Origin of the sequence: Streptomyces sp. NPDC021749 (assembly GCF_040640655.1) — a bacterium.
Classification (GTDB): domain Bacteria; phylum Actinomycetota; class Actinomycetes; order Streptomycetales; family Streptomycetaceae; genus Streptomyces.
Map to the genome: position 1 here is coordinate 1 of NZ_JBFACE010000043.1, position 57,671 is coordinate 57,671.

Genomic DNA, 57,671 nt, shown 5'->3' on the forward strand with positions numbered 1-57,671 from the left:
GACCACGACTCGATCTGCTCAACCGTCAGCGACTTCTCACACAGTCACACCAACGAGCCCCACCCCACACAGTCACACCACATGCGGTTGCAGTACTAAGAGGGTTGGCCATGCGCTACGAACATGACGTCTGCTTCCACCGGTGTCCGATCGAAGGGCCAGGCGACACCATGACCACACGACAGGTACGCAAACGGTGTCAGGCCGCTCGTCAAGACGCTCGACCTGCCCCGGCCGTCCTGCGAGCTCGCACACGTCCCGCCGTCCGCTCTTTCGTCCACTCCCCCGCTGCACCCTCGCCCTCACCCGCTCCCGCCATGCCGGAGGGACGCGATCACCACACTCCGGCCAAAACCACCGCATAGGCGATATTCATGACACACCGCCCCGACACCCCAGCCCCCTACCGCACCGGCTTGCTGAGCAACCAGGCCCCCCACGAACGTGAACGCCTTCAGTCCATCCAGCACAGCGTCGATGCGTTCACCATCAAAGTCCTCCAGGAACTTCCCATCGAATCCTCCTTCACCTGCCTGGAACTGGGTGCGGGCGCCGGTTCCATCGCCTACTGGCTCGCCGCACGCTGTCCCCAGGGACGGGTGGTCGCCGTCGACATCGACACCCGACACCTCGACGCACACCACGCCACGAACCTGGAGATCCAGGAAGCCGACATCACCTCTGAGGACTACGCGCCCGGCAGCTTCGACCTCATCCACGCCCGCTACCTCTTGTGCCACCTCCCCCAGCGCGACGAGGTCATCGCGCGAGCCACCCGCTGGCTCGCCCCAGGCGGATGGCTCGTCGTCGAAGAGCCCTACCATCTGCCGGCCGATACCTCACCCTCTCCTCTCGTCCAGCGCATCCTGGCCGCCTATCAGCGCACGTACCGCGACAACGGCGCAGACATGACGTGGGCACGGAGCCTTCCCTCCCTGCTCGCCCGCAACGCTCTGAGCCAGGTGTCCTTCGCCGGAAACCTCGGCTGCATGGGCGGCGGGAGCACCAGGGACCGCTGGCTCCCCCTCATCACCCAGGCAGCCCCCGCCATGCTCGCCGACGGCCTCATCACCGAAACAGACCTGACGGAATTCACCACCCTCCTCACAGACCCGGCGTTCATCGACATCCCGCAAGTCACCATCGCGGCATGGGGCCGGCGCCCCGCAAAGGCCGCGAACACGTGACCGGGATGCTTTCCCGTTGGTCGCTGTCGCCGCCTGGGTGGTGACCATGCGCACCGCGCGCACCACATCAGGTCCGGGTGCGAGATGACCGCGCCGGGTTCGCTGCGTGGGACCAGGATTCGCTCGGGGGTACGCGCGGTCTATGCAGCCCTCGCCGAACACCGGAACGCCGGCGCATTCCGCGTCCTGCGTCCTGCGTCCTGCGCGAGCAGGGCCCCGGTATGGCAGAGCGCCAGCACCAGCCGGTACAGGGACAGCATGACCCCGATGATCGCCTCCGCGTGTTCCTCGTGAGGGGCGGCGGAGTGGCAGAGCGCGCGGTGCGGCTTGACGTACACCATCGGTGTTCCGGCGGCTGGTGAACGCCGGCAACGCGCCGATCTGTTAGCGTACGCCGTTCGCCAGGGTCGCCTCGGGACCGCAAGGTAACGCCGGCCGAATCCCCGCAACTCGTGGTGGCCGACATGCGCATCGACCGTCACCCGGTGGCGCGCGGCGAGGACGACATGCACCACATGGGAGTTGAGCTCCACGGTCAGTCGTTCCATGGTTGCAGACAGGGCGTCAGCGTGAGAAGCGGGCGCCGCGCTGGTCCTTCGTCGGCTGACAAAGGTGCTGGGGCCATTTGGACAACTGACGGTCCGTGGGGAAGCACCCGGTCTTCCTCGCCGCGAGCGGACCTGCACGGTCAGGATGCGGGCACGGAGTTCCCGTTGTCCGCAATGCCACGGGCTGCCGTGAAAACGACGAGGGTGTTGGCGGTGACGATCACTGCGATGGCCAGCCAGGAGACGGCGTCGAGGTGCTGGCCCAGAACGATGAGGCCGATCAGCGCGGCAAAGACGGGGTTGACGCTCATGAAGACGCCGAAGAAGTGCGGCGGCACCCGGCGCAGCGCCAGCAGGTCGGACACGAACGGTACGGCCGAGGAGAGGACTCCGGCTGCCAGCGCACAGACCAAGGCTTCCGGTGTCGGCGTGTGATGCCAGAGCACCCATGCGCCCACGGGCAGGTACAGGGCACCCGAGACGAGCGCTGCGGCGGCCGAGCCTTCCAGGCCGGGCAGTCGGGTGCCGACGGTGCGGTTGCACAGGATGTAGCAGCCCCAGCAGACCGCGGCCAACAAGGCGAGGCCGATGCCCAGGTAGTCGGTGGACGGTGTGGGGCGTGCGAGTACGGCCACCGCCCCCGCCGCGGCGAGCGCGGCGACGAGGTCGATGCGGCGTCGTGAGCCGGTGAGGACCACGGTCAGGGGGCCCAGGAACTCAAGCGTGACGGCAAGTCCGAGGCCGATCCGTTCCATGGCCGCGTACAGGGACAGGTTCATGCCTGCGAACACCAGCGCCAGGCCCAGTACCGGACGCCACTGCGCCGCGGTGAAGCTGCGGAGCCGCGGTCGGCCGGCCGCTCCCAGTACGGCAGCGGCCACCCACTGGCGCACGGCCACCACACCTGCCGGACCGATCACGGGGAAGGCGAGCGCGGCGAGAGCCGCTCCGGACTGGTTGGACAGTCCGCTGCCCAGCATCAGCGCGATTCCGCCCCATCTCTCCACGCGTCGGCCGGAACCACGCACGTCCGCGGAGCGCGAGGAGACGGCGGTGGTGTCGACGGAGACCGGGGAGGGCGCAGATTTCATGCCTCAACCATGAGCCCTCTGCCTGCATACATGAAGTGCAATCTTTGCGCTACCCATACGGTGAGCGTATGGGTGAGATCGAGGCCCTCACGTATCACCAGCAGGGCACCGGCAGGCTGGGGTCCCCGCTGGTTCCATGGCGGGGGCGCCGGGGCGCCCCCGATCTTCTGGGCACCCCTCGGCGCTGGAACAGCAGTGCCGGACGGCGCGTACGCGTGGTGCCCCCATGCCCTCGCCTCGTGCGCTTCAGGCGGTCGCGTAAAGGCGGGTCACGGCGTCGATCAGGTCGCCGAGCCCATGGGGGCGGTGGTCACGCCACCAGGCGAGCGCGACAGGAATGCGCGGACCGTCCTTGATGGGGCGATAGGTCACGCCAGGACGCGGGTGATGGTGGGCCGTGGCCTCGGCGGTGGTTCCCACTCCGCGTCCGGCGGCAATGATGTCGAGCCAGCCGTCGACATCGGTGGACCGGATGAACCGCGGCTGATGGTCGGTGCCTGTCCACAGCTCACCGCTGGTGGTTCCGACCCGGGGATCGATGACCACGGTGCGGTCCGCGATCTCGGCCATGCTCACCTGACGGCGGCGCGACCACTGCGGATCGTCCGAAGCGAAGGCGACCAGCCGGCGTTCCAGCCCGACCACGAGGGAGTCGAACCGCTTCTCGTCGACCGCGCGTCGCACGGTCGCCACATCGCACAGGCCCTCGGCCAGGCCCGCGGTCGGCGAGTTGTGCCGGACAAGCTCCAACGTCGTTTCGGCGTGACCCTGTGCCCATTCTCGTTGCAGGCGCATGGTGTGCTTCCCCAGAGCCGCCCACGCGTACCCCAGCCGAAGGACACCGTGGCGTGAGGCGAGGAATTCGGTGAACCTCGCGGCCTCGGCCAGCACCCGGCGGGCTTGTGGCAGCACCTGCTGTCCGGTACTGGTCAGCTCACATCCCCGCGGTAGGCGACGCAGCAGCCTCTCGCCAACGCTCTGCTCCAGGCCGGCGATGGTGCGCGAGACCGCCGCCTGTGAGACGAACAACTGCGCGGCGGCCTCGGTGAACGACCCTGCATCGGCGGCGGTGACGAAGAACCGCAGCTCTCGAAGCTCCCAATCCATAACCAAAACGTATAGCAGCGGTGAGACTCGCACTCACTTTGTGCAAGAGCGCGCCCAGATGAGGAGAGCTCGGCCAACGCGGCAACCAGGACTTGGGTTCGGCGCGCGACGAGGCGTCGTAACGGGGAAGTTCGCTCCGCGGCGCCCTGTGCATCGGCAGCCACCAGGAAACGCGCTTGAGGAAATCGCCGCCCCTGGCCGTGCTTCTCGACGTGCAGGTCGCCGCGGAAGGCAATCATCACGCCCTGCCGCGCGTAGGACTCGCCGTTTACCGCGTGCTGGATCGACTTCGCGTTCTGCTGCGTTCTGCTGCGTCAGGCCCGGCGCGGTGGCCGGCTGTGCCACGCCTGCCGGACCGCGCAACGGAGTTGCCCTGCCCGGATCACCGGTGGCCGGGGAGGACGAGGACCAGGCGCGGGCCGTCCCTTGTCAGGGGCTGCCGTGATCGCGGGCGTAGGCGGCCAGGACCTGCTGCCGCGGGCCCCCGGTGTGCAGGAAGCGCTGGTCGAGCACGGTGGCGAGGTCGTCGAGGGCGAGGGTCAGCACGGCCACGGCGCTCCGGACGCCCGGGTGCTCGGTTCGCAGCTCGGCAAGGTCGGCGGCGTAACCGAGGGTGAGTGCCAGCGAGATGTCGCCGGGCCCGTCGTGGAAGTAGTAGGACTCGGGGTATTGGAGGAAGTCCACGCAGGTGCGTGCGATGTCGGCAGCGAGTTGGCCGAGGACGGCCGCTCCCGCGTCAGCGGCCGGTTGGCCGGCCGCCAGATCGGCGCGGCTCAGCTGGGAGATGCGCAGTGCCAGCGCCCGTCGCCGGGCCAGGGCCGGGTAGATGCCAAGGATCCAGGAGACAGTGGCGGTCAACAGCGCGAAGCCGACCAGCGCCTCCAGCGGTGCCACGATGCGCAGCCAGTCGGCGGCGGGGGCGATGTCGCCAAGGCCGAGCGTGGCGACGGTCACCATGGAAAGGTACAGGGCGTCCACCGGCCCGGAGTGCTCGGACGGCTCCAGCGTGCCGGAGAAGGAGAACGCTTCCGGCATGTGCGGCCAGTACACCAGGGCCCAACCCACTGCCATGGCGCAGGCCCACGTAGCCACCACGGTCACCATGCCGACAGGCCCGGCCAGCCCAGCGGCCCTACTGCTCTTGCGCCCCCGGGTGGACAGTCGCCACAACAGCGACATGACGACCCTGCTCAGCCCCCCGTGGCGGGTGGGGTGCCACAGGGTGTGAAAGACGTCCCGCAGGATGATCAGCACCATCGCCGCACCGATCAGCGTGATCAGCCATTCCAATGAAACCTCCCGGCTCACCGCCTCACGTCCAGAATGGGGCAATCCCCCCACGAATACGTGCACGCGCCACGCCCGGTCCACCGTGCGCCAGCCGATCGGGCCGGGAGTCGGGTCATGGGCGCTGTCGGCCGGCGGACACAGTCGAAGGCTGCCGCGCCGGCTGCTGCAGCGATCGTCATCCGGCTCCGCGACCACCGTTCAAGAGCCGTCAGAAACGCCCCTGGCGGTCCGACTGCACATAGGCATCCCCGGCGCCGGCTCCACCCAGGTCGCGGACATCGCGCGCGCTGCGGCCGGGCCGGGGTGGCTGTACGGCGCCTTCCAGCTCGCCGGCCAGAAAGCTATGCCAAGCCCAGGAATTGGTCAAAGGTGCCGTTCCACAATTGCCACATCCCGAGCTCGTCCCGCTCGGGCAACGGCGCCCTGCGGCGCTGCTGCCGCACAAACCAGTCGTGGTCCTTGATCAGGCTTCCGAGTTTCGTCGAACCGCCTGGATATTCTTGAGGTCCCAGGATCTGGCCGACTTCGCCGAGACCGGCGGGAACGTATTTGAGCACCCATTCCTCAACATCACCTTTCGGCGCGTATCCAGCTGCGTACAATTTAGCGAACGCCGAAGTTGCAAGTTTCCGATAGCGAGGAAACGTTCGCTTGGCGACGTCGTTGATCATGTAGGCGTTGACGGTGTCGGCGAATCCGCTGAGCCTGGCCCTCCCGCCCTCGGCCTCGATGGCGCCGAGAACGCCGGTCCTGAAGATGCGTACCGCCCTTGACGGCGGAACCCCACCCATCGTCGACCTCTCGGCCAAAGCGAACGCGCCGACAAGGCTCACACCCGCAAGATCGAATATTCGCACATCGATGGACTCGGGACCAGAAGTCCATGTCTCGCCGGCCCAGTCGATCAACTTGTCCCTGGCGAGTTTGGTATGCACCCCGTGGATGAGCTCGGACACGAATTCTCCGAGCAGTCCGAAAATTGCTGTTCCTCCACCACTCGACTCACCGGACGAGGTCGATGAAATATCTTCCAGATGCCTCTGGAATACCTCGTACGGACCGCTTCGATCGGGAGACATGACCGGCCACCATGTGTCTGGTACGTTCGGGCGTCACCAAGAATCCTACTGCGGCTGCCCAAACGTCACAGCAAACACCGTTGCAGTACTAGGACCGCGTCGCCTTCTGGCACTCGTCCCCCAAGGGCTCACCCCGCCCGACCGGCGCGCTGCGGTCGTACGGGTCGATCTGCGTGCCGGCCTCGTCCGCCTGGCGATCCGTGCCGAAGGGAGGGGTGAAGTAGCCCGTCGGGGCGCCGCAGCCGCCGTTGGTCATGTCGTACTTGTACGAGACGATCGAGAACGTTCCCGGCTCGGTGATCACCTTGTCAGGGTCGTCCCAGCTCAGGACCAGCTCGCGCCGGACGATCGTGCGCACGATCTCGTCGTCGCCGCCCTCGTCCGCGCGGGTGACCGGGTAGACGAAGGTGACGTCGGCGGTCACCTGGAGCGCGCCGCGCTTGCCCTCCCGGTAGGTGAGCCGGCCCCGGGTCTTCACGACACCGCCGACCAGGTGGGTGCGGGAGGGCTGGAAGCGGCTGAAGAGGAGGAGGGGATCGTTTTTCTCGCTCGGCGTCCGGAAGGCGGTTTTCAGAAGCTCTTGGACGTCCCTTTGGTGCGGGTTGATCAGTGCGATCGCCTTCTCGGGACGCTCGCCCCGCAGCACTCCGCGGTCCAGGCCGGACGCGACGAGGAAGTCCCGGCTGCGGGCGAGGGCCCGCTCGACCTCGGCGGCGCTCATCCAGCCGACCGCCTGGGCCTTCGGCACGGTGATCCCGGCCGCTCCGCTTGCCCACCTCGCCGCCGGCGAGCCGCGGAACGGCTCGTCCATGGTGGGGTGTTGGGCCGCCTGGACCGGGGGTGCCTGGGTCGGGCGGGCGGTCTCGGCCGCCAGCGGTGCGGAGTCGGCGCCGGCGAACAGGTCCACTACCCGCCCCGGCGCGAGCGCCACCGCCAGCAGCGCCAGCGAGGCCAGCACCCCGGCCGCGTACCAGCCCGTGCGCCGCTTGGGCCGCGCGGGCGTGTAGCTGCGCCAGCCCTCCCGGCTACGGTCGGGCTCCGCGCGCAGCCGCTTGGCCACGTCGCGGGCCCGAGCCGACGGCTCCTTGGGCGCGTCGGCGGCACCGGCCACCGACTCGCGCAGAAACCGCTCCCACTCCTCGTCGGATCTGGACGAGCCGTCCGGTTCCGTACCCGCACCCATCCCAACCCCCTGGCAATCAGTAGACCGCGGCCCACTCCCCTGGGGCGCGTCCGCATGATGACACACAGCGAGAAGAGGGCAGGTCCGGGGCAGGCATCGGAGGTTGCAGCATCAGTGTCACCGGGAGAGTGAGGAAGGCAGGCATCTTCGCCGCCGTGGCGTAGCTGGCGGCTCGGCGACCGCGGCGTCCTTCGATGATGGGGTGATCCGGTCCAGTTCCAGCCCCACTTTGTGCGGGTGCACGCACGCCGGGGTGCTGTCGTCGAGGGTGTAGCGGTAGCCGTCGGCCGAGCCGAAGGGGCACTCTCAGGATGGCTGGTGGTGCACAACGAAGCCCTCGCGGGGCAGCCGCTTCGACGGGCCAATGCCGCAGGCCGGATGGTCCTCGCCCTGGGAGAAAGGCAAGGCATGTGCGGCTCCCCCGCCTGCCGTAACGGTGCTGCGCACCCGAGTCTGCGGCTAAAGGGTGTCGCAGAAGGTTGAGAGTGGGCGGCCAGGGTGGGGTGGCGCCTGGCCTTTTCATGTGGCGAGGGCAAGGTTGTGCATGTGGGCCACGGCCTGGACGCGTGGTGGAGGCCGTGGCCGCGCTGCCGGCAGTCGCGGAGGATCTTCCGTCCATTGGCGTCGAGTTGCGACGAGGTGGCCGCCCAGCGTGGTGACCGAACTTCGTACGGTGGTTCACGACGGCATCAGCGACGCGGAGTACGTGGCCGCGCTCAAGGTGCTGCGCAGGATGATCTCCGACGCCGGGTAGCGCCGGAAACCGGTTGGTCGTTGGAGGAAGATGCGCCCTGCGGGACATCTCCTCCAACGAGTAGGAGGGGAGGGCGTCCACGCCGCTGCCCAGACGCGGCCGGGGTCGCCGCGGAGTGGCTTCACGGCCCGGGCCGGGGGTGCGGGGGTGAGAGCCCTCACCGCGGACCGCAGACTCTTCTCGGCTCCGATTCCGGCAGCGCCGTTGAGGTCAGACGATGCGTCCTGTCACGTAGGCGTCCGTCGCGCCGCCCTGCGACCAGTGGAAGTCCTTGTGATGGCCCTCGCCGCACACCTTCATGTACCGGTAGCCGCCATGGTTGAAGTTCACCTCGACCATGGCGCAGTGGCCGTCCGCGTCGTCGTCCCAGATGGTGCCGGAGACCTGGACTCCCGAGGAGAGGTGGCACTCGCTGTAAATGATGTGCCCGCGGCCGGCCAGGTCGATGCGGTGGAAGGGACAGCTCGCATGGCGCGCCGACGGGGTCCCGGTCGGCGCCCCGGCAGCGGCGACTGCGGGCATGGCCAGGCCGAGTCCGGTAGCGGCAACCAGGGTGGCGACGGCACGCTTGACTAAGCAGTTCATGAGGAGTCCTCTCGATGGGGGGCGGCTGCCGTGAGCTGCCTACGGGCGCTGTGTTGCGCCTCGTTGTTCTCCTTCATCCTGATGTGGACCGGAATACCATGGGCAGGGCGCATCCGGGGCATACGGATCATCTGAGGCGCACGTCCTTCTGCCCGTACGCAACGTAGCTGACCCTCGAAGTCGGGACAGGTGCCCGTCTCACCTGCCGCCACCCACTCGGGGCAGCCTGACGACATCACCCGACGAAGGCGGACTTCGGGGAAGCGCCCTGCTCGTCGGCGGAGGGCTGACCGACCGGCGGATCACGCGCCAACCCAGCATCTCCGTGGGCGCCGTGGACGCACACCGTACGCACGGACGTGGCAAGCTCCACGTCCCGTCACGCGTTCAGAACGTCACATCGCTCGCCGGCCGCGCAGCCCCCTTCAGTTCCTGCCCTCCTCGATGGGGCGGAGCGCCGTACTGGAAGCGCTGATTTTCTTCACCATGGCGAGGAGGGACCGGCCGCCCACTTCCTCGCACTCCAGAGGGGATTCCCGGCCGAGTAGGTAGCGGATGCCGTCAGCCCACCGGACGGGCTGGACGAGCTGAGCACCGAGGGTCTGGACGAAGTCGCCCGGCACGTGCGGACGGCCGGTCACGTTGGCGATCACCGGCGTATGGGGTTCTTCGAAGGTGCATTTCTTGAGGTGTTTCTCGAATTCGATGCGTGCCGGATCCATGTACCGGGAATGGAACGGCCCGCCGACGCGCAGCGGGACGAAGCGCACACCCCGCCGCGTGAGCGCCTGGTGCGCGCCCCGGAGAGCGCCGTCCGGGCCCGCGATGACGGTCTGGGCGTCGGTGTTGAAGCCTGCCAGGTCGACGCCCTCGACCTCGTCCTGCCGGAAGATGTCGAGGAGTTGCTGGGCCGGCAGGTCCAGCACCGCCGTCATTCCTCCGCCGGAGGCCGCCGCCATGAGTTCACCGCGCTTCTTGACCAGCCGCAGCCCCGTCTCGAAGTCGAAGACCCCGGCAGCCAGCAAGGCGTTGTACTCGCCCAGACTGTGTCCGAGGTAGTAGTCGGCGCGGCGCCCTTCCCGGTGCTCCCGCTCGAACGTGTGCAGGGCATTGACGACGAAGAGTGCCGGCTGTGTGCACTCGGTTCGCGCCAGCACGTCATCCGGATTGTCCCGGCAGAGCGCGACGAGGTCGTACCCCAAGAGATCGCAGGCGAACTGCGTAAGTCCGGGGTAGCGGTCGAAAACATCCGCTCCCATACCCCGGAACTGTGCCCCTTGCCCGGGGAAGAGGACTGCAAACGGCATGGTGCCTCCCAGAACAGAACCGCCGGACCATCCCTCACGCCGTTCCGTGATCCGAAGCCCGAAGGGACTTGCGGGAGGGATGGTTGTTTCTCGTTGGTGGTGGTGACGAAGTGATGTCGGTGGGGCGTCCGGGCACGTCTCGCACGTTCGAGCTGCCGCTCACCCGCCGCAACAACGTGACGGAGGGCCCGGCGCCCATGGCTCGGTCGCGGGAGGGGGCGTTCTCCTCGCAACACCGAGCGGACCTTCCCCTTGCAGGCGCCGCCGTGCCGCGGCCTGGTCGGCCCCTCGGTGGACCTGTTCAGCGGCGGGTGCTGCTCTCGCGTGCCTGGTCGCGGGAAGGTCCGGTCTCCGGCCGCTCCCGGCTTTCCCCGGAACGGCCGAGGGCGGCACCGCCGAGTACGTCGAAGAGCAGCAGCGCGCTGTGCAGCCGCAGGCGGTCTTCCTGGACCGGGTGGCCCAGGAGGCGTTCGGCCTTCCTGATCCGGTAGGCGACGCTGCTTTTGGCGATGTGCAGCCGACTGGCGACGGCGGACATGCTGCGCTCCATGTCCAGGTAGCACTTGACGGTGGCCCTCAGTTCGGACATGTCGTCGGCGGCCATGGGGCCCAGTGCGCGGCGGACGAACTCGGCGCTGAGGTCGCGCCGGGAGCGGAGCAGAATGGCCAGCTCCAGTTCGGCGTAGTCGTACGGCGGAGTCCGGCTGCCGGCGTCGGGACCGGCCGCACGGATGATCTCGGTCGTCTCTCTGGCCTGCCAGTGGCTCGTCCGGAAACCCTCGATACCGTCACCCGGCAGGCCCCCCGCGATGTGCATCCCCGGCGTCAACGTCATCTGCTGGGCCGGTCCGGCGGCGCTGCGCAGCTCGCCCAGCGACAGGGGGCGTCCGCGGGCGCGCGAGCCCCACGCCCACAGGGTCGACAATCCGACGGGCACGGTCAGCAGCGAGGAGCACCCGGCGCTCCGCAGCAGCGCCGTCGCGGCGTCGGCCAGGTCTTCCGTGCCGCTGCCTCCCCAGTCGTCACGCCAGACGATGAGTGCGATATGGCTGCGGCTGATGTCGTATCCGAGCCGCAGGAACGCCCGCGGCGCGCTGATGTCTGCGCCGTCGAGGATGTCGAGGACCAGTTCCTGACGGAGCGCCGCGGCGCTTCCGAACCAGCCCCGCCGCTCGTTCTCGGCCCGCTCGGCCAGCGCCAGGAGGGTGTGCTGGACTCTGGACACCAGTGCCTCGGATAACGTGCGGGTGAGGGCCGCCGCTTCCGACGGGTCGAGCATCGCATGGCAGGCTCGGAACAACTCCCGTACCAGGCAGTCGAGATGGCCCTTGAGGGGGTGGAACGCCTCGTCGGCGGGGAGGTTCCGGCGGGTGAACTCGCGGACGGACAGGCCGACGATCTCCGGAATGTCATCAGCGGCAAAACCGGCCAGGGAGGTGAGGAAGTACAACGCCAGCGCTTCCGCACTACGCGCCGTCAGTTCGTCGGGAATTACGGACAGTACGGAGACGCCGGCTTGCACGGCGGGCTGCCGAAGTGATGACGGGCCCGCGTAGGACGAGGCGGGGGCGGGGTACGGCCCGGCCGACCGCGCCGGGGACGTCGTGGCCATCAGGCGGGCCACTTCCACCGCCCAGCCCACCGCACCGTCGCCGATGAGCAGCCGAGCCTCACGGAGCGCGGCCTCGTCGCTCACCGCTTTCCGGAGCGCGGAGGCGTCCCGGGGCCGCAGCCGCCGGACCCACAGGTGGTCTGTCATGGGTTCTCCGGTCCGTCAGCCGAGGTGCGTGGCGGCCCGGGTGCTCCGTCGGGCGGACCGGGCGCATGCGCCGGGTCCCTCGGCACCGGATTCGCGGAGCGGTAGCCCGGGCGCCTGGCCCTGGCTGCCGTGGCAAGTGACCGCGATCTTGCGATTCTGGCTGGTGGACAGGTCACCGTCGTCGTAGAGCGCCACGTAACTTCTCCTTTGCTCCGGGCTGCTCAAGTTACCGACCGAACCGTCCAACCCTCCTTGCCCGCCCCCAGCCATGCCGCTTCGTGCCTGGAAGTCTTCCGGAATCTCCCTGGATCATCCCGGTGCCCCTCGACCGACCGGGACCGGCTATGTGGAACATCGCAGCTTTCCGGACATTTCCAGGTCGGCATCCAGAAAGTTGCACCGCAATGCTGCGGCGTACCGGTACGGACGCCGGTGCCGCTCCCCCTGAAAATGTCCCTGCAAGGCCAGCCGCTACGAGTACCGCAGTCCCCCACCACCGCACAGAACTCCTCCACCCCGAACGTGAGCAAGACATGTCCCCACGCCGCACCTTGAAGCCGACGCCCTACGACCGGCAGCCGTCATTCACCTCCTCAAGAACCGAAGAGGCAGGTCAGAAATCGCCACGTCGGCAACGGGACGGCGGTCAGCACGTCCACGCCCCGGCTGACAATGAACTGCAGGTCTCCGTTGAGAACGAAGGGCACAGGAGAAAGTGAGCTTGAGCGCGCTCAGCGTGGCGGTGCATGCGGGCGATCAGATCACCAGACTCGCCCTGGTCAGTTACATACAGCAAAGACCCTACATGGTGCTGAGCCCCACCGGCACCGCCTGCACAGCGGATGTAGTGGTGGCGGCCGTGGGCCACGCGGACGATTCCACCATGGACTTGTTACGCCGGCTGTCGCCCTCACCCGGTTCCCGGTTTCTCGTCATCGTCGACGGCAAGTGGTACACCGACCTGCACAATGCTCTTGACCTGGGCGTACGAGCCGTCCTCTTCCGCTCGGACTTCACCTGGACGAAGTTCAGCGAAGCGGTCCGGGCGGTCGGTGACGGCCAGGGTGATCTGCCGGCCGCGCTGCAGGGCAGGCTGATGGACCAGGTCCGGCACACCCATCGCGAAGTCCTGGCTCCGCGCGGATTGACCGCCTCGGGGCTGACCTCCCGTGAGATCGACGTACTGCGGCTCGTGGCGGAAGGGTACGACCTCCACTTCATAGCGGAGAAACTCCGCTATTCCGAGCGCACCGTCAGGAACGTGCTCTACGGGCTGATGAAGCGGCTCAACCTGCGAAACCGCACACACGCGGTTTCCTACGCCATACGGTCGGGGCTGATATGAGAGCAGGGGCCTGACGGGGCACCCTCGACGCAGCTCGTTGCCGCATGCCGTAGGGGCGATCGCACCTCTCGATCGCCCCTCCGGCATGACGTGGCGGGAGCGCAGACCCTGCCCCTCGTCTCAGCCGAACCGCTGGGTCAGCCACCGGTGGACGGCGAGCGCGGTGGGCTCGGCGTGCTCCTCCAACATGGTGAAGTGGTTTCCGGGTACCTCCAGCCTGGTGTGCTCCAGCCGCCATTCGGGTCGCCACAGCGGCCGGGCGCCGTCGCCGATCACCTCGGAGAGACGTTCGGCCGAGGCCGCGCCCACGAACAGGGTGGGGGTGGCCACCGGCAGAGGCTCCCAGCCGTCGAACAGCTCCGCGTACCGGGCCATCGCGGTGAGCTGTTCGTCTTCGAGGGGCAGCTGCGGGAACCGTGCGGTCAGCCAGCGGGTGATCGTGGTCATGTCGTCGGCCATGTCCGCCCTGGCCTGCGCGGGTGAGTCGAGCAGCACCAGCGCGGCCGGCGGGGCACCGTCGGCTTCCAGCCGCCGTACGATCTCGTGCGCCGGCCAGCCGCCCGACGAGTACCCCACCAACGCGAACCGCTTGCCGGCAAAGCGTCGTCGCAGAGCGTCGGCCTGGATGTCCGCCGCCGCCTGCAGGGTCTGCGGCAGCGGCTCGCCTGCCCCGTAGCCGGCCATACCGGTCACCCAGACGGAGCGCAGGCCACGCAGTGCGATGGCGAACCGGAGGTACTGGTGGACGCCGGTCGGGGCGATGAGGGACGGCAGGCAGACCAGCTCGATCTCGTGCGCGCCCTGGGCCAGTTGAAGGTTTTCCGGCTCGGTGGCGGCCGCCCCGGAAGGGAAGGCGGGCCGCAACCGGGCGGCGGCCGTCAGCAGTGCGGTGCCCTGGGCCGGGTTCCCCGACTGCGCGGCCGCGTTGAACAGTGAGCCGATGGACGCGGCCGGCGCCGGCGCACCGCTCATCGGCCTGCCTCCGGCGCCGCCGGCGGGCCTCTCGCCCGTCACGGGCTCCGGCCGCAGTGTCTCGACCAGTGCGGCCACCTCCGCGGAGCGGTTCGCCAGGAGGTGGGCGCCGAGTTTCTCGACCGAATCCTCCTCGAAGAGCAGGGTGGACGACAGCTCGCCCAGGTCCTGTCGGAGCGCGTTGGTGAACTGCAGGACGAGGATCGAGTCCATCCCGTAGGCGAGGAAGGATGTTCCGGGGTCGATCTTCTCCGCGGGAACCTTCAGCGTTTCCGCCGTCTTGTCCGTGAGATAGGCGGCCAGCACCACGGCCGGGGTCTCGGCCGGGGTCTTGGCCGGGGCCGGGGTCTCGGCCGGGGTCTTGGCCGGGGCCGGGGTCTCGGCCGGGGCCGGCGGCATGACGGGGGGAGCCGACGGCTTGGTCACCTCTGCGGGTCCCGCGGGAACACCCGCCGTCCGCTGCGGTGGTGCGGCAGCCGAGCGTGCAGGGGCGGTGACCCGCTGGCATGCGATGCCGTCGCCCTCAGCGGCGATGATCTGCTGGCCCAGGTCACGGGCGCGTGGCAGGAGGGAGACCACCGAGGGGAACCCTTCGCCTCGCAGTACCTCGCGCCAGGCATCCGGCGCCAGCGCGGGTGAGCCGGGGACGCGCAGTGACACGTCCTCGGAAAGCCACCAGCCGTCGAGCAGGCCGAACGTGAGGTGGCTGAACACGTCGAAGGCGGTCAACTCGTTCAGCAGCAGCCAGCCCTTGTCACGCATCGCGGACTTGGCGTTGCGCAGCGTGTTCCGCAGATCGCGGGTCGCGTGCAGGACGTTGGCGGCGATCACGAGGTGGTAGCTGCCCGCCTGGATGCCCTGTGGCGCGAGCGGCTGCTCGACGTCGAAACGCCGGCAGTCGAGATAGGGAGCGTCCGGTCCGAACCGGGCCTTGGCATGGTTCAGGAATGCCTTCGACAGATCGGTGTACGTGTACGTCTCGATGCTGTCCCGGTACGGACGCAGCGCGGCGAACATGCCGACGCTGGTGCCTCCGGTGCCGGCTCCGATCTCCAGGACCCGGATCCGGGTGCCCGGGTCCTGGCGCAGCAGCTCCGCGACGATGCCGGAGGCGGCGGCGGCCATGGTGCGGTTGAAGGTGTCGGCCACCCGGTTGTTGCGGTAGCAGCCCTCGACGAGTGCGACGGAGCCGCGCGGGAACATGACGTCCGTCGCCGGTGTGCGGCCGGTGAGGATGTCGGGCAGCGCCTTCAACGTGGCATCGACGAGGGCGAGTTCAGCCGCCTTGTCGGGGTCGGCGGACCACTGCGCACACTGCTCGGTCCATTTCCGTTCGAGGACGTCGAGGGGCGGCGCGTGGTCCGGCATGATCCGCAGGGCGTGTGCGAGCCACGCCGTGTACCGCTGGTCGATGCCGCCGCGGGCGCGCAGTACCGCCAGGTCGGTCGGGGCGGTCTCACCGGCCCGGACGACGCCGAGCGCCTCCAGATGGCTGCGGATCAGCTGGGCGAGCAGCGGATCGCGTTCGGTGCGGCGCCAGTCGGCCACGGTGCGCAGGAACCGGTCGTCTCCGTCGGACAGGTCTGCCGGGCGGATGACCGTCTCGGGCGCGATGCGCACGGCGGAACGCTCGTACACGGTCATCCGGAGCGTGGTGTCGATCGGTTCGATGGCTTCCGGGTCGGTCAGCTTGACGAAACTCACCTGCGGCTGCGGGCCTGCGAGCAGGTGGTCGAGCGCGGCCATGCCCTCCGGCGGCTCGATCGACAGCAGCCCCCACCGTGCCATGCTCTGCCGGTGGAAGGCGGAGGCGACGCTGCCGACCGAGCCCCACCAGCCCCAATTCATGACCTTCACGGGGCAGTTGAGGTAACCGGCCAGCAGGTGTGCGTAGGCGTCGGCGAAGGCGCAGCCGGCCGCGTAGTTGCTCTGCCCGGCCGCCGTGGTGAACGACTGGAGGGAGGAGAAGAAGAGGACGAAGTCGAGCTGTTCCTGGGCGAAGACCTGGGCCATGGCCACGCTGGTGTCGGCCTTCGCCGCCAGGCTGGCGCGGAAGTCGGCCTCCTCCATGCTGGCGAGGCCCCGGTCGCGCAGCACGAGCGCCGCGTGGATGACGCCGTGGATCCGCCCGTACCGGGCCTTGATCTCCTCGTAGGCCCTCCGCAGTGCCTCGGGGTCGGTGGCGTCGGCCGCGAGGTAGCGGACCTCCCCGCGCCCCCGTATGCCGTTCAGGCGCGCTTCGATGGCGGCGTCCTGCGGCCGGCGGCCGATCCACACCACACGGGCGCCGTAGGTCTCCACGACGTGCCGGGTCCATGCCTCGCCGAGGCCGCCCGCGCCGCCGATGACGACGTATACGCCGCTCTCCCGGTACGGGGCCGCCGCCGGGTGCCCGGTGGCGGTCGGTACGAGTTGCCGGCGCAGCCATTGGCCCGAGCGACGCGCCCAGGTGCCGCCGGGGGTGTGCGCCGGGATGTCGGCGAAGGCCGCCGGCCCTGCCGCGTTGTCGAAGTCGACGCGGCGGACCGTCCAATGGCCGTACTCACGCTCGATCGCCCCGAACAGGCCGTGCAGGCCCGCGTGGGCGGGCCGCGTCACCTCGCCGGGGTGGGTGGCGAGGGCGCCGCGGGTGACCAGCGTGAGGCCGAGGGACCGGGCGTCGTGACCGGTCAGCAACAGCGCCTTGACCAGGCGGAACGCCGCGATCACGCCCTGCTCCCGCGCGACGGCGAAGCCGTCGGTGTCGGTCGGGTGCGGTGCGGTGTCCGGGGCGATCCACAGCAGGTGGTCGAGCGGCCCGGCGGACCGCAGTGCGGTGGCGTTCTCCTCGACCGTGGCGGTCGGCGGCAGCCGCCAGGCCGACGCGTGGGCACAGTGCCGGGCGAGCTCGGCGAACTCCCCGTCGGACGCGCCGACCACGAGCACCCGGCCCTGGAGGGGTCCGGGAGCCGTTTCGGACGCCTCGGCCCGCGCCGGCTCCCACACCGGAGCGAACAGCGAGGGAGCAGCGGACTCGGGAACGGCACGCGAGGTGTAGCCGGTCATCCGGACCGTGACGCTTCCCGCCTCGTCGACGAGGTCGATGTCGAGCCGGCTGAGGGCGCCCGCCGGGTCCTGGCCGTCCGCGACCCGCACCACGGCCCACATCTGCGGCACGCACGGGCCGAAGACCTCCAGTCCCTCCAGCGCGAACGGCACCATGAGTGCGGGGGGCGACGCGTCGACGCCGTTGAGGTTCAGCGCGGTGGATGCCTGGATCGCCGAGTCCAGCAGGGCGGGCGACAGGAGGTACGGGCGCGGCTCGCCGGGCGGCGCGCAGAGGCGGGCGACGACCGTGCCGTCACCGACGAACGCCTCGTCGATCGCGCGGAGCGTCGGGCCGTGGGTGATGCCCCGCGCAACGAGCGTCTCGGCGATCCGGTCGCCCGTCACGCGGGTCGGGCAGGCGCCGCGCAGGGCAGCCAGGTCAGCGGGGGCCGGCCGAGGGGAGGTGGTCCGCAGGACGTGGCCCTCGCAGTAGGAACCCGCGTCGTCCGACGGGGACCCGATGGTGAAGGCGACGCCGTCCCCGGACGCGCGCACCACGACCTCCACGTCACGGGGCGCGCCGTCGACGACCAGGGGGCGTACCCAGGTGACGTTCCGCATCCGGAACGGGGCCGCGGGGTCCGCCCCGAGGGCCTGGACGGCGACCTCACGGGCGAGCTCCAGATGCATGACGCCGGGCAGGACGCGCCGCCCGCGCACCAGGTGGTCACGGAGGAAGCTCTCCTCGCCGGTCAGCTTCGCGGCGCCGCACAGGGCGCGGGGCTCACCGGGGAGCGGAGCCGTTTCGGTCAGGACGGGGTGGGCGGGGGTGACAGGGGCCGCCGCAGTGGACTCCGCCGGCGGGAGGGGCGGCGTCGGCGTCGCCCAGTGGCTTTCCCGGGCGAACGGGTAGGTGGGCAGGGGGACCCGCCGCCGGCCGTGGCTTTCCCTGGGGAAGAGCCGCGCGAAGTCGACCTCCGCGCCCCGCACGAACCGTTCGGCGAGGTCGGTGAGGTCCGTGCCGTCGACGACGGGCACCCCGGACGCCGTGGCCTCGCCCGTGTGGGCGCGCGGTCCGTCGAGGCCCTGCTCCAGGGCCTGGATCAGGTCGTCGAGGCCGTGCACGACGCAGGCGTAGCGGTGGGCGAGGTGCGCGCGGCCGACGGCGAGGGTCCAGGCGATGTCGCCGTGGTCGAGCGTGCTGTCCCGGCGGCAGTGCGCTGCCAGGCGGGACAGCTGCTGGGCGAGTTGGTCGCGCGAACGCGCCGACAGCACGACGAGGTGGGCCGGGAAGGGGGTACGCGTGGCGGTCACGGTCGGCGGCTCGTCGAGCACAAGGTGCGCGTTCGTCCCGCTCGCTCCGAAGGAGCTGACGACGCCGCGTCGCGGAGCGTCCGCGGGCGCCGGCCACGGGTGGGTGCGGGTGCTCAGGTAGAACGGGCTGCCGTCGAGCGGGACGGCTTCGTTGCGCTGCTCGAAGTGGAGCGAGGCGGGGATCTGCCGGTGCCGCATCCCGAGGAGGATCTTGAAGATGCCGGCGACGCCGGCCGCGTGCTGGGTGTGGCCGAGGTTCGTCTTGACCGAACCGAGGGCGCAGTAACCGGTTTTGTCGGTGCCCTTCCGGAAGGCGCGGGTCAGCGCCTGGAACTCGATGGGGTCGCCGAGCTTCGTGCCGGTGCCGTGCGCCTCGACGACCTGGATCGTCTCGACGTCGACGCCGAACCGGTCGTAGACCTCGCTCAGCAGCCGCTCCTGGGAGACCGAGCTGGGAGCGGTGAGGCCGTTGGTGGCGCCGTCGTGGTTGGTGCCGCACGCCCGGATCACGCCGTGGACGTGGTCGCCGTCCGCGAGCGCGTCCGCCAGCCGTTTCAGGACCAGCACGCCGACCCCCTCGCCCGGTACGAAGCCGTCGGCACGGTGGTCGAAGGCACGGCAACTCCCGGTCGGCGAGAGCATGTTGGCGCGGCCTGCGAGGTCGTACAGGCGCGGGGTGGTCTGGAGGTAGACGCCGCCGGCGAGTGCCATGTCCGTCTCGCCCGACCAGAGGTCTTTGCAGGCCAGGTCGAGGGCGACGAGGGAGCTGGAGCAGGAGGTGTCGATCGCGAGGGCCGGGCCGTTGAGGTTGAGGAAGTACGCGATCCGGCCGGGTGTGACGGACGCCAGGTTCCCCCAGAACGCCTGGGCCGGGGCGTCGTCGTCGATCAGGACCTGGTAGTCGCCGTCCCAGCATCCCACGTAGACCCCGCAGTCGCGCCCGTTCATCGCGCTCCCGGCGTAGCCGGCGTCTTCGAGGGCCTTCCACGACTCTTCGAGGAGCAGCCGCTGCTGGGGGTCCATGACGGCGGCCTCGACGCCGGAGATGTTGAAGAACAGCGGGTCGAACTCGTCGATGCGGTCCAGGAACCCGCCGCGCGTGCAGCGGGGGTTTCCGGCGGCGTCCACGGGCGGGACGGGCCAGCGGGTCGCCTCGCCGACCAGGTCATGGCCCGCCGCGAGGTGTTCCCACAGCTCGTCGAGCGAGTCGGACCCGGCGAACCGGCCACTCATCCCGACGACGGCGATCGGCTGCGGCCCGTTCGCCGCCGGGCGGGCCCCGGCAGCGGTGAGCGAGGGCGCGGCGGTCACGCTGACGGCCGCGGCGGAGACGGCGGGCGCCTCGACCGCCGCAGCCGCGACGGCGGGCACGTGATCGGCCGTGGGGACGAGCGCGGGGGGCGCGATGGCATCGCGGTGAGCGTCGAGCAGATGGGCGATGAGGCGATCGGCCGAGCTGTGGTCGTAGATGACGCTGGTCGTCAGGTCGAGGGAGAGCGTCGCGTTGAGTTCGTGCACGAAGCGGACGCCGAGGATGGAGTCGAGTCCGTACTCGGCGAAGGCCCGCGTGCCGTCGATCTCCGGTTCGTCCATGGCCAGCGCATCGGCCAGTTTCTCGTGTACGACACGGCGGACGTGTGCGTCGAGCGGAACCCGGGGCAGCACGGCCCTGGCCGCACCGGCCTCTGAACTCGCCTCACGTGGGGCGGACTCCGGGGTCACGGGCCGGGCCGTGTCCTCCGCGCCGCGAGCGCCAGGAGCACCGGGAGCGCCTGGGGCGCCGACGGCATCGAGATCGCCGATCCAGTACCGGTCGCGGGCGAACGGATAGGTGGGCAGCGGGATCCGGCGGCGGGCGGCAGAACCGTGCAGGGCGTACCAGTCCGGCGCCACGCCCTCGGTCCACAGGGCGGCGAGTTTCGCGAGCTTGCCCGCCTTGGCCCAGCGGGTCACCAGGAGCTCCCTCAGGTCCTCGTCCCCGGCCAGTTCGGCGACGGCGCCGCGGGTCGGTCCGACGGTGCCCCGGTGCACCCCGGGGGCACCGGGGCCCCGGTCCAGGTATGCACGCAGCACCTCGCGCAGTTCGGGCACCGAGCCCACGACCACGGCGAGGCGCTCCGCCATCGCCTCGCGCCCGACCTGGAGGGTGAACGCGAGGTCGGCGAGACCGACCCCCTCACCGGCACCGTCGAGGTGGTCCGCGAGGCGGGCGACGTGGTCCCGCAGCTGTTCCGGCGTCCGGGCGGACAGGACGACGAGGTGCTCGGCCGTGGGCCCGGCCGGCGCCGTTCCGGATGCGGGCTCGGGCACCCGTTCCTCCAGGATGACGTGGGCGTTCGAGCCACCGGCGCCGAACGACGAGACCGAGGCCAGGCGCGGGCGGTCGCTCCGCCAGTCGGCGAGCTCGCGCTGGACGAAGAAGGGCGTCCGCTCCAGGTCGAGGTTCGGGTTGAGCTCCTCGGCGTGCAGGCTGGGAGCGAACTGTCGGTGCCGCAGTTGCAGGACGGCCTTGGTCAGGCCCGCGATCCCGGCAGCGGCTTCGAGGTGCCCGATGGACGACTTGACGGAGCCGAGCGCGCAGAACTGCGTGTCGTCCGTGTCCTGCGCGAAGGCGAGGGTCAGGCCCGCCACCTCGATCGGGTCACCGAGTTCGGTGCCGGTGCCGTGTGCCTCGACGTACCCGATGTCGCGGGCCGAGACGCCGGCGCGGTCCAGTGCGTCACGGATCAACGCGGCCTGGGCGCTCGGGCTGGGCACCGTGTAGCCGTGGGTACGGCCACCGTGGTTGACGCTGGTGCCCCGGATCACCGCCAGCACCCGGTCGCCGTCGGCCAGGGCCCGCGAGAGGGGCTTGAGCAGCACCGCACCGACCCCCTCGCCCGGAACGAAGCCGTCGCCGCCGCTGCCGAAGCTGCGCAGCCTGCGGTCCGCCGACAGCATGTTGGAACGGCACAGCTCGACGTAGTCGAGGGGATGCACATACAGGTTGACCCCGCCGGCGATGGCCGCCTCGCAGGAACCCTGGTGCAGGTGCTCGCACGCCTCGTGGATCGCGGTGAGGGACGCCGAGCACATCGTGTCGATGGTCAGGCTCGGGCCGCGCAGGTCGAGGATGTAGGAGGTACGGGCGCTCAGCGACGCGAAGGACAGGGCCGGGACGACCGTCTCCCCGGACGGCAGACGGTGCGCACCGTACCGGGCGTGGCCGGATTTGGTGACGCCGGCGAAGACCCCGACCCGGTGGCCGTGGCGGCTGCCGAGTTCCTCTCGGGTGTAGCCCGCGTCTTCCAGGACTTCCCAGGATGCCTGGAGGAACAGCCGTTCCTGCGGGTCCATCGCGTAGGCGTCGCGGGGGGCGATCTGGAAGAAGAGCGGGTCGAAGGCGGCGAAGTCGTCCAGGAAGCCGCCCCACTTGCTGTAACTGCGGCCGGTCGCGAGCGCGGTGGTGCGCGCGGGCTCGTAGAAACCCTCCAACCTCCAGCGGTCGGGCGGAATGTCACCGATCCGGTCCCGTCCGTTCTTGAGGTTGTCCCAGAACTCGGTGAGGTCCGCGGCACCCGGGTACCGTCCGCTGATGCCGATGACGGCGATGGGTTCCCGCTGCCCGGGGGGTGTGGCCGGAACGGGCAGGGCTCCGGCCGGCGGCGGTGGTGCGGGGGCGGGGGTCCGCCCGGTGGGCTCACCGGCCCCGGAGACGGCATCCTGCGGCACGTGCTCCGACATGGGCGGCTGGTGCTCCGAGGCGAGGTGTCCGGCGATCGCCCGCAGGGTCGGGAACTGGTAGAAGAGGGTCTTGGAGATCTCGCCGTACGTGAGGGACAGCTCCTTGTTGAGCTGCACGACCAAGATCGAGTCCAGCCCCATGGCGTGGAGCGGGGCGTCGGGGTCGACGGCGCCGGGCGGGAGCTTGGTGACCCGGGTGAAGAGAGCGGTGAGACGGCGCAGCGTCTCGCGGGCGGCGCGGCCCGGGGCCGCCGGTTCCCTCGGGCCGGGGACCGCCGGTTCCAGGGGTGCGGGCGCGGCGGCCTCGGCCGGGGCAGGAGATGCCGCGACGCGTCCGTCCGAAGCCGTCGGGATCCGGGTCAGATCTCCGTGGTGGACCCATACCCGTCCCTCCTCGGCCAGTCGCCAGGCACGGGCCAGCGCGTCGAGACCGTCCGAGGAATCCATGGGGGCCAGGCCCCGGCTCTGCCAGAGACGGGCGCGTACGGAGTCGTCGACGGTCATCCCACCCTCACGCCACAGCGGCCAGGCGAGCGACAGGGTGCGTCCGGAGCGCTCCCCCGCCGCGACGCGTGCGTTGCGCAGCACGGCGAAGGCGTCCAGGAAGGCGTTGGCCGTGGCGTAGTCCGCCTGCCCGGGATTGCCGGTGATGGCGGAGCCGGAGGAGCAGAGCAGGAGGAATTCGAGCGGGGCGTCGCCCACGGCGCGGTCGAGGTGGACGACGCCGTCGGCCTTCGGCCCGAGGACCTCGGTCCACTCCTGTGCCGTCTTGCGTACCAGCGCGGCGTCATGGACCACTCCCGCGGCGTGGATGATGCCGTGCAGGTTCGTGTGCCGCTCCCGGATGTCCCTGACGAGGTGGCGCACCTCCTCACCGCGTGAGACGTCCGCCGGCGCGTAGCGGGCGGTGGCTCCGGCTGCACGCAGTTCGTCGAGGAGTGCGTCGATCCGCGCGTCGCGCGGTGAGCGGCCGGCCAGGACGAGCGTCGGACGAGCGACGTCGCGGGCGATGGCACGGGCGATCACGGCACCGATGCCGCCCGCGCCGCCGGTGATCAGATAGACGCCGCCGTCGCGCCACGGCGCCATCGCGTCGCCCGTCGATGACGGCGCGGCTCGCGTCCAGGCGGGGACGGAGCGGACGCCGTCACGCTGGAGCACCAGGGCGTCGTCGGCAGCGCGGGCGTTCTCCGCCACGAGGGCGGCGACGGTCCCGCCGTCGGGGGCGTCGGGGCCGGGGAAGTCCACGCAGACGAGCTGTGCGGTGAGCGAGGAGTCTTCGGCGGTGGCGGTACGCAGCAGACCGTCGAGCGCCAGGTGGACGATGTCGTCACCACCCGCGGGCGCCACGACCTGCACGAGGGTCCTGCCGGCCGACGCGTCGGCGACCAGGTCGCGGACGATCTCGAAGACCTGCCGTGAAACGTCCTCGAAGCGGCTGTCGAGGCGCTGCTTGCCGGTCTCGACGGTGCGGCACCGTACGCCCGCGATCCGTCGCTCGACGCTGTCCCGCGCGGCGGCGAGCGCTCCGCAGAGGATCACGACTCGGCGGGCCGGCGGGCCGTGCTCCCCGCAGTCGTCCGCCGGCGCGGGCTTCGGGGTCCAGCGGGACACGAGGAGCGCGGTCCCGGTGGCGGGCGTGTGCGGTTCCGGCGATTCCGCCGGCTGTTCCGGCGCGGCGCCGGGTATCCAGTACCGCTCGCGGGCGAACGGATAGGCCGGGAGTTGGACACGGCGGGGCGCCGGATTCCCGTACAGGGCACGCCAGTCGACGACGGCGCCCGCGGCCCAGCGGGCGAGCAGACCTGCGAGGCCGCCGTCCGGCGCGTCGGGCCCGGGATCAGTGGCCTGCCGGGTGACGCTGCCCCGGACTCCGTCCCCGAGGCGTTCGCCGTTCTCGGTGAAGTCCCGGAGTCTGGCGGCGAGTTGACCGTGGGAGCCGACCACCCATCCGACGCGTTCCCACATCGCCTCACGCCCGGTCTGCAGGGTCCAGGCGAGCGAGCGCAGGGAGGGCGGCTCGGCCGCCTGTTGCAGGTGCGTGAGCAGATTGCGCGCGACCTGGCGCAGCTGTTCGGGAGTGCGCGCCGACAACGGGACGACGACGGGTGTTTCGTGGGTGTCGGTGACGGTGTCGCCGCCTACGTACTCCTCGACGACCACATGGCAGTTCACACCGCCGAACCCGAAGCTGCTGACCCCCGCCCGTCGTGGGGCGGGGACGCCTCCGGGACCGGACCGCCGCCGCCACGGCTCGTTCTCCCGCACGATGCGGAACGGCCCGTCGTCGAGTTCGAGGTAGGGGTTGAGTTCGGCGGAGTGCAGCGACGCCGGGATGAGCCCGTGCTTCATGGCGAGCAGCACCTTGAGCAGTCCGGCGATGCCGGCCGCCGCCTCCAGATGGCCGATGTTCGTCTTCACCGAACCGAGCCCGATGTCCGCACGGGTGGTGGCGCCCAGCCGCCGGAAGGCGGTGCGCAACGCGCGGACCTCGACGGGGTCGCCGAGCACGGTTCCGGTGCCGTGGGTCTCGATGTAATCGATGGTGTCCGGCTGGATGCCGTTCATCGCCGTGCTGATCAGGTCGGCCTGGGCATCCACGTTCGGTGCCGTCAGGGAGTTGGCGCGCCCGCCGTGGTTCTCCGCGCTTCCCACGAGCACGCCGAGGATCACGTCGCCGTCCCGTTCGGCGGCGTCGAGCGGCTTCAGGACGAGGGCGCCGACGCCCTCACCCCGCACATAGCCGTCCGCATCGCGGGCGAAGGTCCGGCACCGTCCGGTCGGGCTCAGCATTCCGGCGCGGTGGGCGCTGACGAAGGTGTCCACGCCGAGCAGGAGGTTGACCCCGCCGGCGATCGCGAGGTCGCACGCGCCGGAGCGGATGGCTTCCATCGCCCGGTGCACGGCGACGAGTGAGCTGGAACAGGCCGTGTCGACGGGCTGGCTCGGGCCCCGGATGTCGAGGAGGTAGGAGATCCGGTTGACCAGCATGGAATGGGCGTTGCCCGTGGAGGTGAACGCGTCCGGCTCGACGCCGTACGTCGTGAGCAGTGTCGCGTAATCGGTGCCCGAGACGCCGAAGAAGAGCCCGGTGTTCCTCGGCAGGCCACCGCGCGGGTACCCGCTGTCCTCGATCGCGCTCCAGACCGTCTCCAGGGCGAGGCGGTGCTGGGGGTCCATCAGTTCGGCCTCGCGCGGGTAGATCTGGAAGAAGGCCGCGTCGAAGGCGTCGACGTCTTCGACCACACCGGCGTGGGGCGGGAACTCGGCCTCCTCGACGCGGCGTGCGTAGGCCGCGTCGTAGCGGTGGACGGGGAACTTTGAGACGCAGTCCCTGCCTTCGGCGAGGCGGGACCAGTAGGTGTCGAGGTCGGGTGACCGGGGGAAGCGCCCCGCGGCGCCGATGACGGCGATGGGGGTCGGCCCGTCGCCCCTCGCGGGGGCGGGACGGCCGGGTTCCGGGGCGCGGCTCTCCCGCGCCGTGTCGGCGGGCTGGGCCCGGCCGTCCTGGGGCACTGCCGGCGCTGACCGTGTCCGTGCGGTACGGACCTGGTCCTCGAACTCGGCGACGAGATGCCGGCCCAGGGCGCCGAGAGTGTTCACGTCGAAGAAGGCCGCGGGGGTCAGGTCGATCTCGAACGACTCCTTCACCAGCCTGCTGAACGTGACGAGTGAGATGGAATCAAAGCCGAAGGCGTCGAACCCGGTGTCGGTATCCAGCTCGTCGGCGTCGAATTTGAGGATGTCCGACGCCAGGCACCGCAGTTCATCGACCGCGAAGGCGACGAGGGCCGCGTGATCGCCGTCGCGCCGCGAGGAGGGAGTGGGCGAAGGCGCCGTCTGCGGGTCAGGGCGCTGCACGGGAGTTCTGCTCCGTTCCCCGTCCGTCTCCTCGGGTTCCGCAGCACCGTCGCCCCACCGCACCTCCACGAGTTCGGCCAGGAGCCGGCCGTCGCGGTCCGCCAGACGGACCCGGCCACCGGGGGTGTCGGCCTGTGGGGGCAGGTCGAGAACCACGTACGCCACGTCGTCGGCGGCGCGCGTGTCGTCGAAGAGGCGTATGTCGTCGATCCGGTAGGGGATCTGACGCATCCAGGCAGGCTCGCCGGCCTGCTTCGCGACGAGGTGGACGCCGTGGGCGACGGCCGCGAGGACGTGCGGGGCGATGCGGACGTTCCGCATCGTGTGGTCGTGGCGACGTTCCGGGACGGCTACCGGGAGCACGAGCCTTCCGCCCGGCAGCCAGTAGGCGCCCCGCACACCGCACAGCAGCGGTTCCGGGGTGATGCCTCCTTCGGCCAGTTCGGCCAGCGCGTCCTCCCGCTCCAGGACGCGCGTGGCGTCGCGCCGCAGCCCTTCCGTGCCGTCCTTGCCGACCGGCAGGGCCTCCGGCGCGGCCGGCCGGGCGTCCGGGTGCACCTCGAATTCGGCGACGGGGGTGCGTGCCCCCGACGCGTCCTCGCGGAACACGACGGCGACGGCCGCGTCGCGGCTCACCGTGCTGAAGGTGGTGACCAGGCGGGCGGTGCCGGCCCAGGTGACGGGGCCGTGGACGCGCAGGCCCCGCACGCGCGGCAGGTCGGCGAAGCCGGAGACCTTGCCGACCGCGAGTGCCAGGTCGATGGCGAAGGTCGGGACGATCCCCGGCACCTTGTCCTGGGGGCAGCCGTAGTCGGCGAGGTCGTCGAGGTGCACGTCCAGGCCGTAGCGCAGTCCGTCGACGTCGGAGTGGTTGGCGCCGAGCAGCGGGTGCTGTTTCTCGCGCAGTGCCAGCGGCGCGGTGACGGTGGGCGCCCCGGGCTCGGGTTCCGTCCAGCACCGTATCCGCTCGAAGGGATAGGCGGGCAGGGAGATCCGCCGCGGTGGGTGAGCGCCGGTGAGCGGAGCCCAGTCGACGCTGCTGCCTCCGGTCCAGGCGACGGCCAGGTCACGTGCGGTCGCGGTGCCCGGGTCGGTGTCCGCGAGGGCGGCGGCCTGGTCACGGTCGCCGGCGAGGTAGCGGTCAACGGCCTCGACGGCACCGGTGAGGTCCTTCGCGAGGAAGGCCCAGCGGCGCGGCAACTCGTTCTTGCCGACCCGAAGTGTGTGGGCGATCGACGGCAGGTCCGCCTCGTCCGCCGCCGCCAGGTAGTCACGGAATCGGGCGATCGAGGTTTCCAGCGTGGCGTCGGTCATCGCGGAGAACACGAACAGCTCCGCCCCTTCCGGCCCGCCGGTACGAGGGCCGGTCCGGTCGGCGTACTCCTCGATGATGATGTGCGAGTTCATGCCGCCCGCGCCGATGGAGGTGATACCGGCGCGCCGGGGATGGGTGGTCGTGGACCCGTTGTCCACGGTGACCGCCGGCTTCCACTCGGCGAGTTCGCGCTGCACCCGGAAGGGCGTGTTCTCGAAGGCGATGTCCGGATTGAGTTCCCCGCTGTGCAACGAGGGGACCAGGGTGCGCTTTTGGAGTTGGAGGATCACCTTCGCGAACCCGATCATTCCGGCCGCGTGCAGCAGGTGTCCCATGTTGGACTTGACCGATCCGAGCGCGCAGAACTGGGTGTCCCGTGTGTACTTGCCGAAGGCCGTGGTGAGCGCCCTGACCTCGATCGGGTCGCCGAGCGAGGTGCCGGAGCCGTGGCCCTCCACATAGCTGATCGTGCGCGGGTCGATGCCCGCGTCGTCGAGGGCCTTCTCGACGGCGCGAGCCTGCATGCGCGGGTTCGGGACGGTGAACCCGTTGCGCACCCCGGCGTTGGAGAGCGCGGTGCCCTTGATCACGGCGTGGATGCGGTCGCCGTCGCGTTCGGCTTCGACGAGCGGCTTGAGCACCACGGCGCCGACCCCCTCGCCGAGGATCGTGCCGTCCGCGCCGAGCCCGAAACTGCGGATGACCTCGGAGGAGGCGGTGGTGAAGTGCTCGTGTGAGGAGGTGATGAGGTTGTAGGGATGCAGCAGGAGGTTCACGCCTCCGGCGACGGCCATCTTGCACTCACCCGCCCGCAGCATCTGCACGGCCTGGTGGACGCACGTCGACGATCCCGAACACATCGTGTCGAGGAAGACCGACGGCCCGGTGAACCCGTAGAAGTACGACAGCATGTTGGGGATCGCCGCCAGGTAGCTGCCGGTGGCCGGGGCCCCGCGGGTCAGGCTGTTCTGGAAGCCGTAGAGCCCGTAGTGGTTGCTCATGGTGCCGACGAGCACGCCGACATCGCCCTGGTACCGGCGTTGGATCGTCTCGCGGGAATAGCCCGCGTCCTCCAGCGCCTCCACACCGACCTGGAGGAAGAGGCGGACCTCCGGCGACATCCGTTCCGCGTCGCGCTTGGAGATGCGGAAGTACCGGGGATCGAAGGTGTCGATCTCCCGCAGGAACGTTCCGGTCCGGATGGCGCTCTTGCCGAGGACGCTGCGCTCGGGGCTGTAGAGCGCGTCGTGGTCCCACCGGTCGCGCGGCACCTCCTCGAAGAGATGGCGCCCTTCTTCGAGGACCGTCCACAGTTCGTCGAGCGTGTCGGCGCCGGGATACCTGCCGGAGATGCCGACGATCGCGATGTCGTGGTACTCATCGGCGGCGGTGGTGCGGGAGTTCGCGGGGACGGCGTCCCGTACCAGCGCCGGCACCGCGGCACCGGGCCGGTCGTCCGCGGCCGGGTCCGGGGTTGCCGGCTCCGCCACCACCGTCGGCTCCGGTTCGGCGCCGAAGTGGGACTCCAGCGTCGTCCGGTGCTCTTCGACCAGGTAGCCGACGACACCTTCGATGTCCGTGTACTCGAAGAAGAGTGTCTTGGGCAGCGGCCCGAAGACCTCTCCGAGCCGCTCGGTGGCTTCCAGGACACCCATCGACTCGATCCCGTACTCCACCAGGCCGACGGTCGGCTCCAGCATCGCCGGGTCGTGGTGCAGCACCTCGCCCAGTACCTGCTTGACCAGGTCCGTCGTGCGCGCGACGAGGTCGTCCTCGGCGAGGGCGCCCGTGGTCCGGGCGGACGGCGCAGGCACGGCGGGGCCGGCCGGACGGGGGGCGGGCGGGTCCCGCCGCTCGGATACGAGCAAGGCCGCGGCGCCGTGGGCGACGACGATGTGTTCCGGCGTGTCGTGCAGGGCACACCCGAGGACCCGCAGGCCGTCCTCCGTCGGCAGGGGCTCCCAGCCGCGCTGTCGACGCATCGCCGCGAGGGTCACGTGGTCGACCGTCATGCCGCCCTCCGCCCACAGCGGCCAGCTGACCGCCACGGTGCGGCCGGTCCGCTCGCCGGCGTCGACGAGCGCCTGCCGGTGGTGGGCGAAGGCGTCCAGCAAGGCGTTGGCGGCCGCGTAGTCGCCCTGCCCCGCGTTGCCGTACACCCCGGCGACGGAGGAGAAGACCACGAAGAAGTCGAGGGCGAGGCCGCGGGTGGCCGCATCGAGGTGGAGGACGCCGCTCACCTTCGGTTGGAGCACCTCCGCCACGTCCTGCGGCTCCTTGGTGAGGAGGTAGCCGTCGCGCAACGTCCCGGCCGCGTGGACGATGCCGTCCAGGGATCCGTGCTCGCTCACGATGGTGTGCACGGCACGCTGCACGTCCTGCGCACTGCCGACGTCCGCGGTGAGGTAGTGCGCATCGACCCCGGCCGTGCGCAACGCGGCCAGCGCCTCGTCGGTGCTGCTCCCGGCCGCGGTCCGGCCGCTGAGGACGACGGTGACATCGGCGTGCCGCGCGAAGTAGCGCGCGACGTTCCGGCCGAGGCCGCCGAGGCCGCCGGTCAGCCAGTAGACGCCGCCCGCCTTGAGCGGCGGGACCTGTGGCCCGGCGCTCAGCTCGGTGCCGACGGGCCGCCGGGCGTGGCGGGTGCCGTCGGCAGTGTGGCGGACCTCGGCGTCGGTGACGGTCGGATCGGCGGCTTCCCGGCGCACGAGTTCCGCGATCCGTCCGGACGGTGCGGCCGCGAGCCCGGCGACGCGTACGACCCGCCCGGAGACGGACGGATTCTCCAGGTTCAGCGTCTTGAAGAGGCCGACGAGCGGTGCGTGGAAGAAGCGGGGCACCCGGTCGTCGACGAGTACGAGGAACCGATGCGCTCCCCTCGGCTTCGACCGGAGGAGTTCCTGTACCCGCCCGAGGACCAGGTCCAGCACGACGCCGACGCCGGCCGCCACGTCGTCGGGAGTGATGTCGGGAAGGACGGTGAACGGGCAGCCGGTCGCGTCGGAGACCGCGGAGGCGAAGGTGTCCGGCCTTCCGGTGAGGAAGCCGTGCAGGGTGACGGGGCCGGCCGCGTCCCCGGGCGGCGCGGCCACCCAGCGGGTGGTGGCAGCCACCACCCGCCGCCCGGCGGCGCCCGCCGGTTCGGCGACGGTCCGCTGGGCCAGCCCGCGCAGCCGGGCCCGGACGGTTCCGGTGTCGTCGCACAGGTCGATGTCGAAAGTGGCGAGCCCCTTGCTGCTGTCGTGGCGGCGGACCCAGGCCCAGATCACGTCCTCACACGGGCCGAGGACGTCTAACCGGTCGAGGGCGAGGGGCAGCATCAGGCCCTGGCCCGTGTCGGGAGCCGAGGCGGTCTGGAGGACCAGCGACGCCTGGAGCGCCGCGTCCAGCACACTCGGCGGCAGCGCCAGGGCGGCGTCCGCAGTGTCCGCGGCGGGCCGCTCGATACGTGCGAGCAACTCCCCTGCGCCGAGGCGGATTTCGGTGAGCCCGCGCATGGCCGGCCCGTACTCCAGGCCCGCCTCGTGGAATGCCTGGTACGCCGCGTCGGGGTCGTGGGGCGTGGCACAGGAAGCACGCAACCCGCCGAGGTCGAGCGTCCCCGCCTCGTCCTGCTCCTGCTGCTCCTCGGGCGCACCGGCCGAGGCCGTGCCCCGGCTGTGGACGACGGCCGGCTCGTCCCCGGCGGCGGCCGGTGTGCGGATCTCGTACGCCAGGGTGCCGTCGTCCTGGGGAGTGATCACCACATGGACCTCGACCGGCTGCCCGTCCACCACCAGCGGGCGCAGCCAGGCCGTGTCGTCCAGCCGGACCGCCGTCCGGGCAAAGCCGCCGCGGCCGGTGGCGTACGACACCGCCGCCCGGACCATCTCCAGCTGGGCGGCGGCCGGCAGGACCCGCGCACCGTGGACCCGGTGGGCGTCGAGGAACGGTTCATCGCCCGTGAAGACCGAGGTGTAGCGCTGCTCGTCGAGGCAGGAGGTGTTGCGGTGCACGAGCGGATGGAGCGCGCCGTTCGCCGGCGCCGGCGTGGCCTTCTCGTCCGCCGGACGCGTACGGAACCAGTGGCGTTCCCGCGCGAAGGGATACGTGGGCAGGTGCACGCGACGTGCCTCTGGCAGCCCGGCGGGCCGCGGAAGCGCGGACCAGTCCACCTCCTCGCCCTCGGCCCACCGCGTCACGGTCTCCCGCAGCCCGGCGGGTCCCTCCCCGTCCGGCTGCCTGGTCCGGCCGTGCACGGCGGTGTCGGGGAGCGTCCCGTCCGCGAACGCGGCCAGCAGCGCCAGGAGTTGCGGCTGATCCGCCACCACGAAGGCGACCCGTGCGGCCATCGGCTCGCGGCCGATCTGGAGGGTGTGCGCGATGTCGGCGAGGCGCTGCGGTCCCGGGAGCGACGCGGTGTCGCAGTCGCCGTCTTCCGTCTCGGCCAGGAACGCGTGGAGTTGTCGCGCCACCTCCCGCAGACGCTCCGGGGTACGGGCCGAGAGCGGCACGGCATAGGGGCCGGTGGCCTCGGTCCTGGTGTCCGGCCGGTCGTCGCGGAGGTACTCCTCGATGACGACGTGGGCGTTGGTCCCGCCGAACCCGAAGGAGCTGACTCCGGCCCGGCGTGGTGCGGGGGCGCCGTCCGGTCCTGCGGGCGGCTCGGGCCACGGCTGGGTCTCGCTCACGATGCGGAAGGGGCTGCCGGTCAGGTCGATGAGCCTGTTCTGCTCGACGTGGCCGACGGTCGCGGGGAGGACCCGGCCGGCGAGGGCGGCGATCACCTTGATCATGCCGGCGACTCCCGCCGCGCCTTCGAGGTGCCCGATGTTGGTCTTGACCGAGCCGATGCCGGTGGTGCCGGGCTCAGGTTCCGTGCCCTGCGCCCGGTGGAGGTTGCGGAAGGCGCGCTTGAGCGCGAGGACCTCGATGGGGTCTCCGACGGGTGTGCCGGGGCCGTGGGCCTCGATGTAGGACACGGTCTCCGGGCGGATGCCCGCACGGGTGTAGAGCCCCTCGATGAGGTCCGCCTGCGCGGTCGGATTGGTCACGGTGAGCGAACTGGTCCGGCCGCCGTGGTTGGTGGCGGCGCCTCGGATCACCCCGTGGACGGGATCGCCGTCGGCGACGGCCTGCGCCAGGGGTTTCAGCAGCAGCACCGCGCCGCCCTCACCGCGGACGTATCCGTCGGCGCCCTGGTCGAAGGCCCGGCAGCGGCCTGTGGGCGAGAGCATGCTCGCCTGGCTGAAGGCGACGAAATGCTTGGGCGACCAGCACAGGTTCACCCCACCGGCAAGGGCACGTTCGCATTCGCCGTTCCGCAGGGCGGTGACCGCTTCGTAGACGGAGACCAGCGAACTGGAACACGCGGTGTCATTGGTGATGCTGGGGCCCTGGAAGTCGAGGAAGTAGGAGACCCGGTTGGAAATGATGGAGTATGCGGTGCCGGTCGGGAAGTAGGCGTCGGTCTTCGCCCCGTCCCGCTCCATCAGCTCCGCGTAGTCCGCGTGGCACACGCCCATGAAGACGCCGGTTTTCGTCCCCGCCAGGTCGCCCGCACGATAGCCCGCATCCTCGATCGCGTGCCAGGCGAGTTCCAGGGCGAAGCGCTGCTGGGGGTCCATGCTCTCCGCCTCGCGCGGAGAGATGTGGAAGAAGGGCGCGTCGAAGCAGTCGGCCTGCTCGATAAAGCCGCCCCATACGCTGTTCGTCTTCTCGGCGCCGCGCCGCGGGCTGCCGAACCAGCGCTCCTTCGACCACCGTTCGGGCGCCACTTCGGAGATCAGGGAGCGTCCCTCGACCAGGTGCCGGAAGAACTCCGGCAGTGTGTCCGAGCCGGGCATCCGGAGTGCGAGCCCGATGATCGCGATACCGTCCGCGGCCTGCGGCCGCCCGTCCGCGTTCATCGCTGCCCTCCGACGAGCAGCCCGGTCTGCCGACGGTCGACCACCGTCGTCAGGTTCATCTCGGCGTCCGACGGGGTTCGCATGGTGTCATCCCGGTTCATCACGAACTGTTGGTTGAGCACGGCGGTCGAGAGCAGATGGATGAACGCGTGGTCCTCCTTCGTGCTGATCTCGGCCGCGGGGGTGGACATGACCTTGTCGACCAGGCGTTTCGCGAAGACCGGATCGATTCCGTCGATCTTCTCCAGCTCCCGTTCGGAGAGCACCAGGTCCAGGTAGTCGGGCCGGTGCTCCTGGAAGGCAGCGCTGCCCGGCGCGCGGTAGGGCTGCTTGCGCCGGGTGAGGGGTTCCTCCGGAAGGAGGTCCCGGAACGCCTCTTTGAGGATGGCCTTCTCCTCCCACCCGTCGTCGAAGCGCAGGTTGACCGAGGCAGCCGCCCGCACCACGGCCGGGTCCAGGAACGGGCACCGGTTCTCGACACCGTGGGCGAGCCCCATGCGCTCCCCCTGACTGGACAGCAGATAGCCGGCAAGCAGGGTCTTGAACTCGATCCACTGGGCCTTCTGCGTCGGGGACAACGCGGCATAGCCAGGCGTCTCCCCGGTCAGCGCCAGCAGGTCCGCGAACGGCTCGGCACGGTCCTTGAGCAGGCGTTGGACGAACCGGCCGTTCTGGTAGCGCAGTTCGTGGGAGAACAGCCCCGGCAGCTGCTCCTCGGTGAAGCGGCCGAGCAGCCCCGTCACATGGGCCCGGTGCTCGGGCCCGAAGTGGGCGAGCTCCGGGTGCAGAACGGCGATCCTTCGCTGCCGTTCCTCGTCGGACAGGTCATGCCACGAAGCGCGCAGCATCGTCTCGCGGAAGAGCGAGTAGCCGAGGAAGGCTTCGTCGGCGCCCTCTCCGCTCAGAATCGTCTTGATTCCGGCGTCACGCACATGGCGCGACAGCAGGTACATCGGAACGAATGCGGTGCGAAAGACGGGGGTTTCGGCGTGCTGAACCGCCGCCGGGAAATGCTCCGCGATGTCGGCCGTGGAGATCGTGATGGCGGAATGGCGCGTGCCGAAGTGCTGCGCCACGACCTGCTGACTGCTGGATTCGTCGAAGGACCGGTCCTCGAACTCGACGGAGAAGGTGCGTACCTCATGGGAGGAGAGATCGCTCGCGAGTCCGGCCACGATGGACGAGTCGAGGCCACCGCTCAGATAGACCCCGACCTCGACGTCGCTGCGCAGCCGCACCTCGACGCTGCTGCGCAGCGTGTCGCGCACGAAAGCGGTGGCCTGGGCCGCCGTACCGGTGAACGGGGCGGCGTCGACGGAGAGTTCCTCGTAGGTGTGCAGAGTGCGGCTTCCGGTGCGGATCGAGAGGAGACTGCCGGGCGGGAGCTGTCTGACGTCCTTGAACGGGGACCGGTCCGGCAGCGGCGTCCAGATGCCGAAGATGGATTTCAGCTCGTGCGGGTCGAGTGCGAACCGGAAGCCGGGGTAGGCGCGGAACGCCTTCATCTCCGAGGCGAAGAGGAACCCGCCGGGGCGGTCCGTGTGGAAGAGCGGCCGTTTGCCGTACCGGTCGCGGGCGAGGAAGAGTTCGTCCGCGACCGCGTCGCGGACTGCGAAGGCGAAGGCTCCGTTGAAACGGGGCAGGCAGGCAGGCCCCCACTGGATCCACGCCTGGAGGACGACCTCGGTGTCCGAACGGGTCCGGAACTGCCGGCCGAGCCCCCGCAGTTCCTCGCGCAGCTCGATGTGGTTGTACAACTCGCCGTTGAAGCAGATCCAGTACCGCTCCGTAGCGTCCGACATGGGCTGGGCGCCTGTCGTGAGATCGACGATCGCCAGCCTCACGGTCCCCATCGCGATGCCGTCGTCGAGGTAGTACCCCGCTTCGTCCGGTCCCCGGTGACGGATCTGCGAGAGCATGGCGGAGACGACACCGGGTCGGGTGTCGGTGTCGAGTGAAGAGGAGAGGAAGCCCGCTATCCCGCACATGTGACACCTCCCTGCTGCCCGCCGTTCCCGTCCGTCCGGTCGGCCACGAACCTGTCGATCGCCTCCAATGTGGCCGGAACGTCGAGCAGGAATTCATCACTCTTGATCTCCAGTGAGAATTCCTTCTCCAGGAACGTCATGAGTTGGATGTAGCCAAAGGAATCTATGATTCCGTCCTTGAAGAGATCGCTCTGCGGCGTCACTTCGGCACCGAACTCGATCAAGAACTTCGTTTCGATGAACCGGATGATCTTGTCCGTTCTGGTCACAGCTCATTCCTTGGCATCGCGGGGAGGGGTGTCGAGACGGAGACGCCGTCCAGGCGGTGGCGCACGGGTGCCGTGCCGGGCCGGCGGGGCGATCGACGGCACGGCACGCACGGCGGCTGCCCAGCGCCCCCATGGCCGTCGGCGAGGACGTTCACCGCGCGGTGGTCCGGACCGGGTGAGCGCAGCCGGTCCGGCGGAGGCAGCGGACGGCGGGCGGCCGGCGCGGGCGGGCCGGCAGCGCACGGCGGGCGGCCGGCGCAGGCGGCGCGGGCGGGCCGGCCGCGGCACAGAGGTCAAGGTGCGCACCGTGCAGCCGACCGGTGCGCGAGGGTGCCGACTCGGGTCACCACTGCCGGTACGTCGCGCATCGCGCGCGTTTCGGGATCGCCGATCCGTTCGACCGCGGTGGGACATGGTCATGGGGCTCCGTTCGGCCGCGCAGCTGTCGCTGGGGCGTTCGCGCCCAGTAGATCCGGCGAGCACGACCGGTGGAATGTCCCCGGGAGCGAATTCGGCGACTCCCTTCGGTCCGGGAGACCTATCCGCCTGGGCTGGGCGACCGGCGGTCCGGAGCGCGGTGCGAGTTCTGCATCTCGGGGGCAGACGCGGGCCGCCCCGTGCTGTTTCGATCAGGACAGGCCAACGCTCCCGGCCCGGGAGCGCGCTCAACTGAACCGGAAGGACCATGCCGTGACCGAACGGCCCGGTGTCGGAGGGAGCACCGCCATCGAGAACTGCCGCAAGGCCTTCGATGACTGCGGTGGCGTGAGGGAAGGGAAACGCGCCCTGTCCCGCACCTCACCGGCGTAGCGTCCCCGGCCGCCCCGAACCCGCCCGTGCGAGGGGTTGGTTGGGCGGTCTCCAGGCCGCCGCCCGGGCCTTCGGCGGGGCGGCCCGGGGTGGCGCTGCTCAACAGTCAGACTCCAGGAAAGTTTCTCCGGATGTGCACTGTGACCGATCACTTGAACTTCAGCCTTACCCAATTGCGGTACTTCGTGGTATCGGCTGAGCTCGGCAACATATCCGAGGCGGCAGAGCAGCTGTGCACCTCGCAGTCAACGATTTCTTCGGCCCTGCAGCGGCTGGAACGCCATCTGGGCGTGCAGTTGCTTCTTCGCCATCACGCCCGTGGGGTCACCCTTACTCCAAGCGGTCGGCGCTTGCTGCGGGAGGCGCACACACTGTTGGGGCAGGCCAGGAACCTCAAGGCCCAGGGCGCTGCCCTGATGAGCGACACTGCGGGCCAGCTCGACGTCGGCTTCTTCTTTCCGATCGCCCCGTTTCTGCTGCCGTTGGCCTACCGGATGACCAAAGAACGTCATGCGGCACTGCAGTTGAACGTGCACGAGGCATCCGCCGAACGACTTCTGGAACTCCTGCAGGACGGCCGATGCGAGCTGGTGGTGACGTATGACTTCCTGTCAGCAGAATCCAGCTTTCACCCACTCGTCGACCTGCCCGTTTACGCCCTCCTGGCCGAGGGTGATCCGAGCGGCAAGAACGGCTCCGTCGCTTTGGGCGACCTGGTCACGCGGCCACTCGTCACCCTGGACTCCCCTTCCGTTCTGCGTCACTTCGAGAAGCTGTGCGCCAACGCCGGCATCCGTATGCCGCACGTGATCAGGACGACGACCCTGGAGACCATGCGCGGGCTGGTGGCCGCTGGTGCCGGGTTCGCGTTGATGTATCAACGCGCTGCGAACACAACGACTCTGGACGGCGAAAAGCTCCGAGCCGTCGAAATCGTCGACGGCGCACCTGCGTCATCCCTCGGTGTGGCCATGATGCCAGGTCTCTCCATGAGCAGCCGTGGTGCAGCCTTCCTGCAAGTGCTGCGATCGGCGATCTCGATCAGCTACGCCGCTACTTCACGTACCCGACCCGGTACGAACGATCCCAGAGATGAGGACTCGAAATGGAACAGAACCTCAGCGAGAAGGTAGACGAGTTTCTGCGACGCCTGGAGAGGTACGACTTCTCCGGCGCCCGGGCGATGTGTACCGACCGGGCCACCGTGTGGCAGAACGACGGCAAGGACGAGCAGGTGATCGACGAGAGGATGGAACAGTTCCATACCTTCGTCGCCACCGTGGATTCGCTGCGGTACGACGTGAGCCGCCAGTTCGAGAACGCCAACGAGGTGCTCCAGCAGCAGGTGCTCCATCTGAACATGACCGACGGGTCTCACAAGGAGATCCACGCTCTGCTGTATTTCCGGTTTGCGGGCGACCTCATCGACCGGATCGAGGAGTACGTCTACCCCGTGCCGCCGGGCACGGCGTCATGATCGTGCCTTCCCCTCTCGAAGAACGCTCCTGAGCGACGGCCCGTCCGGACGTGAGGGCGCCGGGACGCAGTGCGGCTCCACCCCGTGGCCGGAGTCAGGCACGCCACTCCCTGGTGCGTTCCGGCGAGGCCGCCGCCAACGCCGTCACGATGACGTCGACCTCGCCCCGGATCCCGTAGACCGGGGTCCCGGGCTGCTGGCGCCACGACTCGTCCAGACCACCCGCGTCCACGGTGTCGAAGCCGAGTTCGTCGACGAGGTCGCGCACGGTCTGCTTGGCCCCCGCGTCGTCACCGGCGACCGGCAGGGCCTGACGGCCTTCGCTGCCCCGGGGACGGCCCCGGTCCAGGATGTCCTGGGCGTACGTCCCGTTGAACGCCTTGATCACGGGGTGCCCGATCTGCTGCTCGGTCCATCGGCTCTCGGGCAGTCCGTCCTCGATGGCGGCGATCCTGCCGTCGCGCTGCTGCGGGTAGTAGTTGCCGGTGTCGATGACGGCGGCGCCCGGCGCCGCTTTGTCGAGGAATCCGGCGGGCAGCTCGGGTACCGCTTTGAGGGGGATGGCCACCACGACGACCTGGGCGTCCTGCGCCACCCCGGACACGGCGACCGGGGTGGCGCCGGTCTCCTCGGCGAGTGCCCTGAGCGTCTGCGGACCACGTGAATTGGCCACGGACACCTCATGCCCGAGGGCGGTGAGCCGCCGGGTCAGGTTGCCGCCGATGTTGCCCGCTCCGATGATGCCGATCTTCATGAATGTGACCTTCCGCTGCGAAAACTGCCTGCCGGCCCGACACCCGTAACGTCCTGACCCGCCGTCAGCGCCGGCGGCCGGCAATAAGCGGCGCCTCGTCCCACGGCTCTTTCCCTGCCCGCCACGTCCGCTGTGCGGCCGTGTGGGCCACCGAGTGCGTCCGCTCAATATCGGTCCTGCCGATCACCATGTCCAGTCCGCTGGATCGCATTTGGCGATCCGTTGGATCGAAATAATCACCTTGACCGCGTCAACGGGACCGTTGAGAGTTCTTTCAGCCGTTTCCGCGGCAGCGCGGCCAACTGGCGCGAAAATCCCAATTCCGCACTCGGGCACCCCATGGTATCCGCATTGTCACTGCCTCCGCAGGGAACGCGACGCGGACCGTCGGCGGACGAGTCCCCATCGCAGGACTCCCGATTTCCTGAACCACGATTCGGAAACGGTTCGCGGCGGCGCGTGCGGGAAATCACTGATCTTCCTTGTCCGACCACTTCCTTGTCCGACCGCAGCAGCCGGTCGCCCTACGGCTCGGTTCAGGGCCCGTGAACGAGGTCATGGCACATCAACCCGAAGGGACTGTTATGCCCACGCTGGAACCGTCCGCTCGTCCGAGAGATCTGCCGTCATTGACCGGAATGCGATTCATCGCGGCCTTCGCCGTGGTGGTCTCTCACCTGGCCGGCCACATCGTAGGAACGATGCACCCTGGCCTGCCGTATCTGCTCACGGCCCTCGGGCCGGTCGGGGATTCTCGAATTCGTCCTCGGCATCCTGATGGCACGCATCGTGATCACCGGCAAACGGATCCGCCTGGGCATGGCGCCGGCGTTTCTCCTGGCGATCAGCTGTGTGCTGGTCCAGTCCCACCTGCCCGGTATCTTCCGTCTGTGCGCCGGGCCGACCGCGTTCGCGCTCGCCCTGGTCATCGCCGCAGGCGCCAGCGCCGACCTGCGCGCGGCGCGCACGCCGCTCAGCGGCCGCATCATGGTCTGGCTGGGCGAGATCTCGTTCGCCCTCTACATCGTGCACTACCTCGTCATTCAGTACGGCCCGATCGATGCCGTACACGCCACGGGCGGAGCAGTGCACGCGTCCCTGTCAACGAGACTGTTCCACATTCTGTTCACGGTCACGGTCAGCATGGCCCTCGCCGCTGCCCTCTACACGATGGTCGAACGCCCCATGGTTCGGCGCTTCAGTCGCCCAACCGGCAGACCCGCGAAGCCGATCGCGGTTTCCGAGGCCGCGGACGGAAGGTGACGTCCTGCCGCTCGGCACACTGCCGCAGGCACGGATCGGCCGTTGGGCCCCCTCTCCGCACGGGAGCCGCCGGTGGCGGCACAGGGCGGAACGCACGTTGTCGCGGCCCCTCGTGCGCTGCGCGTCTCTCCCCACATCCTGGAGTTGTCCCCCCATGACGAACACCCGCACCACCTCCGGTTCCGCAGTCCCCGAATTTCCGGTCACCAGACCGGATTCCTGCCCCTTCGACCCCGACGAGACCCACGCCCGGCTGCGCAGCGAAGACCCCGTGTCGCTGGTGCGCTGCCCGGCCGGAATGGACGCGTGGCTGGTCACCCGGTACGAAGGCATCCGGGAAGTGCTGGCGAATCCGCGACTGAGCTCCCGCGCCGCAGGGTCGAATCACATGCTGCCGTCCTACGCCATGAGCGACCCGGCGCCGGGCTTCATGATCCAGTTGGACGGCGCGGAGCACCTGCGGCTACGGCGGCTGCTGATGGGCGAGTTCACCGCACGGCGGATGGAGGCCCTGCGGCAGCCCATCGAGAAGATCGCCGACGAGCACCTCGACGCGATGCTCGCCGGGTCGGGCGCCGACCTGGTACGGGACTTCGCGTTGCCGATCCCTTCGCTGGTGATCTGCGAGATGCTCGGCGTGCCCTACGACGACCACGAGGCGTTCGAACGCGACAGCGAGGTACTGATCAGCTTCGAGGCGGACGAGGCCACCCGCGACGCCGCCAACCGGCGGCTGGACCGCTACCTCGGTGAACTGATCGAGCAACGGCTCACCGAGCCGCGGGACGACATACTGAGCCGGCTGATCGCCCGCGGTAACGCGTCCGACCGGCCGCTGACCGTCGAGGAGTTGGTCAACCTCGCGCGGCTGCTGCTGGTCGCCGGGCACGAGACGACCGCCAACATGATCGCGCTGAGCACGTTGGTGCTGCTGGAGAACCCGGACCGGATGGCCGCTCTGCGGGCCGCCCCGGACACGGTCGGCACCGCCGTGGAGGAGCTGCTGCGCTACCTTTCGGTGATCCAGTTCGGACTGCTCCGGTACGCCACCGAAGACGTCACCGTCGACGGCACGGCGGTGGCGGCCGGAGAGTGGCTGATCGCCGCGATCCCGTCCGGCAACCGGGACGAGCGCGTATACGCCGCCCCGGACACCCTCGACCTCGGCCGGCAGGCCCGCACCCACCTGGCGTTCGGTCTCGGCCCGCACCAGTGCATCGGCCACCAACTGGCCCGCATCGAGCTGCAGGTCACGCTGACCACACTGCTGCGCCGTCTCCCCGGGCTTCGGCTGGCGAGACCTCTGGAACAGGCCGACTTCAAGCTCCACGACATCGTCTACGGCCTGCGGAGGATGCCGGTCGGCTGGTGACGACCGAGCCGGGCCGGTACGCCGGTGCGCACACGGAGCTTGGCCGGTTCGGTGCGGTGGGCGGGTCTGGGGCGCCCACCGCGGTCAGGCCAGGGTCTGGAGCATGGACGGCTCGTAGGGGACGGCCCGGGCCAGTTCACCGCGCAGTGCCAGTGCCGCCCAGTCCGGGTTGGCCAGCAGCGACCTGCCCACAGCCACGAGATCGAACTCGTCGCGCTCCAGGCGGGCCACCAGCTCGTCGATGCCGGTCGCCCCCGACGGCCCGGTGAAACCCTGGGTGAAGTCGCCCTCGCCGTACTGCTGGTCCATGCCGACCGAGCCGACCGTCACGGTGGGTCTGCCGGTGAGCTTGCGCGCCCAGCCGGCCAGGTTGAGGGTGCTGCCCTCGAACTCGGGCAGCCAGTAGCGGCGGGTGGAGCCGTGGAACACATCGACCCCGGCGTCGGCCAACGGCGTCAGCAGCTGCGCCAGTTCCTCCGGGCTCTCTGCGGTGCGGGCCTCGTACCGGCCCAGCTTCCACTGGGAGAGCCGGAAGAAGACCGGGAATCCCGGACCGACGGCCGCGCGGACGGCCTGCACGACCTCGGCCGCGAAGCGGGCGCGGGAGGCCGGGTCGCCGCCGTAGCGGTCGGTACGCCGGTTGGTGGCACTCCACAGGAAATTATCGATCAGATAGCCGTGCGCGCCGTGCAGCTCGACGCCGTCGAACCCGAGTCGCTCGGCGGTCGCGGCGGCTTCCGCGAAGGCGGCCACCACCTCGTCGATGTCCCGGTGGGTCATCGTCCTTCCGGCCGGGGCGCCGTCCAGTCCGAGCCCGGACGGGCCCTCGGCCGGCGGATCGGTCGCGGTGCGGGCGACTCCGGTGTGCCACAGCTGCGGAATGATCCTGCCGCCGGCCTCGTGCACCCGGCGCACCACGCGGGCCCAGCCGGCGAGGGGCTGCTCGCCGTGGAAGTGGGGCACGTGGTCATACGCACCGGCGGCGGGGCGGTTGACGTAGGTGCCCTCGGTGATGATCAGGCCGACCTGGTGGGCCGCCCGACGGGCGTAGTACTCCGCCACATCCGGGCCCGGCACACCGCCGGGGGATGCCGTTCTGGTCATCGGGGCCATCACGATCCGGTTGGGGACCGTGAGGTCGCCCACGGTGAACGGTTCATGCAGAACCGCCATTTTTCCTCCCAGTTGTCGACACCAATCCGGCGAAGAATTCTCAGGCTGTGCGAGAAATTCGTGGCCGCACTTGGACGGTGCACGATTATCGGCATCTTTGGCCGCACCGTCCAGCCGGAAACAAAAAGCGCGGAGGTGCCGGGACGTGGCATCGCATCATGCGATGCATTGCATCGAAAGAATGAGCTTGACCATGTCAACGGGGGGCGCGGATAGTGGGGGCGGCGGCTCCGCGTCAAGTCGTCACCCGGAGCGCGGCTTTCCCTCTTCATTGCAGCCGGGGTTTTCCCGCCTCCGATGCGTGTGGTGCACACGGTTGTCCGGAAAAAGAAAAGGGGTGGCATCCCATGCCGACTCAGGACCGTCCCCCTGCAAGGGTTTTCCCGGAGCTGGAGGGCAAGCGGGCCGTGGTCACCGGTGGCAGCCGCGGAATCGGCGCCGCGATCGTACGGAACTTCCTCGACGCCGGCGCCGCCGTCGTCACCTCCGCCCGGAGCCGGCCCGAGCAGATGCCCTCCGGCGCCACGTTCGTCGAGGCCGACCTCAGCACGAGCGACGGTGTGCGCGCCTTCGCGGACACCGTGGTGGACACGCTGGGCGACGTGGACATCATCGTCAACAACGCGGGCGGATGCCGCTCGTTCCACAGTGTGCTGGACCTCGAACAGGACTGGCAGTACACGATGGACATCAACTTCCTCGCCGCGGTCCGGCTCAACGCGGCACTGGTGCCTTTCCTGCGCGACAGCGGCGGCGGGGTCATCGTCCACGTCTCGTCCACCGCCACCCTCGCGGCGTACTCGATGCTCTATCACTACGCCGCCGCCAAGTCCGCACTGGAGACCTACAGCAAGGGTCTCGCCACCGAGCTGGCGCCGGACGGCATCCGTGTCGTCTCCGTCTGCCTGGGCAACGTGGCCACACCGGCCTCGGAGACGGCGCGGAGCCAGATCGTGGAGTACTTCGGCGGCGACCCCGGCAGCACCGACCTCAACGACCTCGCGGAGAAGTGGGCCGCCGAAATCCCGCTCGGACGCATGGGCGAGGCCCGGGACATCGCCGACGCGGTGAGCTTCCTGGTCTCCCCCCGCGCGTCGTGGATCACCGGCAGCAACGTCCTGATCGACGGCGGGAAGACCGCAAGCCTGGCCTGAGGCGCGGATCCGGCTCCTGCCCACCCGAATCCCCCGGCGCCCAGCCCCCGGGCATCCGCTCGGCAGCATGGAAAGGACTGACACGATGACCGCGACAGAGGAAGGCGTACGGGCCTACCCGTTCGGTCCGATCCATCGGCTCGACGTGGACCCGACGCTGGTCGAGATCTGCGGCGAACAGCCCGTGCTGCGCGTGCGCCTGCCGTTCGGCGGCGAGGGCTGGCTGGTCACCCGGCACGCGGACGTCAGGACGGTACTGGCGGACCCCCGGTTCAGCCGCGCCGCCGCCGTGGGCGATCACGTGCCCCGCACGGTCGCGGTCGGGCTGCCCCGCACCTCCATGCTCAGCATGGACCCACCGGACCACAGCCGGCTGCGGCGCCGGGTGGCGAACGCGTTCACCATCCGCCGGGTCAATGCGTTGCGCCCGCGCATCCAGGAGACCGTGCACGGCCTGCTCGACACCATGATGGCCGCGGGGGCGCCGGCCGACCTGACCACGGCCCTGACCTGGCCGCTGCCGATCACGGTGATCTGCGAAATGCTCGGCGTTCCGCTCGCCGACCGCGACCGGTTCACCGAGTGGGTGGACGGTTTGCTGATGCTGTCCGACCCGGAGCAGGCCGCGCGGGCCCGCGAACAGCTCGGCGAGTACCTCACCGGTCTGATCGCGGTCCGCCGCACCGCCCCTACCGACGACCTGCTCGGCGAACTGGTCGCCGGGAACGAGGCGGACCCGCTCGGCGACGAGGAGCTGGTCAGCCTCGGCGTCAGCCTGCTCTCCGCCGGCCAGGAGGCCACCGCCAACCAGATCGGCAACTTCGTCTACACGCTGCTGACCCGTCCCGGCCTCTGGCAGCAGCTGATCGCCGACCCCGCTCTGGTGCCCGACGCGGTCGAGGAACTCTCCCGGTTCATACCGATCAGCGCCACCGCCGGCTTCACCCGTATCGCCACCGAGGACGTGGAACTGAGCGGGCAGACCATTCGTGCCGGTGACGCGGTGGTGGCCGAACTGGGTGTGGCCAACCGTGACCCCGAGGTGTTCGACCGGCCCGGGGAAATCGACTTCCACCGCGAGCGCATCCCACACGTCACCTTCGGGCACGGGATCCATCACTGCCTCGGCGCACAACTGGCCAGGCTGGAACTGCGGATCGTACTCGAAGCCCTGATCGAGCGCCTGCCCGGTATGCAACTTGCCGTACCGGCAGACCAGTTGACCTGGCGGGCCGAGCGCCTCATCCGCGGAGTGGCGGCGTTGCCGGTCAGCTGGTGAAGGCCGCACGACGTCGCCTCCGTACCGCGTGACGGGCCGGAGGCGACGCCAGTTCCCGCACGGATTCAGCACGGAGGGACACCGCCCGGTGTCATGAAGGCGCCGAATGCGCACGGACACTCCCCCTCACCTACGACTCCACACCAGCACCGAAACGCCACGGGAGAGCTGATCATGGCCGAACCACTGGATGCGATCACGGCGAGTCCCGTGCACGACCGGGGCACGGGACTCGCCGAGGTTCTGGCATCCGTCGATCCGGGCGAGGCACTCGCCGAGGTCATGGCGGCCATCATGGAGAACTACGGGGACCGGCCGGCCCTCGGCGAACGCGCCAAGGACCCCTCGACGGGGCGCCTTCTCCCCCGCTTCGACACCCTCAGCTACCGGGAGCTGTGGGCGCGCGTCCGCGCGGTCGCCGGCCGGTGGTACCACGACCCGGAGTACCCGCTGGACGCGGGCGACCGTATCTGCACCCTGGGCTTCACCAGTACCGACTACGCCACGCTCGACCTGGCGTGCATCCATGTGGGCGTGGTGCCGGTGCCCTTGCAGTCCAGCGCGCCGCTGTCCCAACTGAGGCCGATCATCGCCGAGTCCGAGCCGCGCGTCCTCGCCTCAAGCGTCGAGCGCCTGGACCTGGCCGTCGAAGCCGTCATCGGGGCAACCTCGATCCAGCGCCTGATCGTGTTCGATCACCACCCCGACGTCGCCGACCAGCGCGCCGCCTTCGACTCCGCCCGGCGGCGCCTGGCCGAGGCCGGCAGCCGTGTGGTCATCGAGTCGCTGGCCGAGGTGATCGACGGCGGAACCGATCTGCCGCCCCCTCCCCTGTTCACCGCCGAGCCGGGCGACGATCCGTTGTCCCTGCTCATCTACACCTCCGGCAGCACCGGGGCGCCCAAGGGGGCCATGTACACACAGCGGCTGGTCGGCACCGCGTGGTACGGGTTCAGCTACGGGTCAGCGGATGTGCCCGCGATCAGCGTCCTCTACATGCCGCACAGTCACCTCGCCGGGCGCTATGCGCTGATGGGATCGCTCGTCCGGGGCGGTGTCGGCTACTTCACCGCCAAGAGCGACCTGTCCACTCTGTTCGAGGACATCGCGCTGGTCCGCCCCACGGAGCTGACCATGGTTCCGCGCGTCTGCGACATGCTGTTCCAGCACTACCAAAGCGAACTGGACCGGCGGGCCGGCGAACCGGGTGACGTCGAGGCGGCGGTCAAGAAGGACATCCGGGAGAACTTCCTGGGCGGCCGGGTCGCCAAGGCGTTCGTCGGAACCGCGCCGCTGGCCGCCGAGTTGGCGGCCTTCGTCGAGTCCTGCCTCGGTCTCCACCTGTACACCGGGTACGGCTCCACCGAAGCTGGCGGGGTGCTGTTGGACACGGTGGTGCAGCGTCCACCGGTGATCGACTACAAGCTGGCGGACGTCCCGGAACTGGGCTACTACCGAACCGACAAGCCGTATCCGCGCGGAGAACTGCTGCTCAAGTCAGAGACGTTGATTCCCGGGTACTACAAACGCCCCGAGCTCACCGCCGAGATCTTCGACGAGGACGGCTACTACCGGACCGGCGACATCATGGCCGAGCTCGCGCCCGACCGGCTGGTCCACGTCGACCGCACCAAGGACACCTTGAAACTGTCCCAGGGTGAGTTCGTGGCCGTCTCCCGACTGGAAGCCCTCTTCCTCGGCAGCCCCCTCATCCGGCAGATCTACGTGTACGGCAACAGCGAGCGCGCCTGCCTGCTCGCGGTGGTGGTGCCCACCCCGGACGCGCTGGCCGGGTGCCACCAGGACATCGAGTCGCTCAAGCCGTTGCTCAGCCAGTCGCTCCAGCGGATCGCCAAGGAAGCCGGACTCCATTCGTACGAGATCCCGCGCGACGTCCTGATCGAGACCGTACCCTTCAGTCCGGAGAACGGCCTGCTCGCCGACAGCCACAAACTGCTGCGCCCCAGGCTCAAGGAGCGCTACGGCCAGGCCCTTGAGCAGCGGTACGCCGAACTCGCCCAGGACCAGGACCGGCAACTGCGCGAACTACGGCACGCCGGGGCGGACCGGCCGGTGCTGGAAACCGTCAGCCGGGCCGCCCAGGCACTGCTGGGCTGCTCGCACGCCGACCTGAGCGCCGACGCGCACTTCGCCGAACTGGGTGGGGATTCCCTGTCCGCGCTGTCCTTCTCCCAGCTGATGACGGAGATCTTCCGGATCGAGGTTCCGGTCGGGGTGGTCATCAGCCCGACCAACGACCTGGCACGGGTGGCGGGATACATCGAGGCGGCCCGCCGGTCCGGGGCACGACGCCCCACGTTCGCCTCCGTACACGGCGATGACCGTACCGAAGTCCGCGCCACCGACCTCACCCTGGACAAGTTCGTCGACACGGCGACGCTCGCCGGCGCCCCGGCACTGCCCCGCCCCGAGGGTCCCGTGCGGACCGTCCTGCTGACCGGAGCCAACGGCTATCTCGGCCGGTTCCTGTGCCTGGAATGGCTGGAGCGACTGGCGCCCTCGGGCGGCAAGCTGATCTGCCTCGTCCGCGGCAGCGACGCGGTGGTCGCGGCGAAGCGGCTGGAGGGAGCCTTCGACAGCGGTGACGCCGAACTGCTCCGGCGATTCCGGCACGTGGCCGACGGGACCCTGGAGGTGCTCGCTGGAGACATCGGCGAGCCGCACCTGGGCCTGCAAGAGGACACCTGGCACCTGCTGGCCGACACCGTGGACCTGATCGTCCACCCGGCCGCCCTGGTCAACCACGTACTCCCCTATCGTCAGTTGTTCGGCCCCAACGTCGTCGGCACGGCCGAACTGATCCGGCTGGCCCTCACCACACGGATGAAGCCCCTCACCTACGTCTCCACCGTCGCCGTGCAGCTCGGAGCCGAGGCCGGCGCTCTCGACGAGGACGCCGACATCCGCAGCACCAGCCCGGTGCGGCGCATCGATCAGAGCTACGCCAACGGATACGCCACCAGCAAGTGGGCCGGCGAGGTCCTGCTACGGGAGGCACACGACCTGTGCGGCCTGCCGGTCGTCACGTTCCGGTCCAACATCGTCCTCGCACACAGCAGGTACACCGGGCAGATCAACGTGCCCGACGTGTTCACCCGCCTGCTGCTCAGCCTGGTCGCCACCGGCATCGCACCGGGCTCGTTCTACCGCGCCGGCGCTGTTGCGCACTACGACGGTCTGCCGGTCGACTTCACCGCCGAGGCCATCACCGCGTTGGGCGCGCAGGCCACCGAGGGTTACCGGACCTTCAACGTGCTGAACCCGCACGACGACGGTGTCTCGCTGGACACCTTCGTCGGCTGGCTCACCGAGGCCGGCCACCCGATCCAGCGGATCGACGACCATGCCGCATGGCTCACCCGCTTCACGGCAGCGCTCCGTGCCTTGCCGGAGAAGCAGCGTCAGCACTCGCTGCTGCCGCTGCTGCACGCCTTCGCCCAACCCGAGGAGGGCGTCCCTGGCGCAGCCCTCCCTGCCGAGCGGTTCCACGCCGCCGTGCAGGCCGCCGGGGTCGGCCCCGACAAGGACGTCCCCCACCTGTCGCCCGCCCTCATCCGCAAGTACGTCACCGACCTGCGCCGACTCGACTTGATCTGATCCGAGAATCCCGCGAAGCGGTCGAAGCAAGTGACGTCGTGATCCTCAGCCGCCACTGGTCACTGGTCGCCCCCGGCGATCAGAGCCCGTACACGCGCCGTGCGGTGCCCGCCCACACGGCGGCCTTCTCGTCAGGGCTCAGACCCGCGAGGAGCGCACCGGTGGCGTCCACCACCTCGGCGTAACGTGCGGCGAGTGTGCACACGGGCCAGTCGGACCCGAACATCAACCGCTGCGGGCCGAAGGCGTCGAGCACGGTGTCCGCGTAAGGGCGCAGGTCGTCGACCGTCCATGCGCGCCAGTCGGCCTCGGTGACCATGCCGGACAGCTTGCAGACGGTGTTCGGCTGCGAGGCAAGGTCTCGGACGGCGTGCGACCAGGGCTCCAACTGGCCTGAAGTGATGGGTGGTTTACCGAGGTGGTCCAGCACGAAGGTGAGTTCCGGAAGGCGCCGGGCAGCGGACACTGCGGCGCCCAACTGGTGCGGCAGGACGAGCACGTCGTACACCAGGCCCGCGTCCGCCACCGCCCGCAGTCCGCACAGCACGTCGGGGCGGGTGAGCCACCAGGGGTCCGGCTCGCCCTGCACCTGGTGTCGGATGCCCCGCAGCCACTCGCCGCCGGGCAGGGCACGCAACCGGGCCAGTTCCTCGGCCACGTCGGGCGCGGTGAGGTCGGTCCAGCCGACCACTCCCGCCACCAGGTCGCTCTCGGCCGCGAGCGCCAGGAGCTCGGGGGTTTCCTCCGCCACCGTGATCGTCTGGACGAGAAGGGTGCGGTCGACGCGTGCGGCACGCGCCTGGGGCTCCAGGTCGGAGAGGCGGAAGTCGCGTCGGAGCGGGACGAGTTCGGGACCTGTGATCCAGTCCTGGTTGCGCACGGAGAGGTCCCATACATGGTGGTGCGCGTCGATGATGCCCATGGGCTTCACAGCTCCCAGACGACGGGCAGGCCGGCGGTGGCTCCGTCCGCCGAGTAGTCGTGGACGACGTCGAGGAGTTCGGCCATGCGGGCCTGCCAGGCGATGTTCACCGGCAGCTGCTCCAGTTCGGCGAGGAGCGCGGCGTAGTCCTCGCATTCCAGGACGTGGAAGAGGTCGGTGCCGCTGCGCCAGATGGTCCACGAGGTGGCCCCGGCGGTGCGGATGGCGGCCGTCAGCTCCGGCGGCACGTCGCGGTGAGCCGCCTCGTACTCCGCGATCCGGTCCGCACGGACCGTGGTGTGCAGGGCGATGCGCATGGGCGGGACTCCTCAGCTGTCGACGACGATGATGTCCGGGGTGCGCGGGCCGTGCACGCCCTCGGCGCGCTCCGACGCGATGTCACTGGTGGCGGATGGGCCGGAGAGGAAGGGGTCAGGGAGGCGAGGGTGGGGCGTGTGCCGGCGCCTTCAGCACGGCCTTGCCCGTCTGCCGCACCATCATGTCGTTGCCGTATGTGCGGAAGAGGGCGACGCGCATGGCTATCGGGCCTTGGGCACGGGGACGTCGCCCGGCAGCAGGGCTGCTTGCCGCAGCTGGTCCCAGGCTTCGGCCGGGACCGGTGTGCTCAGGAGTGCTGCCGCGTCCCGGACCTCCGCCGCCGACCGCGCTCCGGTCAGCACACTCGCCACGGCCGGGTGGCCGAAGGGGAAGTGCAGAGCGGCGGCGCGCAGCGGTACGCCGTGCGCCTCGGTGATCTCCCGCATCCGCAGCGCCCGCTCCAGCAACTCGGCTGGGGCCGCACTGTAGTTGAACATGGCTCCTGGAACGGGATTCGCGAGGAGGCCGGAGTTGAAGACGCCCCCGATGATGACGCTCTTGCCGCGGTGCGCGGCGGCGGGCAGCAGCTCGGCGAGCGCGGGCTGTTCGAGAAGGGTGTAGCGGCCCGCGCACAGCACCGCGTCCACGTCCGTGTCGAGGACGAACCGGGTGAGCATCGCGGTCTGGTTCATGCCCGCGCCGATGGCTCCCACCATGCCTTCGGAGCGGAGCCGTTCCAGCTCCGGGTAGGCCTCGCGGAACGCCTGCTCGCCGTGGTCGTCGGGGTCGTGGATCAGGGCCAGGTCGACGCGGTCGAGGCCGAGGCGGGTCAGGCTCTCCTCCAGGGAGCGTCGCACGCCGTCGGCGCTGAAGTCCCAGACACGGCGGTGGGTGGCGGGGACGGCGAAGCCGTTCGCCAGGTCGGAGCCTCCCCCCGCGTACGGCTCAAGGAGGCGGCCCACCTTGGTGGAGAGGACGTACTCCGTACGGGGCTTGGTGCGCAGCACGGCGCCGAGGCGTCGCTCGGAGAGGCCCAGGCCGTAGTGCGGTGCGGTGTCGAAGGAGCGGATGCCCGTCTCCCAGGCCGCCTCGATGGTGGCGGCGGCGCTGTCCTCGTCGACCGGGCTGTAGAGCCCGGCCAGCGCGGCGCCGCCGAGGCCGAGCGCGGTGACCTCGACACCGCTGCGGCCGAGGGCGCGTCGCGGCATGGCGCCGGCGGGCGGGTGGGCCGCGCGTTCGGTGTGGTCACGCGCCGCGGCTGCCATCACTGCCTCACCGGGCGCAGTCGCAGGCCCTGCATGCCACCGTCCACGGCCAGGGCGGTGCCGGTCACCGAGGCCGCGCCGGGGCCGGCCAGATAGGCGATCGCCGCCGCCACCTCGTCGGCGGTGACCAGACGGCCCATCGGCTGGCGTGCGGAGAGCGCGGCGCGCTCGGCGGCGGGGTCGGCGGCCTGCTCCAGCAGCCGCCCCACCCAAGGGGTGTCCACGGTGCCGGGGTTGACGCAGTTGACGCGGATCCCTTCGCGGACGTGGTCGGCTGCCATCGCCAGCGTCAGCGACAGGACCGCGCCCTTGCTCGCGCTGTAGAGCGCCCGCTGCGGCAGCCCGGCCGTGGCGGCGATGGAACAGGTGTTGACGACCGAGGCGTGCGCCGATTCCCGTAGGTGAGGCAGAGCGGCGCGGGTGGTGCGCACCATGCCGAGGACGTTGATGTCCAGTACCCGCTCCCACTCCGCGTCGTCGTTGTCCTCGACCGTGCCGATGGCACCGATCCCGGCGTTGTTCACCAGGATGTCGATGCCCCCCAGACCGGCGGCCGCTTCCGCCACCGCCGTGCTGACGGAGGCGTCGTCGGCCACGTCTGCGGTGTAGCCGCGCAGTGGCGCCGTCGCGGCAGCGGGTTCGAGGTCGAGGACCGCCACGGTGGCGCCGCGTGCGGCGAGGAGCCGGGCCGTGGTCAGACCGATGCCGGAGCCGCCGCCGGTGACGAGGGCCTTGAGGCCGTGCAGTTCTCCGTCGTGGCTGGTCACGGTACGCGTACTCATGCCTTCGCCTCCTTGCCGGCCGCGTCGGCGGCCCAGAACGTGCCGTGGGGGTAGCAGTAGGCGTCGATGGACTCCTGCCTCATCTGTGCGGAGAATCCGGGGACGGTCGGGGTGACGTAGCGCCCGTGCTCGATGCGGACCGGGGCGATGAAGTGCTGGTGCAGATGATCGACGTACTCGATGACGCGGTCCTCGGTCGTCCCCGACAGCGCGACGTAGTCGAACATCGAGAGGTGTTGGACGAGTTCGCACAGTCCGACCCCGCCGGCGTGCGGGCAGACCGGCACCCCGTACTTGGCGGCAAGCAGCAGGATGGCGAGGTTCTCGTTCACTCCGCCGACGCGGGCGGCGTCGAGCTGGAGCACGTCGATCGCGCCGGCCTGCAGTAGCTGCTTGAAGATGATGCGGTTCTGCACATGCTCGCCGGTGGCGACCTTCACCGGGGTCACGGCCTTTCGGATCGCCGCGTGGCCGAGGACATCGTCGGGGCTGGTGGGTTCCTCGATCCAGTACGGGTCGAACTCGGCCAGGGCCCGGGTCCATTCGACGGCCTCGTCGACGTTCCAACGTTGATTGGCGTCGATCGCGATGCGGATGTCGGCGCCGACGGCTGCGCGGGCGGCGCGGCAGCGGCGTACGTCATCGTTCAGATCGGCGCCGACCTTCAGCTTGATCTGCCGGAAGCCGTCCGCGACCGCCTGGCGGGCGAGGCGGGTGAGCTTCTCGTCCGAGTAGCCGAGCCAGCCGGGTGACGTGGTGTAGCCGGGGTAGCCGGTCGCGCGCAGGCGCTCCGCGCGCTGCGGGGCGCCCTCCCGGCCGCGTTCGAGGAGCGCGAGGGCTTCGGCGGGGCTCAGCGCGTCGGCGATGTAGCGGTAGTCGACCTGGCCGGCCAGCCACTCGGGCGCGGCGTCGGCGAGCAGTTGCCACAGGGGCTTGCGGGCCTGCTTGGCGGCGAGATCCCACACCGCGTTGACCACCGCGCCAATCGCCATGTGCATGACGCCCTTTTCCGGTCCCAGCCAGCGCAGTTGGCTGTCGCCGGTCAGGTCACGGCTCACCGAGCCGGGGTCCGCGCACAGCGCGCCGACCGGCCGTCCGACCAGGTGCGGCCGCAGCGCCTCGATGGCGGCGACCTGGACGTCGTTGCCGCGCCCGATGGTGAAGGTGAAGCCGTGCCCTTCGGCGCCGTCTTCGGCGTCCGTGCGCAGCACCACGTAGGCGGCGGAGTAGTCGGGGTCGGGGTTCATCGCATCGGAGCCGTCGAGCTCGCGTGAGGTGGGAAAGCGGATGTCGTAGGTGTCGACGGCGGTGATCCGGGGAGAGCCGGGCGTCCCCGCTACGGGAGAGCCGGCGGTCACGGGTACGGGGGCCTTGTTCACTGATAGGGCCGCTTTCATGGGTTTCACGGGCGTCACGCTGCCGCGAACGTCTGGCGCTGGCTGCCGAGGCCGTCGATGGACAGGTCCACGGTGTCGCCGGGACGCAGATAGGGCTGTCCGGGCAGGCCGAGGGCGACGCCCGCCGGGGTGCCGGTGTTGATCACGTCGCCGGGTTCGAGGACCATGTACTGGCTCAGATAGTGGATGAGGTACCCGACCGGGAAGATCATGTCCATGGTGTGGCCGTCCTGCCGGACCTCGCCGTTCACCGCGAGCCGCAGGCCGAGTGACTGCGGCTGGCCCACCTCGTCGGGGGTGACGAGCCAGGGCCCGAGCGGGTTGAAGGTCTCGCAGGACTTGCCGAGATCCCACTGCGGGGAGAAGTCGAGCTGGAACTCCCGCTCGGACACGTCGTGGCTGACCGCGTAACCGGCCACGCAGTCCAGTGCCTGCTCCACACTCTCCAGGTAGCGGGCGCGGGCGCCGATGACGACGGCCAGCTCGACCTCCCAGTCGGTCCGGGTGGAGCCGCGGGGGATGAGCACCTTGTCGTACGGGCCGACGACCGTGCCCGGGTCCTTCATGAAGACCACGGGCCGCTCGGGGATGGCGGCCCCCGTCTCCCTCGCGTGATCGCAGTAGTTGAGGCCGACGCAGACGACCTTGCCGGGACGGGCGACGGGGGCGCCGGTGCGCAGTCCGGCCGCGTCCAGCTCCTCCAGTCCGCCGGCTTCGGCGGCGGCCCGGACCCTTTCCAGGCCGCCGGAGCCGAAGAAGGCGCCGTCGATGTCGGCGGTGAGGCCGGACAGATCCAGCAACCGGCCGTCATCGGCGAGGAGGGCGGGGCGCTCCCGCCCGGGGTCGCCGAGGCGCAGCAGTTTCACGGGGTTCTCCTTGCTGGGTGCGCGGGTGATGCGCGGGCACGGGGCTTCGGCCGATGCGGGCCCTGCGGACCGTCGACCGCGGTCGGGTTCAGTCCTGTGCGCGGCCGGTGGTGACGCGGGCGATCATGAGGGCGATGAGGATGATGCCGCCGTAGATCGCCTGGATCCAGAAGGACGGCACCTGCGCGAGGGTCAGCAGATTCTGCACGACACCGAGCAGCAGGACGCCGGTGAGGGCACCGAACATGGTGCCCTTGCCGCCGTCGAGGCTGATGCCGCCGATGACCGCGGCCGCGAACACCGTGAAGATCATGTTCTGGCCCTGGTTGGCGTTGATCGCACCGACGTAGCCGGTCTGCATCAGACCACCGACCGCCGCGAGAACACCGGCGACGGCGAAGACTCCCAGCATCACGCGCTCGACGCGGATGCCGGCGGCGCGGGCCGCGTCCCGGTTGCCGCCGATCGCGTACAACGCCCGTCCCCAGCGGTGGTACCTGAGCACAAGACCGGCGGTCCCGAAGGCGGCCACCGCGAGCCACACCGACATCGGAAGGGTGAGGAAGGTGGTGGTCGCGAGGGTGAAGAAGGCGTCCGGCATGCCGAAGAGGGTCTTGCCCTCGGTCGCGCCGACCAGCAGGCCGCGCAGGATGATCAGCATGGCGAGCGTGACGATGAACGCATTGAGCTTGAACTTCACCACCAGGATCCCGTTGACGGCGCCGACCAGCGCACCGGCCACCACGATCGCCACCAGCCCCAGGGCCACGGGCCATTCGGTGCCGAAACCGGCACTGGCCGCGGGCAGTACGAGCAGCGCGCCGAGCGCGGGCGCGATGCCGACGACCGACTCCAGGGACAGGTCGAACTTCCCGGTGATCAGTACGAGGGACTCGGCGAGCACGACCATGGCGAGCGCGGCCGAGGCGCCGAGGACGGAGATGAGATTGCGTTCGGTGAGGAAGGAGTCGTTGACCACCGCGCCGAGGACCAGCAGGGCAAGGAGTGCGGGTACGAGGGCCAGCTCGCGTGCTCTGCGCAACAGTACGTTCTTGGGTGTACCGGGCGGGGTGGCCGTGGGCGGGGCGGTCGTGACGGCCCGCAGATCCGGTGCCTTGGTGTCAGCCACGGTCAACTCCTTCGATCGAGGCGATCAGCTTCTGGTCGTTCCAACCGGCTGGGTGCTCGGCGACGACGCGGCCGTGGAACAACACCAGGACCCGGTCGCAGCGCCGCAGGTCGTCGAGCTCGTCCGAGACGACGAGCACCGCGGTGCCGTCGTCGCGGGCGCTGTCCACCCGTGACAGCAAGGACTCCTTGGACTTCACGTCCACGCCGGCGGTCGGGTTGATGAGGACGAGGAGGCGGGGGTCACGGGCCAGGGCGCGGGCCATGACCACCTTCTGGGCGTTGCCGCCCGACAGATCGGACACCGGCTGCTCGGGGCCCTCGGCGTGGATGTCGAGACGCTGGATGAGGTCCCTGGCGAAAGAGTGCTTGGCAGCGGTGCCCACCAGGCCGCATCGGCCGAGCCGGTCGAGGACGCTCAGGGCGGCGTTGTCGCCGATGGACATCCCGGACACCAGGCCCTGCTCGTGCCGGTCTCGGGGTACGCAGCCCACACCGGCCTGCAAGGCGGCCGGGACGTCGCCGAACCGCAGCCTCACGCCGTCCAGTTCCGCCTGCCCCTCGGTCGGGGTGTGCAGCCCGGCGAGGCTCTCGGCCAGCTCGATCTTGCCGCTGCTGCTGGATCCCGCAAGGCCGACCACCTCACCGCGGCGGATGGTCAGGTCCACGTCCTCGAACACGCCGCCGGCGCCGGTGAGTCCGCGTACCTCCAGACGTACGGGCGCGTCGGCGGGCGGGGCCGGACGGGCGACGGCGGCGCCGCTTCCCGACGCCGTCTCACCTGCCACCGCCTCGCCCGCCATGGCCTCGACGAGGGCGCCGCGCGGCAGGTCCGCCACCGGCGCGGTGGTGATCCAACGGGCGTCGCGCAGCACGGTCACCGTCTGGCAGACCTCGTACACCTCCTGCAGGTGGTGGGAGATGAACAGGAAGGTCACCCCGGACTCTTGCAGGCTGCGCATCCGGTCGAAAAGCCGCTCGATCTCCCTGTTGTCGAGCTGCGCGGTGGGTTCGTCGAGGACGATGAAGCGGGCGCCGAAGCTCAATGCCCGTGCGATCTCCACGAGTTGGCGGTCTTCGACCTTCAGCTCCGCGGTGACGGCGTCGGGTGCGACCCGTACGTCCCAGGTGTCGAGGAGTTCGGCGGCCCGGGCCCGCATGCGGCGCCAGCTGATGAAGCCTCCCCTGCCGGTGGGCTGCCGGTTGATGAAGAGGTTCTCGGCGACCGTGAGGCCGGGGACGACGGTGGGCTTCTGGTAGACACACGCGACCTTGCGGCGCCAGGTGTCGCGGTCGGAGAGCGGCGGCGCCGCCTCCCCGTCGAAGCTCACCGTTCCCGCGTCGGGGGCCTGCAGCCCGGTGAGGATCGAGACCAGAGTGGATTTGCCGGCGCCGTTGCGGCCGACCAAGGCGTGGGACTCGCCGGGCATGACGGTCAGCCGGCCGTCGCGCAGCGCCACGGTGGGGCCGTAGCGTTTGACGATGCCCTCGGCGGCGACCAGCGGGCGGGGCGTGGGGGCGACGGTGCTCACTTGACCGTGTTTCCCCACAGCTTGGGGTCGCCGACATTCTCCTTGGTGACCAGGGGTGCCGGCAGTTGGTCTTCGAGCAGGCCGTTGGGCAGCTTGACGATGGTCGAGCCGTGGTCCGTCGCCCCGGGCTTGAACGTCTTCCCGTTCATGGCGGCCTTGATGTAGTACATGGCGTACTTGGCGTACGAGTCCGCCGGCTGGGAGACGGTGGCGTCGATCTGGCCCTTGCGGATGGCGTCGAACTCCTGCGGGATGCCGTCGTTCGAGACGATCGTGATGTGCCCCTTCTCGCCCGCCTTCTTCAGCATCCCCTTGGACTTGAGGGTCTGCAGGGTGGGGGCCAGGTAGACGCCGCCGGCCTGCAGGTAGATGCCCTTGATATCGGGGTGGGCGTTCAGGAGCGTGTCCAGCTTGGCGGCGGCCGCGTCGGATTCCCACTTCGCGGGAATTTCCAGCACCTTCAGGTCGGGGTAGTTCTTCCGGACACAGGCCCGGAACGCCTCGGAGCGCTCACGGCCGTTGACCGAGGCGAGGTCACCCATGATCTGCACTACTTTGCCGGAGGTGACCGTCTTGCCCAGGTAGGCGCAGGCCTTCTCGCCGTATGCCTTGTTGTTCGCCCGTACGACCATCGCGACCTTGCCCTTTTCCGGGGCGACGTCGACGGCGACGACCGGGACACCCTTACGCTCGGCCTGGTCCAGACCCGCGGAGATCGCGGCACTGTCCAGCGGGGCCACCACCAGACCCTTGACGCCCTGGTTGAGCTGATTGTTGATGTCGGTGATCTGCTGGGACGGGTCGCTGTTGGAGTTCACCGTCTTCAGGGCGTCCACACCCTCCGACGTCGCCATCTTCGGCACGTAGTCGTTGTACGACTGCCAGAACGGCGACGTCAGCAGGGGCAGTACGACGCCGACCTTGCCCACACCTCCTCCTTTGCCGCCAGGCGAGGAGGCGTCTTTCGTG

The 57,671-nt window shown here is 70.1% G+C and carries 32 protein-coding genes and 4 pseudogenes (1 of these 36 running past the window's edge); 10 read left to right on the forward strand and 26 right to left on the reverse strand.

Translation table 11 applies throughout. The annotated features are described in order from the left end of the window. Nucleotides 1–374 precede the first annotated feature (374 nt). The gene (locus AB0G35_RS30855) at nt 375–1,187 is read left to right on the forward strand and encodes a class I SAM-dependent methyltransferase (RefSeq protein WP_360956284.1); all 813 of its coding nucleotides are present in this window, start codon (nt 375–377) and stop codon (nt 1,185–1,187) included. Nucleotides 1,188–1,327: 140 nt separating this feature from the next. Here the strand turns inward: AB0G35_RS30855 and AB0G35_RS30860 are convergent, their stop codons facing one another. The 7 genes and pseudogenes from AB0G35_RS30860 to AB0G35_RS30890 all read right to left on the reverse strand — a co-directional run bounded on the left by AB0G35_RS30860 (nt 1,328) and on the right by AB0G35_RS30890 (nt 7,485). Beyond that, nucleotides 1,328–1,735, reverse strand: a complete 408-nt coding sequence (locus AB0G35_RS30860) for a LamB/YcsF family protein (protein ID WP_360956286.1) — start codon at nt 1,733–1,735, stop codon at nt 1,328–1,330. A gap of 140 nt (nt 1,736–1,875) precedes the next feature. Then, complete coding sequence (locus tag AB0G35_RS30865; RefSeq protein WP_360956356.1) at nt 1,876–2,715, reverse strand: EamA family transporter; 840 nt, start codon at nt 2,713–2,715, stop codon at nt 1,876–1,878. 357 nt (nt 2,716–3,072) lie between these two features. Beyond that, nucleotides 3,073–3,966 carry a LysR family transcriptional regulator gene (locus AB0G35_RS30870; protein ID WP_360956288.1) on the reverse strand — a complete coding sequence of 298 codons (894 nt, stop codon included), beginning with the start codon at nt 3,964–3,966 and terminating at the stop codon, nt 3,073–3,075. A gap of 158 nt (nt 3,967–4,124) precedes the next feature. Continuing rightward, nucleotides 4,125–4,278: pseudogene (locus AB0G35_RS30875) on the reverse strand (AIM24 family protein); the annotation flags it as partial. A gap of 84 nt (nt 4,279–4,362) precedes the next feature. Beyond that, nucleotides 4,363–5,223 (reverse strand): potassium channel family protein, encoded by an 861-nt coding sequence (locus AB0G35_RS30880; protein ID WP_360956290.1) that lies wholly within the window; start codon nt 5,221–5,223, stop codon nt 4,363–4,365. 341 nt (nt 5,224–5,564) lie between these two features. Continuing rightward, nucleotides 5,565–6,302 (reverse strand): hypothetical protein, encoded by a 738-nt coding sequence (locus AB0G35_RS30885; RefSeq protein WP_360956292.1) that lies wholly within the window; start codon nt 6,300–6,302, stop codon nt 5,565–5,567. 88 nt (nt 6,303–6,390) lie between these two features. Continuing rightward, nucleotides 6,391–7,485 (reverse strand): hypothetical protein, encoded by a 1,095-nt coding sequence (locus AB0G35_RS30890; RefSeq protein WP_360956294.1) that lies wholly within the window; start codon nt 7,483–7,485, stop codon nt 6,391–6,393. A gap of 652 nt (nt 7,486–8,137) precedes the next feature. Between AB0G35_RS30890 and AB0G35_RS30895 the strand changes: the two are divergent. Further along, nucleotides 8,138–8,239: pseudogene (locus AB0G35_RS30895) on the forward strand (MarR family transcriptional regulator); the annotation flags it as partial. 210 nt (nt 8,240–8,449) lie between these two features. On the opposite strand, the gene AB0G35_RS30900 reads toward AB0G35_RS30895, so the two are convergent. The 4 genes and pseudogenes from AB0G35_RS30900 to AB0G35_RS30915 form a co-directional block, all read right to left on the reverse strand. Beyond that, nucleotides 8,450–8,824, reverse strand: a complete 375-nt coding sequence (locus AB0G35_RS30900) for a hypothetical protein (protein ID WP_360956296.1) — start codon at nt 8,822–8,824, stop codon at nt 8,450–8,452. 425 nt (nt 8,825–9,249) lie between these two features. After that, nucleotides 9,250–10,131: an acyltransferase domain-containing protein gene (locus AB0G35_RS30905; RefSeq protein ID WP_360956298.1), complete on the reverse strand. Its 882-nt coding sequence runs from the start codon at nt 10,129–10,131 to the stop codon at nt 9,250–9,252. A gap of 301 nt (nt 10,132–10,432) precedes the next feature. Beyond that, nucleotides 10,433–11,890, reverse strand: a complete 1,458-nt coding sequence (locus AB0G35_RS30910) for a helix-turn-helix domain-containing protein (protein WP_360956300.1) — start codon at nt 11,888–11,890, stop codon at nt 10,433–10,435. An 84-nt stretch (nt 11,891–11,974) separates the two neighbouring features. Continuing rightward, nucleotides 11,975–12,085 (reverse strand): annotated as a pseudogene (locus AB0G35_RS30915) (ketol-acid reductoisomerase); the annotation flags it as partial. A 526-nt stretch (nt 12,086–12,611) separates the two neighbouring features. Between AB0G35_RS30915 and AB0G35_RS30920 the strand changes: the two are divergent. Then, nucleotides 12,612–13,235 (forward strand): response regulator transcription factor, encoded by a 624-nt coding sequence (locus AB0G35_RS30920; RefSeq protein ID WP_360956302.1) that lies wholly within the window; start codon nt 12,612–12,614, stop codon nt 13,233–13,235. A gap of 120 nt (nt 13,236–13,355) precedes the next feature. On the opposite strand, the gene AB0G35_RS30925 is transcribed toward AB0G35_RS30920, so the two are convergent. From AB0G35_RS30925 to AB0G35_RS30935, 3 genes are read right to left on the reverse strand one after another with little or no spacing between them, the layout of a single operon-like run. Next, a complete protein-coding gene (locus AB0G35_RS30925; protein ID WP_360956304.1) occupies nt 13,356–33,335 on the reverse strand; it encodes an SDR family NAD(P)-dependent oxidoreductase in 19,980 nt (6,659 codons plus the stop codon). Then, on the reverse strand, nt 33,332–35,323 hold the full coding sequence (gene asnB / locus AB0G35_RS30930; protein ID WP_360956306.1) for an asparagine synthase (glutamine-hydrolyzing): 1,992 nt from the start codon (nt 35,321–35,323) through the stop codon (nt 33,332–33,334). The genes AB0G35_RS30925 and asnB overlap by 4 nt, the downstream gene beginning before the upstream one ends. Further along, nucleotides 35,311–35,592 carry an acyl carrier protein gene (locus AB0G35_RS30935; protein ID WP_360956308.1) on the reverse strand — a complete coding sequence of 94 codons (282 nt, stop codon included), beginning with the start codon at nt 35,590–35,592 and terminating at the stop codon, nt 35,311–35,313. The genes asnB and AB0G35_RS30935 overlap by 13 nt, the downstream gene beginning before the upstream one ends. 899 nt (nt 35,593–36,491) lie before the next feature. Between AB0G35_RS30935 and AB0G35_RS30940 the strand changes: the two genes are divergently transcribed. Then, nucleotides 36,492–37,535 carry a LysR family transcriptional regulator gene (locus AB0G35_RS30940; protein WP_360956310.1) on the forward strand — a complete coding sequence of 348 codons (1,044 nt, stop codon included), beginning with the start codon at nt 36,492–36,494 and terminating at the stop codon, nt 37,533–37,535. Then, nucleotides 37,508–37,879, forward strand: coding sequence for a nuclear transport factor 2 family protein (locus AB0G35_RS30945; protein ID WP_360956312.1), 372 nt, complete (start codon nt 37,508–37,510; stop codon nt 37,877–37,879). The genes AB0G35_RS30940 and AB0G35_RS30945 overlap by 28 nt, the downstream gene beginning before the upstream one ends. A gap of 94 nt (nt 37,880–37,973) precedes the next feature. On the opposite strand, the gene AB0G35_RS30950 is transcribed toward AB0G35_RS30945, so the two are convergent. Then, on the reverse strand, nt 37,974–38,801 hold the full coding sequence (locus tag AB0G35_RS30950) for an NAD(P)-binding domain-containing protein (protein ID WP_360956314.1): 828 nt from the start codon (nt 38,799–38,801) through the stop codon (nt 37,974–37,976). 609 nt (nt 38,802–39,410) lie between these two features. Here AB0G35_RS30950 and AB0G35_RS30955 point away from each other — a divergent pair. Next, complete coding sequence (locus tag AB0G35_RS30955) at nt 39,411–39,896, forward strand: hypothetical protein (protein WP_360956316.1); 486 nt, start codon at nt 39,411–39,413, stop codon at nt 39,894–39,896. Between the two features lie 154 nt (nt 39,897–40,050). Further along, nucleotides 40,051–41,268, forward strand: coding sequence for a cytochrome P450 (locus AB0G35_RS30960; protein ID WP_360956318.1), 1,218 nt, complete (start codon nt 40,051–40,053; stop codon nt 41,266–41,268). 84 nt (nt 41,269–41,352) lie between these two features. Here AB0G35_RS30960 and AB0G35_RS30965 read toward each other — a convergent pair whose 3' ends face one another. Continuing rightward, nucleotides 41,353–42,441: an NADH:flavin oxidoreductase gene (locus tag AB0G35_RS30965; RefSeq protein WP_360956320.1), complete on the reverse strand. Its 1,089-nt coding sequence runs from the start codon at nt 42,439–42,441 to the stop codon at nt 41,353–41,355. Nucleotides 42,442–42,788: 347 nt separating this feature from the next. Here AB0G35_RS30965 and AB0G35_RS30970 point away from each other — a divergent pair, with 347 nt between their 5' ends. The 3 genes from AB0G35_RS30970 (at nt 42,789) to car (ending at nt 48,492) form a co-directional block, all read left to right on the forward strand. Next, entirely contained in the window at nt 42,789–43,595 is an 807-nt protein-coding gene (locus AB0G35_RS30970; RefSeq protein ID WP_360956322.1) for an oxidoreductase, read from the forward strand. An 85-nt stretch (nt 43,596–43,680) separates the two neighbouring features. Beyond that, complete coding sequence (locus AB0G35_RS30975; RefSeq protein ID WP_360956324.1) at nt 43,681–44,874, forward strand: cytochrome P450; 1,194 nt, start codon at nt 43,681–43,683, stop codon at nt 44,872–44,874. Between the two features lie 174 nt (nt 44,875–45,048). Next, entirely contained in the window at nt 45,049–48,492 is a 3,444-nt protein-coding gene (gene car, locus AB0G35_RS30980; RefSeq protein ID WP_360956326.1) for a carboxylic acid reductase, read from the forward strand. 79 nt (nt 48,493–48,571) lie between these two features. On the opposite strand, the gene AB0G35_RS30985 is transcribed toward car, so the two are convergent. The 10 genes and pseudogenes from AB0G35_RS30985 to AB0G35_RS31030 all read right to left on the reverse strand — a co-directional run. Then, nucleotides 48,572–49,414, reverse strand: a complete 843-nt coding sequence (locus AB0G35_RS30985) for an amidohydrolase family protein (protein WP_360956328.1) — start codon at nt 49,412–49,414, stop codon at nt 48,572–48,574. A gap of 5 nt (nt 49,415–49,419) precedes the next feature. Next, nucleotides 49,420–49,731: an L-rhamnose mutarotase gene (locus AB0G35_RS30990; RefSeq protein ID WP_360956330.1), complete on the reverse strand. Its 312-nt coding sequence runs from the start codon at nt 49,729–49,731 to the stop codon at nt 49,420–49,422. A gap of 12 nt (nt 49,732–49,743) precedes the next feature. Continuing rightward, nucleotides 49,744–49,839, reverse strand: a pseudogene (locus AB0G35_RS30995) (lactate utilization protein C); the annotation flags it as partial. A gap of 114 nt (nt 49,840–49,953) precedes the next feature. Then, a complete protein-coding gene (locus tag AB0G35_RS31000; protein WP_360956358.1) occupies nt 49,954–50,940 on the reverse strand; it encodes an aldo/keto reductase in 987 nt (328 codons plus the stop codon). Between the two features lie 56 nt (nt 50,941–50,996). After that, the gene (locus AB0G35_RS31005; protein WP_360956332.1) at nt 50,997–51,779 is read right to left on the reverse strand and encodes an SDR family oxidoreductase; all 783 of its coding nucleotides are present in this window, start codon (nt 51,777–51,779) and stop codon (nt 50,997–50,999) included. Further along, the gene (locus AB0G35_RS31010) at nt 51,776–53,176 is read right to left on the reverse strand and encodes an enolase C-terminal domain-like protein (RefSeq protein ID WP_360956360.1); all 1,401 of its coding nucleotides are present in this window, start codon (nt 53,174–53,176) and stop codon (nt 51,776–51,778) included. Before AB0G35_RS31010 ends, AB0G35_RS31005 begins: the two co-directional genes overlap by 4 nt. Before the next feature lie 14 nt (nt 53,177–53,190). Next, nucleotides 53,191–54,042, reverse strand: a complete 852-nt coding sequence (locus AB0G35_RS31015; protein WP_360956334.1) for a fumarylacetoacetate hydrolase family protein — start codon at nt 54,040–54,042, stop codon at nt 53,191–53,193. Between the two features lie 88 nt (nt 54,043–54,130). Then, a complete protein-coding gene (locus AB0G35_RS31020) occupies nt 54,131–55,147 on the reverse strand; it encodes an ABC transporter permease (protein WP_360956362.1) in 1,017 nt (338 codons plus the stop codon). A gap of 16 nt (nt 55,148–55,163) precedes the next feature. Then, on the reverse strand, nt 55,164–56,702 hold the full coding sequence (locus tag AB0G35_RS31025) for a sugar ABC transporter ATP-binding protein (protein WP_360956336.1): 1,539 nt from the start codon (nt 56,700–56,702) through the stop codon (nt 55,164–55,166). Further along, nucleotides 56,699–57,671: the 3' portion of a sugar ABC transporter substrate-binding protein gene (locus AB0G35_RS31030; RefSeq protein ID WP_360956338.1), read on the reverse strand. It continues 92 nt past the right edge of the window; only the last 973 of its 1,065 coding nucleotides appear in the window; its start codon lies beyond the right edge, outside the window; the stop codon is at nt 56,699–56,701. The genes AB0G35_RS31025 and AB0G35_RS31030 overlap by 4 nt, the downstream gene beginning before the upstream one ends.

Bases quoted from the DNA above. Each gene is read 5' to 3' on its own strand.
- AB0G35_RS30855 (WP_360956284.1), top strand. From the start codon at position 375: ATGACACACCGCCCCGACACCCCAGCCCCCTACCGCACCGGCTTGCTG.
- AB0G35_RS30860 (WP_360956286.1), bottom strand. From the start codon at position 1,735: ATGGAACGACTGACCGTGGAGCTCAACTCCCATGTGGTGCATGTCGTC.
- AB0G35_RS30865 (WP_360956356.1), bottom strand. From the start codon at position 2,715: ATGCTGGGCAGCGGACTGTCCAACCAGTCCGGAGCGGCTCTCGCCGCG.
- AB0G35_RS30885 (WP_360956292.1), bottom strand. From the start codon at position 6,302: ATGTCTCCCGATCGAAGCGGTCCGTACGAGGTATTCCAGAGGCATCTG.
- AB0G35_RS30890 (WP_360956294.1), bottom strand. From the start codon at position 7,485: ATGGGTGCGGGTACGGAACCGGACGGCTCGTCCAGATCCGACGAGGAG.
- AB0G35_RS30900 (WP_360956296.1), bottom strand. From the start codon at position 8,824: ATGAACTGCTTAGTCAAGCGTGCCGTCGCCACCCTGGTTGCCGCTACC.
- AB0G35_RS30905 (WP_360956298.1), bottom strand. From the start codon at position 10,131: ATGCCGTTTGCAGTCCTCTTCCCCGGGCAAGGGGCACAGTTCCGGGGT.
- AB0G35_RS30910 (WP_360956300.1), bottom strand. From the start codon at position 11,890: ATGACAGACCACCTGTGGGTCCGGCGGCTGCGGCCCCGGGACGCCTCC.
- AB0G35_RS30925 (WP_360956304.1), bottom strand. From the start codon at position 33,335: ATGAACGCGGACGGGCGGCCGCAGGCCGCGGACGGTATCGCGATCATC.
- asnB (WP_360956306.1), bottom strand. From the start codon at position 35,323: ATGTGCGGGATAGCGGGCTTCCTCTCCTCTTCACTCGACACCGACACC.
- AB0G35_RS30945 (WP_360956312.1), top strand. From the start codon at position 37,508: ATGGAACAGAACCTCAGCGAGAAGGTAGACGAGTTTCTGCGACGCCTG.
- AB0G35_RS30955 (WP_360956316.1), top strand. From the start codon at position 39,411: ATGGCACGCATCGTGATCACCGGCAAACGGATCCGCCTGGGCATGGCG.
- AB0G35_RS30960 (WP_360956318.1), top strand. From the start codon at position 40,051: ATGACGAACACCCGCACCACCTCCGGTTCCGCAGTCCCCGAATTTCCG.
- AB0G35_RS30965 (WP_360956320.1), bottom strand. From the start codon at position 42,441: ATGGCGGTTCTGCATGAACCGTTCACCGTGGGCGACCTCACGGTCCCC.
- AB0G35_RS30970 (WP_360956322.1), top strand. From the start codon at position 42,789: ATGCCGACTCAGGACCGTCCCCCTGCAAGGGTTTTCCCGGAGCTGGAG.
- AB0G35_RS30975 (WP_360956324.1), top strand. From the start codon at position 43,681: ATGACCGCGACAGAGGAAGGCGTACGGGCCTACCCGTTCGGTCCGATC.
- car (WP_360956326.1), top strand. From the start codon at position 45,049: ATGGCCGAACCACTGGATGCGATCACGGCGAGTCCCGTGCACGACCGG.
- AB0G35_RS30985 (WP_360956328.1), bottom strand. From the start codon at position 49,414: ATGGGCATCATCGACGCGCACCACCATGTATGGGACCTCTCCGTGCGC.
- AB0G35_RS30990 (WP_360956330.1), bottom strand. From the start codon at position 49,731: ATGCGCATCGCCCTGCACACCACGGTCCGTGCGGACCGGATCGCGGAG.
- AB0G35_RS31000 (WP_360956358.1), bottom strand. From the start codon at position 50,940: ATGCCGCGACGCGCCCTCGGCCGCAGCGGTGTCGAGGTCACCGCGCTC.
- AB0G35_RS31005 (WP_360956332.1), bottom strand. From the start codon at position 51,779: ATGAGTACGCGTACCGTGACCAGCCACGACGGAGAACTGCACGGCCTC.
- AB0G35_RS31010 (WP_360956360.1), bottom strand. From the start codon at position 53,176: ATGAAAGCGGCCCTATCAGTGAACAAGGCCCCCGTACCCGTGACCGCC.